Genomic DNA, 57,671 nt, shown 5'->3' on the forward strand with positions numbered 1-57,671 from the left:
ATCCTTAAAAAGGATAAAACGATCAAGGGAAGTATCAACTTAAAAAGAATGAAAGCTGGCTGGGACGAAAATTACCTGTCAAAACTTTTGGAGGCGAACGCATTTTGATGCGTCCGCCCTGTTTCACAATGACCTTGCTCACTGTGATACCACAGATTTCGCAGCCCACGCCGTAGATGGCGAAACCAAGAGCGGCTATCACTACCTGTGTACTATAAGTACCAAAGAATGGTACTGCTACAAATCCGGCAAACTCATGACCTACAGCATACCATTTCAACAAGGCTCCACCAAACATCAGGACGGTAGAGAGGACACCAGTAAAACGGATACCGAACTTATCGAGGATAAGACCACCGAAGAAGAGGAGCAGGAGGAACACATTGAAGTATCCGTAGGCACCTGAGAAGAAGCCATACTCATCCGAACTCCATCCGAGTCCGAGACCGTTCTCTGCCCCCTTGGCTGCTGTCAAGAGAGGCTCAAGTGGAGACATTACATCTGTAAAAAAGTAACCGAACATCATCGTGACGCTCACAATGAAGAGGGCTGTCCAGCGAGCGGACGCAGAGTCGCTCAATTTCATCTGAATTTTTTCTGTTGTACTCATTTTATATTATTACTAATTTTTCCATAACCATCACCAGAAGGATAGTTCTGCCCTTAAAGTAACACTTAAGAGCTGCTTTCCGACAAAAGAAAGTTACTTTCTCTTCACGTTCTTGGTACGAGTGATATCAAAGAGATAAGAAGCCTTTACAACTATCTGTCCGAAGTTACTTTTTCCGAAGTAATCCTTCTTGGAAGAACCATAGATATTGCCTAAACCATAATAGTAACGGCCTTCGAGCAGGAAATGTCCCACCTTGGGAATACTGTATTCCATACCTGCACCTGCAGCGATTCCATAATCGAGTTTCTTTTCTACAGGCATATCGTACTGAGCAGTGATATTGCTTACCCGGTCGTTTTCGGTTGGTGTTGTCTCATCGAAGTTGGTCGTGGTACTTTCATTCAGATAAATTCCAATCTGCGGACCTAAATTGACAAAGAAGTTGAAGCCACGCTCCTCCCTTCCCCATGCCAGATGAGCGAAGACTGGTATCTGTATATAAGTAATATCACGCTGATATTTCAGCGCCTCACCCGTTCCACTGATCAGCACGGCATTGTTTTCTATGTCAAGTATGTCTTCTGTCCATCCCACCTTGGCATAATTCACCTCGGCATAAACCGAGCAAATGGTCTTGAAGTATTTTTCGCATACGTAGCGCAAAGACACTCCGCCCGTTATACCGCCATGCTGTTTTTGCTGCACCGTAGGAGTAAAGCCCACCTTGCTGAGCACATAGCCACCATTTGCACCTATGGCAAAATCGCTACGATGCTCACCTATCTGTGCCTGAACCGTTGTAAGACTGCAGACACTCAGTGCCACAACCGCTATTATATGTTTTATGTTCATTGGTCTTTATTTCTTCTGTTCATGTCTATTTTCACTTGCCAACAAGCGACTTCATCAATATGTCACAGCCTCAATCTGTCTATTGAAGGTATAGTGTATCAACTGCAACAACTGATTGCGATAACCTCCCTTGGCAGTTTTTACGAAACGAAGTGGAGTCTGTACAGGCTGCTCACCCACTATACTGCCATTTCCTACAAAGTTTCTACCTTGTTTCTTGATGCCCTGTATGAAGTACATAGCATGGTCGTAACCCGTCAGAGCAAAGCTTGGCTGTGCTATCATCATTGGCACATGGAACCACTGGCTGTAGTTGCGCTCCAACTGCAAAGTACGTGCAGAATTGGCATTATAGTAGAAAGTAGAAGGAATGTATGTATCGTACTTATAGAAACGGTCGAGATTGTACTTGGCATACATCAGCCACTCTGTATAACCGAAGAGCGACACCACGGCTCCTGGATATTTAGCATCCAGTTCATCCAACTTGTTGAGTACGGCTGTAAGCTGTGGCGAACGTCCAGTATTGAGTACCACCACATTGCGGACTGAAGGGGCAAAAGCCTTGGCAAACTGATCGATCGAGCTGTTCACATTGGTAATGCTGTAGTTTATCTTTCTGCGTTCCAGTTCTTTACGAAGTCCGAAAGTGAAGTTTCCCTTACGTGAAGTACTGTCATTACAGTCTACGAAGATGGGATGGGCACTTGGGAAACGTTTCAGGAAAGCCTGGATAGTAGCCTCATTGAGCTGCTCCGGGCTCTGATATACTTGGAATATTTCCTTGTTGCGCTCCACATCATCGCCAGTTATTGAGAAAGGTATCACCATCTTGATGCCATAGGTCTTACAGAATCCTGCCAACGCACTCACCTGCTTGGAATAGAGAGGGCCGAATATCACATCGCACTTGTTGGCACCTTCCTGTAAAAGCGTGGTACGGATATCGGCATCAATAGGCACGTTCCAGGCATGTATATCTGTAGAAATGCCCTTCTGCTTCAATGTTTCACAAGCCATCAGGATGCCTCGATAATACTCCACCATTCGTCTGCCATCGCCATCTACATCATGAAGAGGCAACATAACCCCTACCTTCACAGTACTTGCGGTTTGGGCAACAGTTACCTGCTGGGCAGCTTTCAAGTTCTTACCAGCAGCAACTGTCTGAGTCACCTGGGTGTTTTTTTCGTAAGGAATAAAGAGGGTATCACCCTTCTTCAATACATATCCTTCCTGTTTCATCTCTGGATTGGCATCCATCAGTTCTGGCAGACTCAATCCATACTTCTTGGCAATACTGAAGATGGTATCCTTCTTCTTCACCGTATAGATGTCGCGCCATTTAATGCTCTGCGCCAACATGACAGAACTCAACATCAAGCCCAAAACGAGCAACAGATATCTTAATTTTAGTCTCATAACGTCGATATTTTGGTTATTCATGTGCAAAAATACAAAAAAACTCTCAACCAGCCATATTCATGTCTCATCTTTTTAGTATCTTTGCACAAAATAACGCCTCACAAGGCAAAAACGACATTTAAGATATGAGATTGAACACCCGATACACATTTCTGTTATGGGCACTCCTCGTGCCGGTCATAACACTCTGGGCAGACGACTATCCAACCGTCAATCCAGTTGTGACGTTCACCAACAGTGAAGGAGAGACAAGTACTGACCTTGCCTATACGGGCTCAGCCCCTGTCAAAGCATCATGTGTGGCCAACCCCGAGAACACGACTGGCTGGGATGGCTATTACGAATGGCGCATCTATCACGATACCGAGGAGACTCCCTATATAATAAGGTATGAGCAGGACACCGAACTCGAGTTTACTCAGAGCGGAACTCATCGTATCGTGCTCTACGCAAAGTTTACGAAAGATGGCGAGGTGCAGGAGTTTCTTACCGACGATTCTCCCGTTACGGTCACCATCTCAGAAAGTCAGCTACAGATGCCCAATGCCTTCAGTCCCAATGGAGACGGTATCAATGACATCTATAAAGCCAAATCGGGATATCAAAGTCTTATAGAGTTTCATGGCTACATCTTCAACCGCTGGGGACAAAAACTTTTCGAATGGCGCGACCCTGCCGACGGTTGGGATGGCACCTACAAGGGCAAGCCGGTTAAGGATGGAGTCTACTTCTGCCTTGTCAAGGCAAAAGGAGCCGATGGAAAAGAATACAATATCAAGCGTGATGTCAACCTGCTGAGAGGTTACATCGAAAACCAAACGAATTCAGGACAATAATGCAATCAGAAGAAGAAAAGATAAATGTGTGGGGAGCCCGCGTTCATAACCTCAAGAATATAGACGTAGAGATTCCCCGCAACTCACTCACCGTCATCACTGGTCTATCAGGATCGGGCAAGTCATCCTTGGCCTTCGACACAATATTCGCCGAAGGTCAGCGTCGCTATATAGAGACTTTCTCTGCCTATGCCCGTAACTTCTTAGGCAGCATGGAGCGACCCGATGTAGACAAGATTACTGGTCTTAGCCCTGTCATCAGTATCGAACAGAAGACCACCAACAAAAATCCACGTTCCACGGTAGGTACCACAACCGAAATATACGACTATCTGCGTCTGCTATATGCTCGTGCAGGAACAGCCTACAGCTACCAGAGCGGTGAGGAAATGGTGAAATACACTGAGGAGCAAGTCATCGATATGATACTCAACCACTATGCAGGGAGACGAATCTTCCTGCTTGCCCCTTTAGTGCGACAGCGCAAAGGACACTATCGTGAGCTTTTCGAAAGCATGAGGCGCAAGGGCTATCTCAATATCCGCGTAGACGGAGAGATACTCGAACTCACACGAGGCATGAAGGTCGACCGATATAAGAATCACAACATAGAAGTCGTCATAGACAAACTTGCCGTCAGAGCTGAAGACGAGGAACGATTGCGCAAAAGCGTAGCTACTGCTATGAAACAGGGAGAAGGCATGGTGATGGTCATAGACAAAGACACACTCGAGGCAAAGAATTTCTCCAAGCGACTTATGGACCCCATCACGGGTATAGCATATCAGGATTCTGCGCCCAATATGTTCTCATTCAACTCGCCCGAAGGTGCCTGCCCCCACTGCAAGGGATTAGGCAAGGTAGACCAAATAGACATGGAGAAGGTGATTCCCGACAACAGCCTGAGCATCTACGAAGGTGGCATTGCACCATTAGGCAAATACAAGAATCAGATGATATTCTGGCAGATTGAGGCTGTACTCGACAAGTATGATCTCAAACTAAAGACACCTATCAAGGATATTCCTGACGATGCCATGCAGGAAATACTGAACGGCTCACTCGAGAAGGTAAAAATTGCCAAGGAGAAGGTACATACCTCCTCCGACTATTTCTGCGATTACGAAGGTGTGACCGAATACCTGCGCATGGTGATGGAGAACGACGACAGCTCGGCTGGAAAAAAGTGGGCTGACCAGTTTATATCCACCGTTGTATGTCCTGAATGTAAGGGACAACGACTCAAACGCGAGTCGCTCTCTTTCAGGATATGGGACAAAAACATATCAGAAGTAGCTAACCTCGACATAGATGAACTGCGCGACTGGCTCGACCAAGTAGAGACGCACCTGCCACCTATGAAGGCCAAAGTGGCTCATGAGATTATCAAAGAACTGCGCTCACGTGTCACCTTTCTTCTTGACGTAGGACTCAACTATCTGTCACTCAACCGTCAGTCGGCTTCTCTCTCGGGAGGTGAAAGTCAGCGTATACGTCTTGCCACACAGATTGGAAGCCAATTGGTCAATGTGCTCTATATCCTCGATGAGCCAAGTATAGGTCTTCACCAACGCGATAACGAAAGACTCATCAACAGTCTGAAAGAATTGCGTGACTTGGGAAATACCGTCATTGTGGTAGAGCACGACCGCGACATGATGCTGGCTGCCGACTATATTGTAGATATCGGTCCTAAGGCTGGTCGCAAAGGAGGCGAGGTGGTCTTCCAGGGCACTCCTGCACAGATGCTCAAGACCCATACCATTACTGCACAATATCTCAACCACGAAATGGCTATCGAGTTGCCTGCCCATCGTCGTAAGGGTAACGGCAAGAGCATCATCATACATGGTGCCAAGGGCAACAACCTGAAAAATGTAGACGTAGAATTTCCTTTGGGCAATCTGATTGTCGTAACAGGCGTAAGCGGTTCTGGCAAGTCAACACTCATCAATGAGACACTGCAGCCCATCCTATCCCATTACTTCTATCGCTCGCTCAAACAGCCCATGCCTTACGACAGCATTGAGGGTATCGAGAATATTGACAAGGTGGTAAATGTAGACCAAAGCCCCATAGGACGAACCCCACGCAGCAATCCAGCTACCTATACAGGCGTGTTCAGCGACATACGCTCGCTTTTCGTAGGACTGCCCGAGGCCAAGATAAGAGGATATAAACCAGGGCGTTTCTCCTTCAATGTAAAAGGTGGACGATGCGAAGCCTGTGGCGGCAATGGTTACAAGACGATAGAAATGAACTTCTTGCCGGATGTGTACGTTCCCTGTGAGGTTTGCCACGGCAAACGATACAACCGTGAGACATTGGAGGTTCGCTATAAAGGAAAGAGTATCGCCGATGTACTCGACATGACCATCAACCAGGCTGTAGAGTTCTTCGAGGCCGTACCACAGATATTGCAGAAGATTAAGGCTTTACAAGACGTAGGATTAGGATATATCAAATTAGGACAAAGCTCCACCACCCTCTCAGGCGGTGAGAGTCAGCGAGTCAAGTTGGCTACAGAGTTGTCAAAACGTGACACAGGCAAGACACTCTATATTCTTGACGAGCCTACCACAGGCCTTCACTTCGAAGATATTCGTATCTTGATGAATGTACTGCAGAAATTGGTAGACCGCGGCAACACGGTCATCATCATTGAGCACAATCTCGATGTTATCAAATTGGCAGACTACATCATTGACATGGGCCCCGAAGGAGGCCGTGGCGGAGGAACATTACTTTGTGCCGGCACTCCCGAGAAAGTGGCTAAGAGCAAGAAAGGATATACTCCACGCTTCCTGTCAGAGGAACTGAAATAAACATTAGACACAACACATTAAACACTTAAGAAAATGGATAAATTACCTCTCAATGACATTCCCATGCTTGTGAGTGCCATTAATTTTTTGCTTCGAGATCACGAATTCGAAACACTTGACCAGATTTGTTATCACTTCAATGTTGACAGAAAAGAACTGGAAGCCAAAATGGCAACACAAGGCTTCGAATGGTCGGAAGAACAAAAGAAATTTTGGTAAAAACTACGATTATAACATTCAAGTTTCACATGTTCAGAAGTTATAATACAATTCAGGCTCACCCTATCAATCAGAGTGAGCCTGAATTATTTTATGGTCTATCCAATATTACAGGATGTTCTGCTCAAGAACATCCTGCATGGTTTGCTTCAAATTCATCATATCGTTCATCGTTTTATTTCTTAATAGGAAATTTATACGACAATACCATCAGCAAGAAGGCAATAACAGCAGGGAAGAGAGAGAAGAGCGACCAAACCATCATAAGCACAGAGTCGGTGATGGAAGTAGGATCGATGACAGTATTTCCCATCTTGTCTGTTATCATATTGGCTCCAGCCCAACCCAAGAAAAGAGCGATGAGTGAACCAGAGATAGCGGTACCAAACTTCTGCGACATCGTACCCGAGGAGAATATCAATCCTGTAGCTGAGGTTCCGAAATGCTCAGTATGATAATCAGCCACATCAGCATACATCGACCACATCAATGGTGAATAGATACCGATACCTATGGAGGTGAGTATCACCAAAGCTATCATCACCCAGATATAATCAGGACTCATAGGAATAAAGAAGAAAGCAATAGAAAGGACAAGACACAACAATGCTGACCAGAAAAAGGCCATACGCTTAGAACCTACAGTCTTAGTAAAGACTGGTGATAGTCCACCAAAGATCATACAGGTTACCTCACCGAATGCCATAAACACAGTATAGTTGATAATGAGTCCTTCTATGGTTACATTGCCATGCAGACAATACTCAAACATATAGCCAGCCACTGCATAACGGAAACCATTGAAGAAATTAGTACATACAGCTATAGCTGTCATATACAGCCAAGCCTTGTTGTGCACAAGATCAGCAAACTGACGGAATGAGAACTTCTCTGCACGTTTGGGCTTGAGTCGCTCCTTGGTAAGGAGTCCGCAGATAAGCGTCATCACTGCTGCCACCACACCAAGCATGGCTCCTATGACTGCATACTGATGAGCATCACTTCCACCCACCATCTTCTGCAGATAAGGGAATGAGAGCAGAGTGGCAAAACCCATAGCATAGGCTCCTACCATACGAAAAGATGAGAACTGGTTCTTTTCGTTGTCATCTTCGGTCATCACACCAAGCAGTGAGCCATAAGGCACATTGACCATCGTGTAAACTGCCATCATGAGCAAATATAAAGTATAGGCATATACTCGCTTGCCCATTGGACCTAAGTCGGGAGTATAAAGCAGCAGGGCAAAAATAAGACCGAAAGGTATGGCTCCGAAGATAAGCCAGGGACGATAAGTTCCCCAACGACTCTGAGTTCGATCGGCTAAACTTCCCATCAGAGGATCAGTCACGACATCAAACATACGAGCAACCAACATCAGTACTGCCGCATCAGCGAATGTGAGGCCGAATACATTGGTGAAAAACAAAGGAAAGGCGATAGACATGACCTTCCATACGATACCACCAGCAGCGGCATCACCCAGCGCATACGCTATTTTTTCTTTTACACTTGCCATTGATATTTTGTTTTTTGTTATTGTCTTATACATGAGAACCTTCTTCCCATCCTCCGTTTCCGTTGGCGAGAAGAAGGTATCCCGATTTTTTTTCCTTAAAAGCGGGATTCTCACCTTCAATGCTAATAATACGTACAATAAGCCGGAATCCCCTTTTTTTTATCATCTTTTACTTAGTTCCCTGCGTTTGCTTGTTCTTTTCCACCAACTTCTTGATGGTCTCAACGCTGAGAGCAGTACGATGGCAAAATTAGCGTGTTTTTACAAACCCCAGTGTACCATTTGGTTAATTTGATATGTACGAAATGTTATTTTTGCATGGTATATTAACAATAAAAGCCCATAATCTGGGCTTTATTTACATTTAATGTAGATGATAACTCACTAATCCTTTCATGGGCGCCTTCAGTATCTGAGAGACTGTAAGGTGATGATGTTGTTCGAAGACTTGTCGAAGCGGTTGCTCGAAGTAGTGGGCTATGCTTCCCACAAAAGCAACAGAGAGCGATGATGCGTTTTGAGAAGAATCGACAGACGAAAGATAAGGTGTGATGTTGCGCTGATAGAACTGTTCGAAGGCTTCGACCACCATTTGATGCAAAGCCTCGGCATGAAGACGCAATGTTTCTGTGTACTGGCTCAAAACTTCTGCATGCTGGCAACTGTTGTCTGAGGCGGCTGCCTCTTCTACCCTTTTCATCTGCATAGAAATGAAAGGAGCGATGGAAGCCAAGTATCGGTTGGCAAGAGGCTGACGATACACCTTATTTATAATAGAGGGATAATCGAGTCCCGACCAAGAGAGATATTCCTGCTTCAGACTCTCGGGCAGGGCACCCTTGAAGATGCCATTGAGAAACATCTTACCCAAGACAGCCCCACTACCCTCATCGCCAAGAATGTAACCCAGCGGAGGAGTGTTGAGAAGAATCTGTTCGCCATCATAGAGACAGCTGTTGGCGCCTGTGCCTAAGATACAGGCTATGCCTGAACGTCGTCCCAACAAGGCTCGGGCTGCACCCAACAAATCGCTCTCGGCATGAACCTCTGCTTGTGGAAATTGTTGGAACAACAGATGCTCCATGCGCGGCTTCATAGATTCGGTAACACCACTACCATAAAAGAACACACGTGCCGGTACTTCAGGTAAAGTGAGTTCCTCGGCAAGAATTTTCCAGATGTCATCATCGGAGAGATGGAAAGGATTGATGCCCTGTGTCTTGCCGGTGAACAGAATTTGCCCAGTATCATCCACAAGTGCCCAATCTGTCTTGGTGCTTCCGCTGTCAGCTATGAGTGTTGTCATATAATGTGTTTAAATGTTAAGTGTTAAATCGTATCTGCAAAAGTAATAAATTTAACGGGAAAAACAACATATCGTATCGAAAATCGTAAAAAAGGAATTATCTTTTTGCTTCTTTCTTCATTTTTGCTTAACTTTGCAGACGAATAAAGAAGACTATATGAAGAAATTATCGATAATCATCCTGATGTGGGTGGCATTCCTGCTGCCCAGCCATGCCGTGCTCAAAGAGGCCAACCTCGACACAACGCTCTTCATGCTCCGTACTGAGTTGACGAGCTATCATCTCGACTTTGAGAAGCAGAACGAATATGCCAAGCAGCAACAGCAGCAAATCATCAAGGAACTGATGACCATCATGGCACAAGCCGACCAGAACTCCATCATGCTCTACTCGCAGCGCAACGGTTACATCTTCGACCTGACATACGCCTGCCACGAAGCTACTGAGCAGTTTGATAAGTTCAAGTCGAAGGCGGCACCGTTCAGAGGACTCATCAATAAGAATAATATAGAGGTGGCGCGATTTGACTCGCTCATCAACTATCTGTACAACATGAATACGATGTTCATGAGCAAGGAGGCACAACTCAACCGCAACGTAAACCTCACCTTGGCAGTGAACATCCGCCGACAATTAATAGAGCGACAGCAACAGTTGCAGGACTATATAAGAGCCTACGACATAACCGAGAGAAAACTGAAGTCGCTCAACGACTATGCCAACCAACGATATGCCGAGATACAGAACAGCATCTTCAACAATGGTGGCGACAACTATCTCACTATCCTGCGGCATGTTAGCAACCATTACAGGGAAGCCAAGACATCGGTGGCAGAGAAATACAGACCAGCTCCAGGCATGATGTCACAATGGGACGTGAGAATCATCTTCATCCTCTTCAGCATCATCATTTTTTATGGCATTGTCTCTATTGCCCTCAACCTTTTTACCATCCGCATCGTGGTGACACAATTGGTGAAACGAGGTCGTTTTGAGAGCATCAAGGACAACTTCATGGCCAAACGTACCTGCATCATTATGGCGATGACGGTCGTGACCTTTGCCATTCTCTTGGGCATCATACGCATTACAGCTCATCAGAACTTCGTTATCATGGCATGCGGCCTGCTCGTAGAGTTTGCATGGCTCATAGGCGTGATTCTGATTTCACTCTTGCTCCGCGTGGGCAACGACCAGATAAAGAGCGCCTTCCGCATCTATTCTCCCCTGATGCTGGTGGGCTTCCTCGTCATCACGTTCCGAATCATCTTGATACCCAACAGCCTGGTCAACTTCATTTTTCCCCCTATCCTGCTCGTCTGTTCGCTGTGGCAAGCAAACGTCATCAAGCGCCACAGTAAGCTGGTACCGAGAGAGGACAAGATGTATGCCTACATCTCGCTCTGTGTCTTTGCCGCCAGTACCTTCTGTTCATGGATAGGCTTCACCCTGCTGTCGGTGCAGATCATCATCTGGTGGATGATGCAACTCACCTGTATTCTGAGCATCACCTGTCTGAAAGACTGGATGGAAGTCTATGCAGAGCGCAAGAACCTGAAGCAGAAGCCTATTACCGACAAATGGATTTTCCGGTTTATCAACAAGGTGCTGATTCCTGCAGGAAGTGTCTTGTCGTTTATCGTGGCCATCTATTGGGCAGCCGACGTATTCAACATGAGCGACACCACATGGATGATTTTCAACAAGGAATACATCAGAACCAGCAACTTCACAGCCTCGCTCTTTAGCATCAGCCTTGTGGCTTGCCTGTTCTTCCTGTTCAACTATATCAACATCACCACCAACGATCTGATGCGCCATCACTTCGAGAAGCAAGACCCTGCCTCGGCAGCCAGCAAGATTGTGATGTTTAAGAACGTGCTGCAGGTTATCATCTGGGGCATTTGGCTAATGGTTGCCCTCAACGTCTTCCAGGTTGGCAAGTCATGGCTCTTGGCTATCTTTGCCGGTTTGTCCACGGGTCTGGGTTTTGCATCCAAGGACATTTTGGAAAATATCTACTATGGAGTCTCACTGATGATGGGACGTGTGAAGGTGGGCGACTATATCATCTGCGACGGCACGCGCGGACGAGTGAGCAGCATCAGCTACACATCGACCATGCTCGAAGCTACCGACGGTTCGGTGATTGCCTTCCAGAACGCACAGCTCTTCTCGAAGAACTACAAGAACATGACCCGAAACCATGGTTATGAGCTCGACGTCTTAGAGGTTGGCGTGGCTTATGGCACCAATGTGAAACATGTGAAGCAGATTCTTATCGATGCCTTGAACCAGCTCGACTGTATCTATCATGAGAAGGGTGTCAAAGTCGTGCTGAAAAGCTTCGACGACAGTTGCATCACACTCAAGATTCTGATCTGGGTGAATGTACTCACACAGTATGTGGACGACGGCAAGATTATGGAATGCATCTACGATACACTCAACGAACACAACATCGAGATTCCATTCCCTCAGCGCGAGATAACTATCAAAACCGCATCAGCCGAAGAAACCAATGCAGCAGAATCGGCACTGAATGCGAAAGCATAAGTACTGAGCACTTAACATCGAGCATTAAACAATTCACACCCAACATTGAGTATTTAACACTTAAAAAGAAACAACTATATGGCAACATTCATTGCAGGTCCTTGCGTCATCGAATCAATGGAACTGTTAGACACAGTAGCCCAGCAACTCGTACGCATCAACCAGAAATTGGGTACAGACATCATATTCAAGGCTTCGTTCGACAAAGCCAACCGTACAAGCATCCATTCCTTCCGTGGTCCTGGACTGGAGAAAGGACTGCAGATGCTTGCAGACATCAAATCGAAATACGGTCTACGCATCACGACCGATATTCACGAGAGTTATCAGGCAGAAGCAGCAGGACAGGTGTGCGACATACTGCAGATACCAGCCTTTCTGTGCCGACAGACCGATCTCTTGGTGGCTGCTGCCCATACAGGTAAGACGGTAAACATAAAGAAAGCACAGTTCCTCAGTGGCAGAGATATGAAATATCCTGTAGAGAAAGCCCTGGAGAGCGGTGCCAAGGAAGTATGGCTCACAGAGCGAGGCAACAGTTTCGGCTACAACAACCTGGTAGTTGACTTCCGCAACATTCCCGACATGAAAGAGATTGTGCCCACAGTCATCATGGACTGCACACACAGCGTACAGCGCCCCAGTGCAGGCAACGGAAAAACAGTAGGCGACCGCAAGTTCGTTCCTGCAATGGCCATGGCTGCAAAGGCTTTCGGAGCCACAGGCTATTTCTTCGAGGTTCATCCCGACCCGGACAACGGGAAAAGCGATGCTGCCAACATGTTGGAACTCGACAAACTTGAAGTATTAATCGCTGACTTATTGGCTTAGCAGCTATATCTTTTCAGTTTAAGTATTTATAAATCATGACAGAAAAAAACAAACATATAGAGGACAAGACTATCCGTCACTATGGCGAAGAGGCTCTGCGCGAAGAGGCCGAAGCCATATTAGACCAAATAGCATTGTTGGACGACAACTTCGAGAAGGCTGTCGACCTGATGTACCACTGCGAAGGAAAAATCATTGTGACCGGTGTAGGAAAGAGTGGACACGTAGGAGCCAAGATCGCTGCCACCCTGGCATCGACAGGAACTCCTGCCTTCTACATTAATCCACTCGACGTTTATCACGGCGACCTGGGTGTGATGACTGATAAGGACGTGGTTCTGGCGCTAAGCAACAGCGGTCAGACCGACGAGTTGCTGCGATTCATTCCCATGGTGCTCCACATGAACGTACCTATCATCTCGATGACAGGCAATCCCCACTCGCTGTTGGCAAAATACTCCAACTACCACATCACGGTGAAGGTGAAAAAGGAAGCCTGCCCGCTCAACCTCGCTCCTACAAGCAGCACCACAGCCGCACTTGCCATGGGCGACGCCTTAGCCATTGCGCTGATGCAGGTACGCCATTTCAAACCACGCGACTTTGCACAGTTCCACCCTGGTGGAGAGTTGGGCAAGCGCCTGCTCACCACAGCCGAGGACGTGATGAAGAAGGAAGACCTGCCTATCATTCCTAAAGACATGCACTTGGGCGAGGCCATCATTCATGTGAGCAAGGGAAAATTGGGACTGGGCGTATCGATAGACAAGGAAAACCGTGTCATCGGACTTATCACTGATGGCGACATACGTCGTGCCATGGAGAAATGGCAGGCAGAGTTCTTCAACAAGACTGTGAGCGACATCATGACGACATCTCCCAAACACGTGGCGCCAACCACCAAGATTACAGAGATACAGCACATCATGCACCAATACAAGGTACACACCGTATTGGTGATGGACGACGAGAAACATCTTCTGGGCATCGTTGACCACTATGCCTGCATGGTGTAAAAAAGAGAGGAAACAACATCAATATTTCAGAATGAGACTCAGATACCTGTTATTAACTGCAAGCATCATGCTGTTCTCCTCGCTGTGTAGCGCACAAGACAGTTTACTGCTTGCCGACAATCATCACACGATAGAGAGTAGCGACTCGGTCATTGTCAAACAATTGAGGGAGAAGGGAATTCGTTTCTCCCACAACAACTCCGTCACGCTCCTGATGAACGGTCAGGAGAAGTTCGACGATCTGTTCCAGGCCATCCGCCAGGCAAAGAAAAGTGTGCACTTAGAGTATTTCAACTTCCGCAACGACAGCATCGCCGGCTTACTCTTCGACCTGCTTGCTGAGAAAGCAAAGCAGGGAGTCAAGGTTAGAGCCCTCTATGATGGTTTCGGTAACTCATCCAACAACAAACCTTTACGCAAACGACACATCAAGGAGATTCGTGCCAACGGCATAGAGATTTATGAATACAAACCAGTGAAGTTTCCCTGGGTTCACGCCATCTTCAACCGCGACCACCGCAAGATTGTTGTCATCGACGGACAAATAGCCTATACAGGCGGTATGAACGTGGCCGACTATTACATCAAGGGAACAGAGGTTGTGGGTTCCTGGAACGACATGCACTGCCGCATCGACGGTGACGAGGTGAACACGCTGCAGGCCATCTTCCTGAAAATGTGGAACAAGGTGAGCGGACAGCATATACATGGCGCAGAATACTTCCGTGCCAAACGTCAGGACTATCTGGTAGACGGACTCAAGCCCGACACCACAGCCACGGCTTATCACAAGATGGTGGGCATCATCAACCGCGAGCCACACATTTCGAAGGACATCATACGTTACTTCTATGTCAACGCCATCAACGATGCACAGGACAGCATCAAGCTCATCAGTCCCTACTTCACCCTGAGTCACAAACTGAAGAAGGCACTCAAGAATGCAGCCAAGCGAGGCGTGAAAGTGGAAATCATGCTCTCCACCAAGAGCGACATTCCCCTGACGCCCGACTGTGGATTCTACAATGCGCACAAGCTGATGAAAGCAGGATGCCACATCTGGATGTACACACCAGGATTCCATCACACCAAGATTATCATGGTGGACGGTAAATTCTGCACGGTGGGAAGCGCCAACCTCAATGCCCGAAGCCTGCGCTGGGACTACGAGGAGAATGCTGTCATCATTGACCCACAGACCACCAAGCAGCTCACCGACCTCTTCGACAAGGACAAGGCTGACAGTTTCCTGCTCACCGAGAAGAAGTGGCACGAGTGGCGAACTGGCTGGCAGAGATTCAGAGGGTGGTTTGCCGCCAAGGTACTGACACCGTTCTTATAAACAGGAGATTTACAGGAGTTTAAGGGAGTTAAGGAGTTAAGACATATGCTTTATTGCTAAGAAGCAGAAGACTATAAAGCATTTGTTTTGAACATTGAACATTAACTTCCGCAACATCTCCACAACTCCTCGAATAACTTTAGATTAAAACAAAAAATAGAAATCATGAACGAAGAAGCAATGAGAGCCCTGCATAAGGACGACAGGATGCAAGGCAGGATGCCCGAAATGGCTATCATCGAGAACAACACACTCGCCATGATGGGACTCAAGCAATTATTGGAAACCGTTATGCCGATGATGAATATTTGCACCTTCGGCAGCTTTGCTGAGTTTGAGTTCAACAATCCTGACCGCTTCATCCATTACTTTGTGTCCATGCACATTGTACTGGCGCACCGTAACTTCTTCGTACAGGGACAGCGAGCACACCACACCATCGTGCTCACGCCCAGCAACGACCCCAACTCACAGCTCAACGATTTCCATTGTCTCTGCGTGAGTGTGCCCGAAGAAACACTTGTAAAACATCTGCTTGCCCTTCAGAAGATAGGTCATCCTCATGGCGAACACCTCCCTGCCATGCCCGTAACCGTCAAGGAGAAAGTTCTTTCCGACCGCGAGACCGAGGTGTTGGCACTCGTGGCACAAGGCAAAATAAACAAAGAAATAGCCGATACTTTGTGTATCGGCCTCTCTACCGTAATCACGCACCGCAAGAACATTCAGGAGAAATTAGGACTGAAGTCGGTCTCCTCACTTACTATCTATGCCGTGATGCATGGCTATGTGGACATCAACAAGATATGATGCCAGCTTATAATTTTACACTCGAAATATCCACCAGATTGTTGACGATAGCATAGATAGTAAGACCGGCAGGTGAATGAATCTGCAGCTTACGGGCTATGTTGCGGCGATGAGTAATCACCGTGTTGATGGAGATAAACAGATGGTCGGCAATCTCCTTGTTGGTCATGCCCTGTACCAAAGCCACGATGACGTCTTTCTCGCGGTCGCTCAACTGCTCATCGCTCTGCGGTGTCTGGTTGATCATATTGGATATTTTAACACTCACATCACTTTGTTTCAGCTTTCGTTCCTCGTTGCGCACGGCAGGAATGAAGATTTCCTCCTCTACCTGCGAATGCTGGTTGAGCCATTCCTCGTTATTATATATGTCGTAAAGTGTGGCGCTAAGCTGATTGTTGTGCAATCCGTCAGAAGGCAAATACTTGATGATGATATTCTTCAACTCTTTCAGTTTCAGGTCTATCTGCACGTGATGCTTAGAGAACGTCTCGATGTCGAAGTTAGCTGGTGCTGTACCGTCGATAAGCGACTGCACGTAAGGGAAGACGGTTTTTTCCTCATACTTCATATGATTGGTGATGCTGTGCGCATACTCATCGTATAGTTTGAGAATAAGTCGGGCCAGATTGTCGTTCTCGTCAAGCGCCTCCACCAACTCTTTGCGGATGAAAGGCAACTGAAAATCAATGTAGTAAGCATGCGATGCCTTGAGATAATGCAGCAATGTAGGCAACGACAGGCGCGAGGCATTGTCGTACTCCTTATAGCCGTTGATGGTGAAGTTCACCACCGCCAAAAAAGTATAAGTATCCACCGCCTGTTCCTCGCAAACCTCTCTCACCGTTTTATCACCAAAGCCCAGATTGATACCGAAACTACCCAAGCTCTGAAGGATGTTGTAATTATCGCGAATAATGCTGATCATCTTGTCATCAGCTTCATACATCTTTTGATTTTTCATCGTTGTTGTATACTTTTTAGACCTAAATCATGTACGTTTAAGAGCGGACATTCATCATGTTTTTGTTTCCGCTGCAAAATTACAAAAAACATCTGAAACTTGCAATACCTAAAAATGGGGATGCGACAGTTTACCAACTTTTAAGTATTGCAAGATTTTTTAAAACCCCGTACCTTTGCACCCGAAATCGAGAAAGAGCGCGGTGATGATTGCCACTCCCGAGCGGCAGAGCTGCGTAATTCCTTATCAAGCTTCAGGGCTTTAAGGAGATACTAAGCCTCTAAAGTGTCGAGACCGCAAGCAGACATCCGCGCTCTTTTCTTTTATTTTAGGATAAAAAAAAGATAACATTTAAAAATGAACATTTTAAGAATTGGATTGATGTCCGCTGCGTTGGTTGCAGGGTTGGCAAGCGCCAACGCACAAGTAGTTGCAGCCGACAGTGTGATGCAACATGCCAACGGAAAGCGCCTCAGCATAGGCGGCTATGGCGAAGTGGCTTTCAGCCGTAACTTCTACAGCGACAGCGGCAACCGATACAGTTCAGCCTCGCTCCATAAGGACGACCCCAGCCATGGACGATTCGACATTCCTCATGCAGTCATCTATTTAGGCTACGACTTTGGCAAGGGCTGGACATTCGGCACTGAGATCGAGTTTGAGCACGGAGGCACAGGTTCTGCCATCGAATATGAGGCAGAGGAGGCTATCGAGTTTGAACAGGAGCAGGAGAAAGGCGGTGAGGTAGAGTTGGAACAGTTCTGGATTCAGAAATCATTTGGCAAGTTCCTCAACATCCGTGCCGGACACATCGTAGTGCCTGTAGGCCTGACCAATGCTTATCACGAACCCCTCAACTTCTTCACCGTATACCGTCCTGAGGGCGAGAACACCATTCTGCCTTGCACTTGGCATCAGACGGGAGTTTCAGTGTGGGGACGTCATGGCGACTTCCGCTACGAAGCCCAGTTCCTTGCTGGACTTGATGCCTATCAGTTTAGTTCGCTCAACTGGATCAAGCCTGGCACCACGAAGCCTTTCGAGTTTGAAACAGCCAACAAATATGGCTTTTCTGCCCGTGTCGACAACTACACCATCCCTGGGCTGCGCATCGGTTTGAGTGGCTATTTCGGACAATCTATGCACAACAGTGTGCCCCACGATATGGAGAAAGGCAACAACAAGAAGCTGAAGGGCAACATCTTCCTCGGAGCACTCGACTTCACCTACAAGGCCCACAACTGGATGGCACGTGGCAATGTAGACTATGGCTACGTGAGCGATGCCGCTGCCATCAGCAAGCTGGTAAAGCCTGGCGTGCAGTATGTGAAGCCTTACGAGACCAACCAGGCTTTCGGAAGCCATGCCATCGCCACCATGTTTGAGGTAGGCTACGATGTATTCTCACAGATAGAGAAGTTGCGTGCCGATAACCAGAAACTGTATGTCTTCGGTCACTACGAGTATTACGACTCTTATCTCAACAACACCACCAAGCAGTACACCAAGCGACAGATCTTCGCTGGCGGTATCAACTACTACCCCATCAAGCAAATCTGCGTGAAAGCAGAGTACAACCTGCGCAAGTTCAGAAGCCAGTACAACGACGAGCCTGCCCTCAACATCGGCGTCGCCTACCAGGGTTTCTTCCTGTAATCGCAGAATGAGGATTTCGATCTAAAAAAACATACACAACTTTCGCAAATGGGGAAGTTAAAGAAGTTAGAGAAGTATACATTCATTAATAATAATAACATAAACAAATGAAAAAAATTCAGAAATTGGCCTTGTCATTCATGATGGGTGGCTTGGCACTCTGCTTTGCATCATGCGGCAACGATGACGACACAACTTTCGATCTGCCTGACGTAGGTCAGGCTACAACAACCATCAACTCGTCTGATCTCGCGATGCAGAAAACCACCAAGGCTTACGTCGAGAATGTGGTTTACCCCACTTACCAGGCTTTAGCAAAGAACTCACGCGAACTTTACACCACCTGCACAACGCTCTACAAGGCAGCAGAGGCTGGCACCATGACACAGAGCCAGATTGACGCTGCCTGCGAGGCTTTCAAGAACGCACGCCGTGAGTGGGAGCGCAGCGAGGCATTCTTGTATGGTTCAGCTACCGACAACAATATCGACCCACACATCGACTCCTGGCCACTCGACCACAATCAGTTAGTTTCTGCTTTGACCAATGCCAGCCTCATTGAAGGCTTCAAGAGCGATACTCCAGAGAAGTTCGTTTCCGACAAGAACGAGCAGTTCCAGTCTGTATTGGGCTTCCATGGTATGGAGTTCGTCCTCTTCCGTGAGGGTCAGAACCGCACAGTTGATGCTTTCAAGGCCAATGAGACAGAAGAAGGCATGACCTCAGTAAAGGGCATCGACGAATTGGCATTCCTCGCTGCTGTGGCTGGCGATGTGAAGAACATGACAGCCATGCTGGAGTTCACATGGATGGGCGACGCTGCCAGCAACGACACCAAGCAGGTGCTCCAGGACAACAGCTACGTATTCTCAAGCATGCGCCATAATGGCTTCGTCGCATCCAAAGGCACCATGTGCTACGGTCAGTATCTGCTCACCCCTGCACAGACCACAGGCTATCAGTCTTGGCCAGGCACCATCAACCAGATCTTCGTAGGCGGTTGCTCCAACATCTGCAACGAGGTACAGGAGCAGAAACTCGGTCAGGCATGGCGTGTATGCAACAACCTGGGCGGAACAACCGAAGACGGTGAGGCTGAGTCAAAAGAATACATCGAGTCGCCATACAGCCATCGTTCTTTCGTAGACTACAAGGACAACCTCTACTCTATCAAGAACACACTCTATGGCACACGCGACGTCAACGCCACCTCTCCAGCAGCCAACTCTATCATGTCGCTTCTCTCAAGCCTCAACTATCCTGACTTGAGCAAACTGCAGAATGCACTGACCGCAGCCCTGAAGTCACTCGACGACGCAACAGCTGCACAGGGTTACTTTAAGGCAAATCCAGGTTCTGTAGCGGTAAAGAATGCCATCGACAAGATCAAGGATCTCGATGACGAGCTCAACAAAGCGGGTACTTGGATCAACCTCCAGAAAGCTCAGTAAAGTCATTAGGAAGTTAAGAAGATAAACGATAACATATACGTAGCCTTGAGTCATTGTGCACAAGGCTACGTTGTGCGCAAGATAAACTTTATCCAAAAAAGGTGCATTATGAAAAAGAAACATTATTTGGTATGGTCATTTGCTGCGGCATTGGCCATGATGTTAATGAACAGCTGCTCCGATGAGAACAGCAACCCACAAAAGCCCGACAACCCTATGGAATCGGATGCCAACTATGTAGGCAAGGCACAGGATGGTTTTACCGCCGAGGAATGGTATCCTGGTGGCGAGCTGGGAACCACCGAGAATGTCAACTCCGGCTGCTATGAGGACGAAGCTCCTGCCGTCAACGAGCAGGGACTGCACGACAATTTCAAGACGGGCGAGATGTTCTTCGAGCGCCAGTACACCATCGACAATGGTGCCTTCAAGGGCGTAGGTCCTGCCTATCTGCGCAAGTCGTGCCTCGACTGCCACCCAAGCTACGGACACGGCATGCGACAGGACAGCTATGCCATCGCCTATGGCAACGGTAACGGCTACCTGATGGCCATCTACACACCCGACGCACCAGGAAGCAACGACGGAAACTATATCGGCGAGGTGACAGGTATGCCCCAGACAGGCGCTGCCGACCCCTTCAAGGCTCCTATTGAGGCCGATAAGATCAAGATTCAGTGGGAGCACGTAAGCGCTATGGAGAGCGGACTGGCCATGAAGTTCCCTGCCGATGGCGAGACCTTCGACCTCATCTATCCTGAGGTGACCATTCCTTCAGAAGCCTTCCATACCAACCCTGTTCCATCCAACATCGCCGTGCGCTTAGAGTCTACCATCGGTGTGATTGGCACAGGTCTGCTTGACGCTATTCCACAGGAGGAAATCGAGAAGCAGTATGCCTCTGAGGCAGCTTACTTCAAGAGTGCCGGTATGGACATATCAGAGCATCTCAACCCTAAGTTCTGGGATGCTGCTGGCGAAAAGATGGCAGCCGGTGCCTACTACTCTACCTGGGGCACTGACGGCCAGTTTGCCGATGGCGGCGAAGGCAAAACGGGCGTATACAAGGCCATCAGGCGATTCACCTATGCCCTGACACGTGCCTCTCTGCAGGACGGTCCTGGCGCCAATGCCATCTGGAACATCACCAATGTGAGCCGTCCAGACCGCCCCAAGCTCTACTCTACAAAAGCATGGGCAAAGGCGATGTCGGAAGACCCAGAGGTGATTGCCAAAATCAAGGCAAACCCACAGTCACCCTATTATGCCGACGGTACTGATGCGGGCATCAAAGAGGCAGTCTACAACCTGCTGTTGCCTTCCACCAACCAGTTCGACAACCAATGGCACAAGTTCCAGCCCGAGATGACAGCCAACAACTTCTACGACTTCATGGTATGGCACAGAGGTCTGGCCATTCCGCGTGCACGCAACCTGAACGACAAGGACGTACAGCGCGGCAAGAAGCTCTTCATGGAGTGGGGCTGCGCCAGCTGCCACCGCCCATCATGGAAGACAGGCGATGACAACTACTGGACTCCTAACATGATAGCCGGCAAACCATTGCCACGCTATAAGAACCAGACCATCTATCCATACTCTGATATGCTGCAACACAAGTTGTACATGAAGAACGACATCCATGGTTCATGGTGCCGCACCACTCCTTTGTGGGGACGCGGACTGTCACGTATGTGTACCGGAGCTGAAGACCGTCTGCACGACTGCCGTGCTCGCAATGAAGTAGAGGCCATCATGTGGCACTGCTATAGTAAGAATAGTCACGCCTATCAGTCTGCCCTCAACTTCTACAAGGCATCGAAGACTGACCGTGATGCAGTGGTTAAGTTCCTGCAGTCTATCTAATATTCTGCAAGCTACATTTCATAAAACAATTTCTTGAAAAACTATTCCGCAAGAAATATATGAATCAACAAGATAAAGGACAAAGTGAATCGCAAAGATTCGCTCTGCCCCTTTATCATATTGAACAACCCTTCTAATAAGGATAAAAAATCAACAAATAAAAATAGAAACATTTATGAATCAATTTTTGAAGACAAGTGTGTTTTTGATGAGTTCCGCCTTACTATTAGGCTCATGCTCCGATGAGAACAGCAACCCACAAGAGCCCGACAACCCTATGGAGTCGGATGCCAACTATGTAGGCAAGGCACAGGATGGTTTTACCGCCGAGGAGTGGTATCCAGGTGGTAAACTGGGAACTACAGATAACGTATCCTCCAACTGTTATGAGGATGAAACCCCAGCAGTTACCGATCAAGGTTTTACAGCACGTTTCAACCAAGGCGATTTGATGGCAAGTACGCCATACACACTGAGCAATGACCCTTACAAAGGATGGGGGCCTTGCGCCTCTCGCCGTGCATGCGAGTACTGTCACGCAGGTGGTTATGCTCATGGTCACAGCCGCAGCGACTTCAAGCCAGTGATGGGCAATGGCTACATCGTATCTGTCTATTACCCAGACGCACCAGGCAGTAACAATGGTGAACCAATCGACCAGCTCACCACATTTACCATGACGATGGCAGAATCCCCATTCTTGCCACCATTGAATCCAGACAAGGTTACCATCACTTGGAAAGACGTAACCTCTATGCCAAGTGGACTTGCCATGAGATTCCCAGATGGAGAAACTTTCTCATTGCATTATCCAGAGGTATCCATTCCACAGGATGCCTTCAATGTAGATCCTCAACCTACCAATTATGCCGTTCGCCTCATCGCATCTTGCAACTTCCAAGGTTTGGGTTTGATCGATGCCCTCTCCAATGAGGACATTGAGGCTCAATACAAGGCTGAGAGTGAGCACGCAGAGTTGAACCCAGAGTTTTGGGACAACAATGCCAAGAAGTTGAAGGACAATGCCTATGCAGAGGATGCTTTTGGAAAGAAATTCGTGAAGCGTTTCAACTATGACCTCTTGGAGGGATGCCTCCAGAACGACGTAGCTCTTTGGGATGAGTTGAACATCTTACGCTCTGACATCAAGCATATTTGTTCTACACCTGCCTGGGCTAAAGCCATGTCAGAGAATAAAGACGTCATCGACAAGGTGATGGCTGAAGGTAAGAATCCTTCCTCACGCTTGCATCCATATTATTATGACGGTACAAGAGAAGGTATCAAGGAGGCATTGGCTTACTTGCTCTCACCAGATGACAACGTCAACCTCTACGACAACAAGTACTACAACTTCAAGCCTGAGATGACAGACGATCAATATCACTCTTTCATCGTTTGGCATAGAGGTATCGCCGTACCACGTGCTCGCAACTTGAACAATCCTAGTGTACAGCGTGGTAAGGAACTATTCATGAGCATGGGTTGCACCAATTGTCACAAGCAGTCTTGGACCACTGGTCCAGACAACTATGGTCGCTCAAAGATTATCGAAGGCAAGGACCTTCCACATTACCCTGGACAGAAGATTTATCCATATTCAGACTTTATCCAGCACAAGTTGGATATGATCAACGACATTCATGGTTCATGGTGCCGTACCACTCCACTTTGGGGACGCGGTCTCTCACAGATTAACAGTGGTGCCGAGGATCGCTTGCACGATGCTCGTGCTCGCAACGAGGTAGAGGCTATCATGTGGCATTGCTACAGCAAGAACAGCCAGGCATACAACACTGCAGTGAAATTCTACAACTTGCCAAAGGCAGACCGTGATGCCGTAGTGATGTTCTTACGCTCCATCTAATATTTGTAAGTTCATTGCTATATTAGATTACAAAACATTACCAATAAAGAAGTTGCCAAGTTTCATCGTGGACTTGGCAGCTTTTTTACATCATATCGTGTAAATACTTGTCTAAAAAGCATTGTCTTCTCAAAAGGAAATCGTAATTTTGCAGCAGAAATACAAAAATCAACAAAATAGGAGGTATTATTATGGCAAGACCAATCAGAGAATGGCTTTCTTCCTATAACAAACATACGCGATTAATGTTTTTCGACATGAACGAATTGTATTAACAAAATGGTCAAAAAGATTATTTTCACCCTTTACATTCTTGTTCTCCTTAGCATGGCTGTCGCCACCATCGTGGAGAAGAGCCAGGGTACAGACTATGTCCATGCCCACTACTATGGCGCATGGTGGTTTATATTGATGTGGGCAGTAATGGCAGCCCTCGGTGTATTCTATATCATCAAGCGAAAGGTGAAGCGTGCCTCTACGCTTGCACTCCACCTCTCCTTTGTCATTATCCTCGCAGGCGCACTGCTCACGCATATCTCCGCCAAAAGAGGAATGATTCATCTACGTATAGGGCAACCGACCGATACCTATATGGCAGCTTCCGATTCGCAAGATGGCATGGGGATGCAAGAGGAGAAACTACCTTTCTCGCTCTGTCTGCAAAACTTCGAGACGAAGATGCACGATGGTACCCAAGCGGTCGCTGACTACTCTTCCAAGTTTACTGTGACCGACGGCAACGATAAGAGCGAAGGACAGGTGTCGATGAATAATATCTACTCTCATCGCTCCTACCGCTTCTACCAGTCTTCCTATGATGAGGACGGCAAGGGAAGCGTACTCGCCATCAACGCCGACCCATACGGCATCCCTGTCACCTATACAGGCTATGCCATCCTCTTCATCTCACTGATTTGGATGCTCATCGACCCTAAGGCAAGCTATCGCAAACTATTGGCAAGTCAGCTGCTGAAGAAGGGGGCTTTGATGATTGCCCTGTTCTTCGGAATGGGAGGAATGGGATTCAACCATACTTCCTACAACCAAATGATGGCAGCAGGTTGTGGTAGTTCTGCCATGGAAGAAATCTCAGAAGGCTCTACGCTGGAGAATCTACAAAGCGTAGTCTTGCCAAAGGCTACCGCAGAGAAGTTTGGCGAGTTGAATATCCTCTATAACGACCGCATCTGTCCTGTTCAAACCTACGCACTCGACTTCTGCAAGAAGATATATGGTGCTAGAAGCTACAAGGGACTGACAGCCGAACAAGTTTTGACCGGTTGGATATTCTACGGAGACGAATGGGCAAGCGAACCCTTCATCAAGGTGAAGAGTGGAGAGTTGAAGACAGCGATGAACTTGCCGGATTATTGCTCCATCAACCAGTTCTTCAACAAGGAGATGGGCGGTTACATCATCGGCCAATATGTGCAGGAATATTACAATGGGGCACAAGACAAGTTCCATCAGCAAGCTGCCGACATCGATGGAAAGATACAACTCATAATGGACTTGCGCCGTGGCGTATCGCTCAAGGTATTGCCTTATACCTTCCCTAAGAATGTACGTGCCACCAAGGAGAATCCATTCATCAAGGCTGGTACCACCACTTGGTTCTCGCCTTCCGACCGATTACCTAAGGCAGTGGAACATCAGCATGCGCTCTATATCACCAACGTCTTCTCGTTGCTCTATGGCGACGTAAAGGCTGGAAACACGGAGCGAGTAAACATCTTCTTCGACAAGATGAAGAAATACCAGGAAGTGAGCGGTGGCAACTCCTTGCCTTCGAAGACCCAATATAAGGCAGAGCGCATCAACAATGCCTTTCCATTCGCTACCATCCTCTTCATGGTGAACCTGACGCTGGGCTTCATCGCCCTCTTCTATACCATCTATCGCATGACCAAGAAGCGAAGTTTCAAGGCTTTGGATATCGCCCTCCCTATCCTATTGGGCATCTCCTTCCTTGCCTTGACCTTTGGACTTGCGCTAAGATGGATCATCAGTGGCAACGTACCTTTGTCGAATGGATATGAGAGCATGTTGAGCGTAGCTTGGCTTGTGATGCTGATTGCCCTTTTGATGCAGTTCAGAATCCGCATCGTGATGGTATTTGGATTCTTATTGTCAGGCTTCTTCTTGCTCGTAAGCCACATCAACCAGATGGACCCTGCCATAGGGCAGATGATGCCAGTATTGAATAGTCCGCTGCTCAGCATCCACGTAAGTATTATCATGATGAGCTATGCCTTGTTGTCACTCACTTTCATCTGTGGCATCATGGGTATCTGTATGCGCAGCCACGGCGAGGAACTGCAAGCATTGAGCCGTGTCTTCCTCTATCCAGCCTTGACCTGTATGGGGTTCGGCATCTTCATCGGTGCAATCTGGGCAAACGTGAGCTGGGGCAACTACTGGAGTTGGGATTCCAAGGAAACCTGGGCGCTCATCACCTTTATGATTTACGCCGTAGTGGCTCATACACAGAGCCTGCCCCTGTTCCGCAAGCCCCTCGCCTACCACGTCTACATGACCCTTGCCTTCCTGAGCATCGTCATGACATATTTCGGAGTAAACTACTTCCTCACGGGCATGCACTCGTATGCCTAAGAGGAAGTTTTTCACCATATCACCACATAATCGTATGCCTAAAATGCGATAATGACTAATGACTAAACTTAATCAGTCAAATCTTCAGAGAGACAAATATGCTTCCATTAGTTCACTAATAGAGTTATGTGGAGAGATGAAACTATATTCACCTATGGTTGCTGTTTGCTGCATAAACCTTGATGTAAGTCTTATCTCTGTTCTTTTACAAATGCTCCAAGAGCCCTGCAGAAGGCATCTATTATGACCAAGAGAGGTCATAATAGATGAGCAGCTTTGGTCATCTATTAAGACCCACATGATGACACTATCGAGGGAAAGACATATGTCACATTAGTCATTTTAATTTTCCGAATTATAGTCATTAGTCATTAGTCATTTTCGAATTTTGACTTCGCCCATGTCGTAAGAAAAAAGGGAGCCGTCTCATCAGACAGCTCCCTCGATATTAATCAAGTGTTATTATACTTTCGATTACTTGGCGTATGCTACGCTGCGGGTCTCGCGGATGACGGTGATCTTCACCTGACCAGGATAGGTCATTTCGTTCTGAATCTTGGTGGCAATCTCGTCAGAGAGCTTGGTGCTCTCCTCGTCGTTCATCTTGTCGGCTCCCACGATGACGCGAAGTTCACGTCCTGCCTGGATGGCATAGGTCTTGGTAACACCAGGATAACTCATGGCTATTGCCTCAAGGTCGTTGAGACGCTTGATGTATGCCTCAACAATCTCGCGACGAGCACCAGGACGAGCACCAGAGATAGCATCGCAAACCTGAACGATTGGAGCAAGAAGAGTGTTCATTTCCATCTCGTCATGGTGTGCACCGATGGCATTGCAGATATCAGGCTTCTCCTTGAACTTCTCGGCAATCTTGGCACCATAGAGTGCGTGAGGCAACTCACTCTCCTCGTCTGGCACCTTACCGATATCGTGGAGCAGACCGGCACGCTTTGCCTTCTTGGGGTTCAAGCCCAACTCAGATGCCATGACAGCACAGAGGTTGGCTGTCTCGCGTGCGTGCTGCAAGAGGTTCTGACCATATGATGAACGGTACTTCATCTTACCAATGATACGAATCAGCTCAGGATGCAAGCCGTGGATACCGAGGTCGATAGCGGTGCGCTTACCGGTTTCGATAATTTCATTCTCGAGCTGCTTCTTCACCTTGGCTACAACTTCCTCAATACGGGCTGGATGAATACGTCCGTCGGCTACCAACTGGTGGAGGGCCAGACGACATACCTCGCGGCGCACGGGGTCGAAGGCAGAGATGACGATGGCCTCAGGAGTGTCGTCTACAACAATCTCGACACCAGTGGCTGCTTCCAAGGCACGAATGTTGCGACCCTCACGACCGATGATGCGGCCCTTCACCTCGTCGTTGTCTATATGGAAGACACTGACAGAATTCTCTATAGCCGTTTCTGTGGCCACGCGCTGGATGGTCTGGATAACGATCTTCTTGGCCTGCTGGTTGGCATTGAGCTTGGCATCGTCCATGATCTCGTTGACGTAGCTTGCAGCATCGAGTCTTGCCTGATCTTTCAGGCTCTCGATGAGGCGCTGCTTAGCTTCCTCAGCGCTCAGACCAGAGAGTTCCTCAAGCTTCTCCTGCTCCTGACGCTGCATCTTCTCCAACTCCTGCTGCTTCAGGGCGAGGAGCTTCTTCTCGTTCTCCACGCGCTGGTTGTTCTGCTCTACCTCCTGCTTGCGGCGGCCGAGCTCTTCCTGGCGCTGGTTGAGCGAAATCTCACGCTGCTTGAGCTTGTTCTCGCTCTGCTGAATGCGTGAGTTGCGCTGCTGCACCTCTTTCTCCAGCTCTGCTTTCTTGTTGAGGAACTTCTCCTTTACTTCGAGCAGTTTCTTTTCCTTCACTACTTCCGCCTCCTTGTTGGCGGCGGCGATCATTTCGTTATATTTCCCTGTAATGACATAACGGAAAATAAAAAACCCTAAGGCTCCTCCCAATACGAGGGCTACAAGGGTTGCTATGATTGTTACTACCATTATTTTATTATATATAAATGATTTATTAATATTCTCGCCTGTGCAACAGCTACTGCCCGGCATCCTTAAGACAACGGGGCAAACAAACGGACGGAGAAAAACACTCTTACTACTTCAGGGTGTCCTCAATCTCGGCAGTAAGGCGGGTGAGAATATCGTGATAAGGTGCAGTATCGTTACGACCCGACTCCTTCTCATATCTCAAGGCGATATCGAGGAGTGACATGTAAAGAATCTCCTTGTCGCTCTTGCGTCCCTTGAAAATCTTGGAATACGAGTTGACAATATCGTTAATCAGTTTGCCTGACTTACGATAGTACTCCTCGTCCTCTCGCGGTATCTTGACCGAGAGGTCGGTGTCATAGATATGTAATCTTATGAGTAATTTCTCTTGTTCCTGATCTGCCATCGCTCCGACTTATTGATTGCTCAGTAGCGTTATACACTTGTTGACATCACGGATGAGCTTGGCGACGCGCTTCTGCGTAGCTTCCATGTCGGCATCCGAAATTGTCATCATCTTAGCCATTTTCAGGCTGTTGTAATCGTGCTCTGCCTGGGACAACTTCTCATGCAGCGCCTTGATTTGGGCGTCGCGCTCATCCACCATCTCGTAGAGCTCGGCATTCTCCTGCTTGAGCTTTCCAAACTCAAGAATCAACTGCCTAACACGTGTGGCAAACGTATTGATTGTCTTTTCATCAGCACTCATTACTCTCTATTTTGGGTACAAATATAGCGGAAATATTTCAAAATTGCAAATATTCCGTCAACTATTTGTGAATTTGATACAAATTAAGTGAAATTACTTGCCCAACTTTCCCTTTGCCTTCTCGATTTCCTCATCGGATGGACGTGGCTCCTTCTTGGCAAGCATCAACACCTGGAAGGCGAAATCGGTGACCCACTGCTGGCTGAAGCACAGCTGCTTGTCGAGCTGACGAAGCTGCATGACGGTCTTCACCACACTGGCGTCGTTGAAGTCATTCTTGTTGAAGATATCGTCGACGGTTTTCTGAGTCATGGTGTAGAGCGCCTTCTTCATGAAACCTGGCAGACGGAGTTTGAACTTCATCAGGTTGCCCAGAAGCATCATGAGGTCCTGGGTGAAGGTCTGGAACTGGATGAGATACACATTGACATCCTGCAACTTGTGACACTTCTTGCTAATGCTCTGGTCAATCTCCTTGAAGAAATTGTCATCGGTATCATAGACACTCTTCATCATCTTCTTGACATGCGCCTTCTCGCCCAGGCCCAACTTGTTGTTCTGGGTAGGAACGCGGAATGTAGTCTTGAAGGCACGAAGGTCGGGCAACATTGCCAAATTGGTGATGCCCAACTGTGAAGCAAGGGCTGCCTGGAAATACACTCTGACAAGCGTCATGTAGTCTTCCATGCCGCCTACTTTTTTATCCTCGGTCTTGCGGCCGAATAGTTTTGAAAATACTCCCATTATTCGTTATTTATGATTCATACAAATTAAAATTACTTGCAAAAGTACAATAAAATTACAATATATCAAAATTGACGGGGTGTTTTTTGACGTAAATCATTTTTTTACTACATTTCTGGTCTTTTTTTATACCTTATTAAATAAAAATAATTATCTTTGCAGAAAATACGCTGCATCTCAGCAAAACATTCAAGCAAGCTTGATGTTATGCATTCGATTTGCTGTATTTTTGCAGAAAATACGCTGCATCTCAGCAAAACATTCAAGCAAGCTTGATGTTATGCATTCGATTTGCTGTATCTTTGCAAAGCAGAAACGGGAACAGACTATCCCTCAAGTAAGAGGTGAGAATAACTTAATCACGAAGAAATGGAAAGAAACAAAGGTAATATACTGGTCAAAAGAATTGTCATTGTAGTAGACTTTGCCATCCTCAACCTGGTGTTGCTGGCATATATTCTGCTCACACCAGACATTTCGCCAGCAGCATTCGACCTGTCAACGAAAATGACTTTTTTCGCAGCCAATGCATCGATGTTCATCGCCGAGAGCATGTACTCCACCATTATCCACATCAGAAGGGTGAGTTTCATGCAGGTGTGCAAGCGCACCTTCTGCTTGAGCGGACTGGCTTCCATCCTGTTCTTTCTTTCCATCAGACTCCTGATCAACTATGGCGGACTGTTCTATTTCAGTTTGCTGTTTTTGGGCTCGTTCTACGTCATCCTTGTCTTTTCAAGGGCACTGGAACTGGAGGTCTTGAAATATTTCCGCACCAAAGGCTACAACAGCCGCACTGCCATCTTCGTGGGCAACGACCCTGCTGTGCTCGACATGTACAACACTCTGGTGGAAGACCCTTCGGCAGGTTATCGGGTGAACGGATACTTTGCTGATGCCGACATTGTCGGAGCGCCCAAGGAGTTTGTACGGTTGGGAAACTTGACAGAACTGAACGAGATCGTGGACAGCTCGATCAACAACACGATTCACGGAGCACCTACCAATATGCACGAGATGTTCTGCTGTCTGTCGCACGACCAGTCGAAGGAGGTAATCAGGCTGATGCAGTACTGCGACAAGAACGTGATTCACTTCTACTATCTGCCACGCCAATTTGAGGGCTACAAGCTGCACCTCGATGCGCTGCAGTTTATGGGAAAGAGTCTGTACACCAACCATATCGAGCCGCTGTCGAACACCACCAACCGTGTCATCAAGCGCTCGTTCGACCTGGTGGTGAGCGGCATCGCCTGCCTGTGCATGCTGCCATTCATCCCCATCATCGCGCTCATCATCAAGCTACAGAGCCCCGGCCCCATCTTCTTCCGTCAGGACAGAACGGGCATCAACGGCAAGACCTTCAAGTGCATTAAATTCCGCTCGATGCACATTAACAAGGATGCCGACCTGGCACAGGCTACGGAGCACGACCCACGCAAGTTTGCCTTTGGCAACTTCATGAGAAAGACCAACATCGACGAGTTTCCGCAGTTCCTCAATGTGCTGCGAGGCGACATGAGTATCGTGGGGCCACGACCACACATGCTGCACCACACCGAGATATACGGCACCATCATCAACAAGTACATGGTGCGCCACTTCGCCAAACCAGGCATCACAGGATGGGCACAGGTGACAGGCTATCGTGGCGAGACCAAGGAACTTTGGCAGATGGAGGAACGCGTGCGACGCGACATCTGGTACTTGGAGAACTGGTCGTTCTGGCTCGACATACGCATCATCTTCCTCACAGCCAAGAGCATCATCATGCCCGACAAGAAGGCGTATTGACAGAAGTTTCAAAACTTGAAAAATTGACACAATAAGAAACAACATAAACTAAAGAATATGAAAGGTATCGTTTTAGCAGGTGGTTCGGGCACACGCCTCTACCCCATCACGAAAGGCATCAGCAAGCAGTTGATACCTATCTTCGACAAGCCCATGATCTATTATCCCATTTCGGTACTCATGCTGGCTGGCATCAGGGAAATACTCATCATATCCACTCCCTACGACTTGCCGGGATTCAAGCGCCTCTTGGGTGACGGAAGCGAGTTGGGGGTGAAGTTCGAATATGCCGAGCAACCATCACCCGACGGACTGGCACAGGCTTTCATCATCGGCGAGAAGTTTATCGGCGATGACAATGTGTGCCTGGTATTGGGCGACAACATCTTCTATGGCGCAGGTTTCTCAGCCCTGCTGAAAGAGAGTGTGAAGGCTACCGAAGAAGGAAAGGCGAGCGTCTTCGGATACTATGTGAACGATCCAGAGAGATACGGCGTGGCTGAATTTGACAAGGACGGCAACTGCCTCAGCATCGAGGAAAAGCCTGAGCATCCGAAGAGCAACTATGCAGTGGTGGGACTCTACTTCTACCCCAACGACGTGGTAGAGGTGGCTAAGAACATCAAGCCAAGCGCACGTGGTGAGTTGGAGATAACCTCCGTCAATCAGCATTATCTGGGCAAGAACGTGCTGAAGGTACGCACCCTGCAGAGAGGTTTTGCATGGCTCGACACTGGAACACACGACAGTCTGTCGGAAGCCAGCACCTTCATCGAGGTGATTGAGAAACGACAGGGACTTAAAGTGGCTTGTCTGGAGGAAATAGCCTTCAAACAGGGATGGATCAACGCCAAGCAGCTGGAAGAACTCGCCAAGCCAATGATGAAGAACAACTACGGCAAGTATTTGCTCGAACTGGCCAAGAGATAAAATGCCTATATATAAATATGTATACCTATTATATATTATAAAGAAAAGATCAACATAATGGAAGAAACAAAGTATCTGAAACAGGAATACCTACAAGATGAGGAGGAGAAGTCTTCTTTCGACATCAAGCAGATTTACACCATTCTGGTGCTCAACTGGAAATGGTTTGTATTGTCCATCATCATCTGTTTAGGAGTTGCCTACATTTATCTGCGATACACCACGCCTATCTATCAGGCACAGGCAAAGTTGCTCATCAAGGACGAGACACAATCGAGAAACAGAGGCAACAGTATCATGAACACCTCCAACCTGGGCATTATTTCCAACTCGACTGGTATCGACAACGAGATGGAAATCCTAAGCTCATGCAACCTGGCGCAGCAGGCTGTCACCGATCTGAAGCTCTACGTCACCTATCGCCATCCGGGCCACATCAAGGACGCCACCTTGTACCGAAACCAGGAAATCAACGTCGACATGGACTTGGTTCACCTGAAGAAGTTGTGTGCGCCTATACAGTTGAACATTACCCGCGAAGGCAACAACTATCATGTGACAGGAACCTACTATATGCCTGCCGGTGAGAACACGCAGGAGGTGACAAGCAAGAACATCAACAGGACTTTCAGCCGCCTGCCAGCCATGATTGGCACACGTGTGGGCATCATCACGCTGACTCAGAACGAATATCGCACACTTGCCGATGGGCAAGTACTCGAGGTGACACTGAGCTCGCCAGTATGGGCAGCAGGCAAGTATGCCGGCAGTCTGACCGTAAGCCAGACTTCGAAGACTACGACTATCGCACAGCTTGTGTTGAGCGATGAGTTCCCACAGCGTGCCATCGACTATCTGAAGCAATTAGCTATCGTCTACAACCGACAGGCCAACGAAGACAAGAACCTCATTGCCGTGCGCACAGAGCAGTTCATCAACAACCGTCTGGAGAAAATCAACGCCGAACTGGGCAACACAGAAGGTGAGTTGGAGAACTTCAAGAAGCGCAACCAGATGGTGGAACTGAAAATAAACGCCACACAAGCAGTATCGAATGCCGACGAGTTCAGCAAGCGCCTGACAGAAGCCAACACACAGCTGGCATTGCTCGACGAACTGAACAAATACATGAATGAACCCAACAACAATCATCAGCCTATCCCATCCAACGTGGGTCTGAGCGACGAGAGTGCCACTGCACTCATCAACGAATACAACAGAATAGCTCTACAACGCAACCAACTGCTGCACAGCGCCAACGAAACTTCGCCTACTGTGACACCGCTCACAGCACAGCTCGACGACCTCAGCTCGTCAATCCGCCGTGCCATGAAACAGGCACGCACCAACATGGAGATTCAGCGCAACAGCATCGCATCGCAGGCCAACAAATATCAGGGACAGATAGGTGAGACACCTGAACAGGAGCGAATGCTGACACAGATAGGCAGACAACAAGAAGTGAAGTCTGGACTTTACCTGATGTTGCTGCAGAAGCGTGAGGAGAACTCCATCTCGCTTGCCGCCACAGCCGACAAAGGTAAGCTCATCGATGAGCCTGTATTCAGCGGAAAAATAAGCCCCAAGAGCTCTATCATCATGCTCATCGCCTTCGTATTGGGCATCGCCATTCCTGCCGCCATCCTCTTCCTGATACAGCTCTTCCGCTACAAGATTGAGGGTCACGACGATGTGGAGAAACTCACCACACTGCCTATTCTCGCTGATGTGGCAGTGGCAAGCGACAGTGCAAAGAGCAAGGCAGACATCGTGGTGCACGAAAACAAGAACAACCTGATGGAGGAAATATTCCGTGGACTGAGAACCAACCTTCAGTTTATGCTGAAAGAGGACGAAAAAGTCATCATGTTCACCTCTACCCAATCAGGCGAAGGAAAGACATTCACAGCATCGAATGTGGCCATCAGCTTCGCCCTGTTGGGCAAGAAAGCCATCATTCTGGGTCTCGACATCCGTAAGCCAAGACTGGCAGAACTCTTCGAAATCGACGACCATCATCATGGTATCACTCCGTTGCTCACCAAAGACCACAACACATGGCAGGACATCGAGGCACAGATTATCAATTCGGGTGTCAACAAGAACCTCGACATACTGATGGCAGGACCTATTCCTCCAAACCCTGCTGAGTTGATTGCACGTCACAGTCTCGATGACATCATGGCGCAGCTAAGAGAACACTACGACTATATTTTGATTGACACAGCTCCAGTAGGTCTTGTATCCGACACACTGCAGATTAGCCGCATCGCCGATGCTACGGTTTACCTGTGCCGTGCAGACTATACTCCAAAATCAAGTTTCGATCTCATCAATGCGCTGAACCACGACAAAAAGATGCCTAAGATGTCGATTGTGCTAAACGGTGTCGATCTGTCGAAGAAAAAGTATGGCTACTATTACGGCTACGGAAAGTACGGAAAGTACGGCAAATATGGCAAATACGGCTCTTACAAGGGTTACGGCAGTTCTGTATACGGAAGCTATGGCAACTATAACAACAGCCACTACGGCGACCAGAACGACAATAGCGTAAAACGTTAAAACGAAAACGACTTATGGCAACAATAGCAGTAGACTTCGACGGCACAATAGTAACTCACGAATATCCCAAGATAGGACGCGAGATTCCATTCGCCATCGAGACGTTGAAAATGCTGATAAGAGACCAGCACCGCCTCATCCTGTGGTCAGTTCGTGAAGGCGAACTGCTGCAGGAGGCTGTGGACTGGTGCAAGGAAAGAGGAGTTGAATTCTGGGCTGTCAACAAGGATTATCCCGAGGAAAGCTACGAAAACAACAATCATTTCTCACGTAAGCTCAAAGCTGATTACTTCATTGATGACCGTAACATTGGCGGTCTACCCGACTGGGGACAGATTTATCAGATAATCAGCCAGGGAAAAAGCTACAGAGCGCTCATCAGAGAAAGCATGGGCGCACAACAAGAGCATCACAAGAAAAAGCACTGGTGGAGTCTGTAATACTTTCCTAAAGAAAAAAGCATTTAATTGAAAGGATTTTCGATGAAGGATTTTCGCTGAAAGATTTTCGCTGAAAGGATATCAAAGGCTGCGACACAAGGATAAAAATCCTCGTTGTCGCAGTTTTTTTTGTAGTGCAAAAAATGAGAAAAAGCTTACAAAGCTATTTCCAACTTTCCAAACAACCGTAAGATATAATCGTTTCTCTACTTATAGTTTCTATCAGTATAATGCAATAGGCTTCAACTGCTTACGAAGCCGCTTTCATTGCTCTACGCAATAGGCTTCATTGACTATCGAAGCCGCTTTCATATTTCGAGGCATTTCTATTCTTTCCAGATATCCCATCATGCATTGTGTATATTCTGCAATCTACTACTTTAGCAGAACTTATAAGAATAAGAATAAGAAAAAGAAAAAAATGAGGGTGTGTCATAACACCAGTTAATGACACACCCTCAAAAAAATATTGATACGTTTTGTTCTGAATAATCAGAAAACAAGTATTTCTAAAGAATTAGAAGAACAAGTAGCGGTTGTCAACTACATGAGCCTTCATATAAAGCTCGTTCATGAAGTTTCCTGCATACTGCATTGCCTTCTGACGGCACTTCTGCTCCATAGCCTTCTCGTCGAACTTAACAGAACGATTAGCCTTGTTGGTTACCTGGAAGAGATAAACACCGGCATTGCCCTTAACAGCGTGAGCAGAGAAAGCACCCTTCTTAGTGGCAGAAACTGCACCAGAGAGAGCTGGCTCGCTGGCTCCAGTAGCTGCGATAAACACAGGAGCTGCGAAAGTGATCTGGTTGACAGAAGAAACCTTGCCACCCTTAGCCTTGGCAGCTGCGATGCTCTTCACACCATTCAACTTCTCCTCGATCATCTGAGCCTTCTTATCCTTGATGACCTCAGCCTTTACCATTTCCTTCACCTGAGCGTCGTCCAATCCGCGGTAACCGATACGATGAATCTTGTCAAGAACAATAACCAACAAGTGGTTGTTGTCGCCACACTCATAGAGAGGAGAAACAGCACCTTCCTTGCTGTCAAAGATCCACTTCAAAGCCTCACGTGTAGCGTGGATGTTGGCTACGTAGTGAGCATTTGTAGTAACGTCCTTCAAGTCCTGAACCTTGTAACCGTTCTTCGCAGCGTTTTTGAGCAAGTCCTCAGACTTCTCGTTGGCGCTTACGAAGCTTGAGAACTTGTTGTAAGCAGCACGATAAGTATCCTGTGAGAAATCGATAGGCTTCTTGATCACAGCAGCCATGTACTTCTCTACCATACCCTTCTTGTCGAGAACCTGGAGAACAACATAACCCTGCCCCAACTGAATCGTGTTCAAAGCATTGACAGATGCAGTATTCAGAGTATTGATGAAAGTCTTGTTGTCCTTGTCCATGCTCTGAGCAAACTCATACTGCTTGGTAGTCATCCAAGCCTTCTCGCCTGTCTGACCGTACTTCTTGGCAACAGCCTCGAAGTCAGCACCACCAGCAATAGCTCCCTGGATAGAGTCAGCCTTCACCTTAGCCTCGGCTACAGTATTGGCAGCCACCTGGATGGCACGATACTGGATTGAATCGGGCAACTGCTGCTTGCTGACGAGCTTGACGATATTCAAAGTATTGTCACCAGCATTAACCTTCACTGCAGAAGTAGCACCCACTGCGAGAGAATCGAGTTCAGAAGCGATATCTGATGGGAAAGCAGTCTTGCTGACAGGCAAACCAAGGTAAGCCACAGTAGAAGCAGACTTGCGTACAACCTCAGCAGGATCGGCAGCCTCTGCCAACTGCTTGTGGAAAGAAGCGAACTCCTTGTTGAGAGCTACGCGGTCAGTCTGAGAAGCACTTACCTCTACATCAACGAACTTGATGTCGCGGCTCTCTACAGGCTGCTTGAAACGAGCCTTCAGTTCATCATACTTAGCCTTCAGATCGCTTTCCTCAACCTTCACCTTGTCGTCCTGAATATCAGAGTAAGGGAAAGCAGCCAACTGAATCTGGCTCTCCTCGTTCTCCTCCTTGAAAGCCATCTTAGCCTCTACAGGGTTAGAGAGGAAGCAGTGAGCCAAGAGGGACTGATACTTCTGAGCCAAAGTCTGCTGACGAAGCGTCTTCTCGATGAACGACCAATACTTGAAGATTTTGTCATACTGCTCCATCATCTGTGCATTGGCAGAAGGATTAGCCTTCTGAGCCTTGTAATCAGCCAAGAACTTCTGGAGAGAAGCTGCATCGAAGCGGCCAGTCTGCTGATTGACGAATGGAGTCTGCTGAAGCATAGGGTTAGTACCTGTCTTCAAAATATCCTGGAGCTCAGCGTCTGTTACGGTAAGACCCAACTTGCTGGCTTCCTTAGCCACGATCTGGTTCTGAACGTATGTGTTCCAAACCATATCCTTGATTTGATTCATCTGATCCTCAGGGAGATTTTCCTGTCCCTGCTGCATCTTGATGACTTCGGTGTACTCATCGAGCAACTTCTGAAATTCCTGTACGCTGATTTTCTCACCTAACACTTCACCGATTTGCTGGCGCTCGTTGTTCTTTGCAGAATCGCACGAACGGAAGCCTTCCTCGGCAATGAATGCAAAGAGGCCAAAACTAATGATACATACCAGTATCACGCCTCTTTTTCTAATTGTTCCTAATGCTGCCATTACGTTTTAATTATTATTTTTGTTTTTATTTTTTGTTTCTCGTTGAAGGCTCATTATCAGAAATGTAGCCAATTGCTTGCAAAAATACAAAGAAAATCGCAAATAAGGGAATTTTTTACTATGTTTTTTAGCCTTATCAAGCAAAAACTGCAATTTTTATAAATAAAAAAAGCACTTGTTGGCTTAAACAAGTGCTTTTTACTGCAACAAATGCAGACGTACCAACTCTATCTTGCGGGATGTGGACTTGATGATTTTGAACTCATACTTACCGAACTTGATGATTTCGTTCAGCTTTGGGAAACTCTGATATTCGTGCAGAATCAAGCCACCCACAGTCATATATTCATCACTCTCGGGAAGATCAAGATCAAAGAGTTCGTTCACCTTGTCTATCTCCAAGCGTGCCGACAGCAGATAATCACCGTCCTCGGTCTTTTTGGCAACATACTTGGACGAGTCGTGCTCGTCTTCTATATCGCCGAAGATTTCCTCCACAATGTCTTCCAGGCTCACAAGTCCGCTGGTTCCACCAAACTCGTCAACCACTACGCCCAACGACTTCTTCTGTTGCAGGAAAATCTGCATCAGCTTCTGTGCCTGCATGGTTTCGGGCACAAAAGGCATTTTGCGCACATGGTCTTGCCATCGGGCAGGATTGCGGAAGAGTTCAGAGCTGTGGATATAGCCAACGATATGGTCAATATCCTCTTCGTAGACAATGATTTTAGAGTTTCCGCTCTCAATGAATTTCTGGCGGAGCTCATCGAGCGAGGCATCGGTCTCTACGGCCTGAATTTCGGTTCGCGGCACCATGCAGTCGCGCACCTTTGTGTCGGAGAAGTCGAGTGCATTCTGGAAGATCTTCACCTCGTCATCAATATCGGAGTCTTTCTCTGCATTATCGATACTCGACTGCACCAGATAGTCGAGGTCAACCTTCGAGAAGCCTTCGTCCTCAGCCTCCTTGTCCATCTTCACTCCCACCAATCTCAAAAGGATTCTGCTCAGGAAAGTGCTGAACACACTGATGGGCCACAGCAGGACATAACAAACATAGGCCATGGGGCTAAAGAAGTTCAACAGTCGGTTGGGGTTCGCCTTAAAAAGGGTCTTGGGCAAGAACTCGCCCGTAAAAAGCACGATGATGGTCGAGAGAATGGTATCAGCAGGCACAGTGAAAGCCGCATCCATACCATGAAAAATTGTATTGTCGAACAATCGCGCTATCAGTATGCCATACACCACAAGAGCGATATTGTTGCCCACGAGCATGGTGCTGACAAAGCCGTTGGGATGGTTATAGAAGAGCGAGACCAATCGCTGGGTCACCCCGTTCTTGTTCTTGTCCTTATCCATCTCGGCAAGCATTCGGTTGGAAGACACAAAGGCTATCTCCATGCCACTGAAAAAGGCAGAGAACAAGAGCGTAACCAATATGCCTATCACAAGATTTATTCCTACTTCCATATATTTTTGTCTGTTTCTGTCATGACATTAGTGCATCAGAGGGATGGTAGTAGCACGCTGCGGAGTGGCTCTCTGTCGAAGGTTTCCCTTCACCGAGTCAGGCTGCGAGCGCAAGGTATCGCTTGCTCCCGATCCTGTCATGTCGCTCTTCTCGAAACTACCCTTCGAGTTGCTCACATAATAACGCGTCATCTTCTCGTCGCTCCAGAAGTGCGTGCCCTGCAAGGTACGCTCAGGCGTGATGAGTTTACTGAACACATGGCTCGACAGTTCGTGCTTATTCTCATCCCATGTAAGTTGCTCGCTCATAAAGCGCAAGCCGTCCTTGGTGAGAATTCTCACACGACCATAGAGTTTCCATATTCTGAGCTGGTCAAAATAATAAGCCGTGTCGCACTGTATATAACTGTTGATATGAAACTTGTCGTCGAACTGCTCCAGGAGTATGCCTTTGTCAAAAATCCATTGCGACGGATGCTTGTTGACATTCACCTCCCATCGCTCAGTAACAATGCGATACTTGATGACGCCAGAGTCGCTGATGAGTGTGTTGACACCATAAGAAGTCATCATTGCCACGGAGTCGCGTGCCCTGATGGCAGGAGCCGTATGCTCCACCTGCTCCTGACATGCAGCCATCAGCAGGAGAGCGATAAGTCCATATATAAAATGCCTTGTTCTATACATTAATAATATATAAATAATTCAAGTTTCGCCGGAGGGGAGTCTTATTCGGGAGTTTTTCTAAGGAATTTTTCTAAGGAGCTTTTTTAAGGAGTTAAGGAGTTAAAGGAGTTAAGACAACAGCTTGTTTGCTTGACAATCAAACAATAAAACATTTATACTCAAAACTTCTCGCAATTTCCAAAACTTCACTCGTTTTTCAAAACTTCTCGAAAGTTTTCCAAACCTTTCTCACTTCAGCAAATTCCTCTCACTTCAGAAAACGGTCTGATACATCTCTCATCTAACTTCGAGGCTTCCTGAAGTTTCCCGAACATTCCGAATTTTCCGAAAACAGCATTCAGCACAGAAATTCCGTACTGTTTACTGCATCTTCCACTTCTTGAACCAATCCTCGTTGAAGGTGAAGCCTATGTTGATGCGGAAAATATTCTCCTTGATAAGGTCCTTGGCAGAGCGTTTCACCCACTGACCGCTGATATTGAGGAATGAACGGCTGTTGTAGGAGTTGACGATAGGAATACCGAAACCGGCACTTACCGCAAATTCCTTGGGTCCGTCCTGTCCATTGATTTTCACGTAAGGAGTGGTGTAGCTCACACCGGCACGATACTGTACTCTCTGCAAGAAACGGCGGCTGTACTCACCATAGCAGTACTGTGCACCGAGGTTGATCTTATGACGGTTGCTGTAGCAGCCGTCCTTCAGCACATAGTTTCTTCCGTCGAAGACAGGCGCCTTGAGGTCTTCCCACATCTGTAGAGTGTAGTCGAGACCCACTTTCCACTGTGCCGCATGATTCCACATCAATCCTGCTCCCACCATGTGAGGCAGTTCAAAAGCCTTGTCAATAGAAAAGGATGTGGTGTCGAGCGAGCCATCCATAGCATTTGTCTTCACCTGATACATATCGGCGCTGGCACCTAAATTATGCTTGGGCGAATAGGTAAGACCCAGTGTCACCCAGTCCTTCTTCGACACACGCTGCGTATACTGCACACCGAAGTCGAGCTTATAGCTTCCCACTCTTGCCGAATAGTTGCGCGAGAGCGAGTTGATATACGAATTGCTGTAGCTGTTGGTGACGGTACGGTTGTACTTGCCCCACAGGTAAGAGATGTTGGCACCCACCGACAGTCCCTTCACTGGCATGTAGCCCAAACCCACGTAAGCCTGATGGAATCCCTCATCACCCTCATAGGTATTGGTGTAATAATCTTCCTTGGTTTCTTCGTTCACCCATCCCGACACAGAATAGTTATAGCCCACGTTGGAGAAAGGCAGGATACCGAAACTCACACCCATGTGGCGGAAAGCACGGAAAGCAGCAACCACATAGTCCAAGTTGGCATTCTTGGCGTTCTTCTTCACGCCGTTCTCATTGAAATTGCTGATCTGACCCGAGATGCCGGCATCGAAAAGGAATGTCAGCGAGTCGACCGAAGAATAAGAAGCCGGGTTGATATAATTTACCTGATTGTGCTCATGAAAGCCAAGTCCCACTCCATTCATACCTGCATTGAAACCAGAAGTCTGGTCGGACAATAAGCCCAACCCCCACTGACTGTATGGAGAATTCATGCCGCTCTGGGCATTCACTGCCAGAGCCAAGCTCATCATGAGAGCCGCCAAAAATAGTTTTTTCATCCTATGATAATTGTTCAAAATTATATTCAGAGTGCAAAAGTATTGAAAAAAATCGAGATAAAAGAAGGAAAATCCAAAATAATAAGGTATTTTTGCATCGTGAAACGTTTTAAATATAATTTTAGGTGCATTTTTGCCGTTTTGTTAATCATTTTAACGACTAAGGCTTCTGCACAACAGACGGAAGCACCCCAATGGGTCGACTCCGTGAATATTTCACTCCTGACCTGCGGACCGGGACAGGAGGTTTGGTCGTATTATGGACACACCGCTCTTCGCATAGAAGACCGTGCCCATGGCAATGACGTGGCTGTCAACTGGGGCATGTTCTCCTTCAACCAGGACTTTTTTGTGCCGCGCTTCGTCTTCGGGCTCACCGACTATCAGTTAGGCATCATCCCCATGGATCGTTTCATGGCGGAGTATTCCTACGAAGGCAGATGGGTAAGACAACAGCGCCTTGCCCTGACACGAAACGAGAAATGGAACATCCTTACTGCCGTGGAGAAGAACAACCAGGAGGAGAACCGCACCTACCGCTACAACTTCTTCTATGACAACTGCACCACACGTGCACGCAACATGATCATCAACCACTTGGCGACCAACAGCACCAACTTCGAGATCAAAACGACCCTCTCCACCTATCGTGAGGAGATTCACCGCCTGAACGCCCATCACCGTTGGGCACGCTTCGGAAACGACCTGCTCCTGGGCTTCCGAGCCGACCGTGCAATAAACAAACAGGAATGGGAGTTCCTGCCCGACAACCTCTCCATGGACTTCGCAGTGGAAGCCCGTAAGGACACAGCCCAGCAGCCTATTCCGTCGACAACAGTTTATCCACAAGAACCAAGATACATCAAACTGGTAGACAGCACCTTCTATCTCATTTCACCCAAGGAAGTAGTGATGGCTGCAGATGCAGACAAGGAGAACTCTCAGACAGGAACTACTATAGCCGACGTCATCTCTCCTTTCATGGTAGCGACAGGCATCTTGGTGATTGTTATCCTGCTCAGCCTCACGGAATGGCGCAGAAAGAAGAATTTCTGGTGGATTGACACAGCCCTGCTCGTACTTACCGGACTGCCAGGACTGATTCTCCTTGCCATGGTGTTCTCGCAACACCCCACCGTGCAGATCAATTTCCAGACACTCATCCTCAACCCGCTGAACCTCATCTTCGTATGGAGCGTCACCAAGAAGATGCGTCAGCATCGTGTGCACTGGTATTACAACGTATGGGCAGCACTCATCGTCGTGGCACTTTTCCTGCAGATATGGCAGGACTACGCTGAGGGCATGGTCATTTTGGCATTATCTTTGCTCGTAAGAGTTGCAGTGAAGTCAACTCAACTCGACTTGCGAAGAAAATAGACTTCACGAAGAAATCAACCTCTCAAAGGAAAATCATCAACACGAAGCCAACAAAGCTTCATAACAAAAAAAATAGAATGGTAAACAGATATATCACCGCCCTCTTGGTTGTCCTTGCGGCAACAGGCATGGAAGCGCAGACCTATCAGCAGGCACTGAGGTTTGCGCTCACCGATATATCCTACGATGAGTTCATCCAGCAGCCCGAGGCCAAAGCGCTCGAAGAAGACATTCTGAGCGTCATCAAGGCCATCAAGGAAGCATCCGAAGACCATCAAAAAGTACAACATCATTTCCCGTCGGCAATACAGAAAGCCGACACTTCTGCCAATCTGACAGAATCCAATCCTTATATTTGTTTTACTCCCCCCACAGAGCCCAAATATCAGGCTCCATACGGAAGTATTGTTATTCGCGGACCCGATTTTTAACATTTATCACCCAAAACGTTGCTGATTTACAGATATTATTTGTACCTTTGCAACCCTGAAAACAATAAAAATCAACGAATAATAATAAAAAACAATATATAAAATGAACTTTAACAAATTTCTGCAGTCATTGTTCGGCAACAAGTCTTCCCGCGACATGAAGCTCATCCAGCCTATCGTGGAGAAAGTAAAGGCCGAGTATCCTAACATCAAGGCCCTGAGCAATGACCAGCTTCGTGCAAAAACCAAGGAAATACAGCAGCATGTACAGAACGCCGGCAAGGCTCAGAGAGAGAAGATTGCTGAGCTGAAAGCCACTATCGAAGACACACCTATCGACCAGCGTGAAGATATCTTCAACCAGATAGACAAGTTGGAGAAAGAGGCACTCGACAACTACGAGGTTGCCCTCAACGAGGTGCTGCCTACAGCTTTCAGCATCGTGAAAGATACAGCCCGCCGATTCGCCGAGAACGAGGAGACTGTAGTCACAGCTACTGAGTTCGACCGCGAGCTGGCAGCCAATCCTGCCAACGACTTCATCACCATCGATGGCGACAATGCCATCTACCACAACCACTGGACAGCAGGCGGAAACGACCTGAAGTGGGAAATGGTTCACTACGACGTACAGCTCTTCGGTGGTACGGTGCTGCACCAGGGTAAGATTGCCGAGATGGCTACGGGTGAAGGTAAGACCCTCGTCGCTACACTGCCTGTGTTCCTCAACGCCCTCACTGGCAACGGTGTGCACGTGGTTACCGTGAACGACTATCTGGCCAAGCGTGACTCCGAGTGGATGGGCCCACTCTATATGTTCAACGGACTCTCTGTCGACTGTATCGACAAGCACCGTCCCAACTCCGACGCTCGTCGCAAGGCTTACATGGCCGACATCACCTTCGGTACCAACAACGAGTTTGGTTTCGACTACCTGCGCGACAACATGGCGACAAGTCCAGCCGACCTCGTACAGCGTCAGCACAACTACGCCATCGTCGATGAGGTCGACTCCGTGTTGATCGACGATGCCCGTACACCTCTTATTATATCAGGTCCTATTCCTAAGGGCGATGACCAGATGTTCGAGCAGTATCAGCCATTGGTAGAGCGCCTGTACGAGGTACAGCGCAAGCAGGCTACTGAGCTGCTCGCCGAGGCAAAGCAGAAGATTGGCGAAGGCACCAAGAACAAGGACGCCAAGATGCTCGAGGACGGATTCCTCGCCCTCTACCGTTCCTACAAGGCACTGCCTAAGAACAAGCCTCTCATCAAGTACCTCTCTGAAGAAGGTATCAAGGCAGGCATGCTCAAGACTGAGGAATACTACATGGCCAACAACAACCGTGAGATGCCAAAGGCCGTGGCTCCACTATACTTCGTCGTAGACGAGAAACTCAACTCTGCCGACCTCACCGACAAGGGAACCGAATGGCTCGCCAAGCAGGTGAACGACCGTGAGCTCTTCGTGCTGCCCGACATCGCCACAGAGATGAGCCAGCTCGAGGCACGCACCGACATCAGCGACCAGGAGCGCCTCGACATCAAGGACGAGATGATGGCTCACTACGGCGTACAGAGCGAGCGCGTTCACACCTTGCAGCAGCTCCTGAAGGCCTACACCATGTTCAACAAGGACGACGAATACGTCGTGATGGACGGCGAGGTGAAGATTGTCGACGAGCAGACAGGCCGTATCATGGAAGGCCGACGCTGGAGCGACGGCTTGCACCAGGCTATCGAGGCCAAGGAGCATGTCAAGGTAGAGGCTGCCACACAGACCTTTGCCACCATCACCCTGCAGAACTACTTCCGTATGTACCACAAGCTTTCGGGTATGACAGGTACTGCCAGCACCGAGGCCGGTGAGTTCTGGGACATCTATAAGCTCGACGTGGTAGAGATTCCTACCAACCGCCCAATCGCACGCCACGACCTCGACGACCGTGTCTACAAGACAGCCCGCGAGAAGTATCGTGCCGTTATCGACGAGATCGAGGAGATGCGCAATGCCGGTCGCCCAGTCTTGGTAGGTACAACATCTGTTGAGATTTCAGAATTGCTGAGCAAGATGCTCAAGATGCGCAATATTCCTCACAATGTGCTCAATGCCAAGCTCCACCAGCAGGAGGCTCAGATCGTAGCCGAGGCAGGACGCTCTACCAACGGCAAGGGTGCTGTCACAATCGCCACCAACATGGCAGGTCGTGGTACTGATATCAAGCTCACCCCAGAGGTGAAGGCAGCAGGCGGTCTTGCCATCATTGGTACCGAGCGCCATGAGAGCCGCCGTGTAGACCGCCAGTTGCGTGGTCGTGCCGGTCGTCAGGGCGACCCAGGCTCTTCTGTCTTCTATGTATCTTTGGAGGACAAACTGATGCGTCTCTTCGCCTCTGAGCGTATTGCCAAGGTGATGGACCGCTTGGGCTTCGAGGACGGCGAGCGTATCGAGAGTCCAATGATCAGCAAGAGCATCGAGCGTGCACAGCGCAAGGTGGAGGAGAACAACTTCGGTATCCGTAAGCACCTCCTGGAGTACGACGACGTGATGAACAAGCAGCGTACCGTGATCTACGAGAAGCGCCGCCACGCCTTGATGGGCGAGCGTATCGGTATGGACATCACCAACGTCATCTGGGACCGCGTGCTCTATATCATCAACAACAACGACTACGAGGGCGCCAAGGAGGACTTCCTCAAGATCCTGGCCATGGAGATTCCATTCACTGCCGAGGAGTTTGAGGGGATACAGCGTGAGGAACTTTGCGAGCGTGCCTTCCAGGAGGCCATGGCAAGCTTCAAGCGCAAGACCGAGCGCATCCAGGCCACAGCATGGCCTATCATCCAGCAGGTGTACGAGAACCAGGGCGCTATGTACGAGCGCATCATGGTGCCTATCACCGACGGCAAGCGCATGTACAACATTCCTTGCAACCTCAAGGAGGCTTACGACACCGAGGCCAAGAGCGTGGTAAAGCAGTGGGAGAAAGTCATCATGCTCCATATCATCGACGACGACTGGAAGGAGAACCTGCGCCAGCTCGACGAGTTGCGCCACTCTGTACAGAACGCCAGCTACGAGCAGAAAGACCCATTGCTCATCTTCAAGCTTGAGAGTGTGAAGCTCTGGGACTCTATGATTAACGAGATGAACGACCGCATCGCCAGCATTCTGATGCGCGGACAGATTCCTGTCATGGAGCAGGAACAGCCCGTACAGGAGGCTGCACCCGAGCAACGCCCACAGCAGAACTACGTAGAGCAGAAGGTGGACATCGACGCTGAGCGCGAGCGTGCCGAGCGTGCCGCACAGCAGGCTGCTGCCCATCACGACACACGCGAGGGCGCACAGCAGGTCAACCACACTCCTTACCGTGCAGAGCGCATGCCTCGCCCCAACGATCCATGTCCTTGCGGCAGCGGCAAGAAGTTCAAGAACTGCCACGGCAGAAACCTGTAACTCAACTTTCGCAAATAAGGAAGTCAGAGAACTTACTAAAGTTCTATAATCATAAATAATGAGAAAATACCTATATTTGATGACAGGCTCATCATTTATAGGTATTTTTTTCGCGTTAATAAGGCATCAATATACAGTTGCCGAGATATTTTTGTATTTTTGCAGTTCAAACGACACAACACGACGTGGCACACTGTTTGCATGCCACGCACGATAACAGAAAAAAGAAGAAAAGGAGATAAAAAATATGAAATTATCCGAACTCAACACAGGCGAAAGCGGCGTCATCGTCAAGGTTTCAGGACACGGTGGCTTCCGCAAAAGAATCATCGAGATGGGATTCATCAAGGGCAAGAAGGTGGACGTACTGCTCAATGCCCCACTGCAAGACCCTGTAAAGTACAAAATCATGGGCTACGAGGTGTCGTTGAGACACAGCGAGGCTGACCACATTGAGGTGGTTTCGGTCAACGAGGCCAAGAAAGACAAACAGCTCAAACACGCTGACGAGGAAGAACGCGAACAGGTCATCAACTCGCAGGCTGTCGACTCTGAGGACTCCGACGAGCAGGCACTGGGCGACAAGATGCTCGTGGCTGAACAGGAGGCCGACCGTCTGCACCATGTCATCAACGTGGCGCTCATCGGCAACCCCAACTGCGGAAAGACTTCCCTCTTCAACTTCGCCTCGGGCGCACACGAGCGTGTGGGCAACTACAGCGGTGTCACCGTCGACGCCAAGGTGGGCGAAGCCGAATACAACGGCTATCACTTCAACCTTGTCGACCTGCCTGGTACCTATTCGCTCTCAGCCTACTCGCCCGAGGAACTCTATGTGCGCAAGCAGCTCATCGAGCACACACCCGATATCGTCATCAACGTCATCGACACCAGCAACCTGGAGCGCAACCTCTATCTCACCACTCAGCTCATCGATATGCACATCCGCATGGTGTGCGCTCTCAATATGTTCGACGAGACCGAGAAACGAGGCGACAACATCGACTACGACAAGTTGGGCGAACTCTTCGGAATACCTATGGTTCCTACCGTCTTCAAGAACGGCAGAGGCGTAGACCAACTCTTCGACACCATCATCGAAATGTACGAGGGACGCGAAGGCTCCAATGCCCACTATCGCCACATCCACATCAACCACGGACACGAGATAGAACACGGCATCGAGCACATACAGGAATATCTGAAGGCCGATGACAGCATCCGCCAGCGCTACTCCACCCGATATCTCTCCATCAAACTACTCGAGAACGACAAGCATGCCGAGGAATATGTGAGCCACCTCAAGTCGGCAAAGGAAATCTTCGCCGCACGCGACGAGGCTGCACGACGCGTCAAGGAGGAAACCATGGAAGACAGCGAGACTGCCATCATGGACGCCAAGTACGGCTTCATACACGGAGCCTTGCAGGAGGCTGGCTACGAAACGGGAAAGGCCAAAGACACCTATCAGGTGACGCATCTCATCGACCGCATCCTTACCAACAAATACGTGGGATTTCCCATCTTCGTACTGCTCCTGTTCATTATGTTCTCAGCCACCTTCGTCCTGGGCGAGGTGCCTAAGGGATGGATTGAGGACGGAGTGGCTTGGTTGGGAACAGTCATCAGCACCAGCATGCCCGACGGACCGGTGAAAGACATGCTCGTCGATGGAGTCATCGGAGGCGTGGGAGCCGTCATCGTCTTCCTGCCGCAGATTCTCATCCTCTACTTCTTCATCTCCTACATGGAGGACTCTGGCTATATGGCACGTGCTGCCTTCATCATGGACAAGTTGATGCACAAGATGGGACTTCACGGCAAGTCGTTCATCCCACTCATCATGGGCTTTGGCTGCAATGTGCCAGCCGTCATGGCGACGCGCACCATCGAGAGCCATCGCTCGCGACTCATCACCATGCTCATCCTGCCGCTGATGAGCTGTTCGGCGCGTCTGCCTATCTACATCATGGTGATAGGAACCTTCTTCGCCCTGCAGTATCGCTCGCTCATCATGGTGTCGCTCTATCTCATCGGCATCCTGCTTGCCGTCATACTGAGCCGCGTGCTCTCCAGCTTCGTCATCAAGGGCGAGGATACGCCTTTCGTCATGGAGTTGCCACCCTACCGATTCCCAACCTGGAAAGCCATAGGCCGACACACCTGGGAGAAAGGCAAGCAGTACCTGAAGAAGATGGGTGGAATCATCCTCGTGGCAAGCATCATCGTGTGGGCGCTGGGATACTTCCCCCACAACGAAGAGTTGGAACAGCAACAACAGCAGGAACAGAGCTACATCGGAAGAATAGGCAAGACCATTGAGCCTGTCTTCACACCTCAGGGCTTCGACTGGAAACTCGACGTAGGACTCATCTCTGGCGTGGGAGCCAAGGAAATCGTGGCGTCCACCATGGGCGTGCTCTACAGCAACAACGACAGCTTTGGCGACGACAGCGACTACAACGACGAGGACGGCAAATACGAGGTACTGAAGAAGCAGATGACTGCCGACCTGCAGAAGACCTACGGCTACAGTGATGCCGAGGCTGCCCACAAAGCGAGTCTCACCGCCTATTGCTTCCTCCTCTTCGTACTGATCTACTTCCCCTGCATAGCCACCATCGCGGCTATCAAGGGCGAGACGGGCAGTTGGAAATGGGCTGGTTTTGCCGCTGGCTACACCACGCTATTAGCATGGGTAATATCAGCTCTGGTCTTCCAGATAGGAAATTTATTTATATAAAATAAAAACATACCCCCTGCCCCAAAACTCTGCTTGCCGACGTATGAATTTATGCGTGGGCACGCAGGATTTTTTGCGTGGGCACGCAAAAACAAAAGCCCTTAGACCTCATCATGGAAGTCTAACGGCTTTTTTCATTGCGCTCGTTTGCATTATCTTTGTCTGCAAATTGTAAGAATATCATATGGAATATCTGACGCTAACAAATAGCACCGAAATCATTAGGATTGCTTCCGAGGACATTGTTTTCATCAAAAGTGATGGAAACTATTCCGACATACACCTATCCAATGGCAAAGCGGAGAACGTAACTTACCAACTGTATGAAATATCGGAATAAAGAACAATTCAAAAAGGTAAACTACTTTTTCCAATATTTTTCAGCCATAGGCTGCAACCTTTCATTTATTACTTCCATAACAGTCCCGAAATCAAGCATTTCTTTCCATTGTATCTTTTTCAGAAATACTTTCCAACGTGCCATACGTGCTGCGTCTGTCGCAAAACTTTCTGTAAACAACTGCAATTCGGGATTGTATGTAAGACCGCGATTGTCAAAAGTCGCCTTGATAGCATCGTATAAGGTGTCATCAGACAATTTCCCAAAGGCTTTAACTCTATGACATAACCCCATGGAGGATCAGCAGGGAGGCTGTCTCCCATTCCCTCATTGCCATGACTCTGATTTCCATTGGAACAACCTGCTAAAAACAGGATTAAGATTCCAACTATAAACAACAATAACTTCTTCATAGAATATTCTTTTTATTTGTATTTTGCATAAATCAATACCGGTCTTCTCCTAGAAGATTCTTTGTATATCTGCATCACTTTCTCTACGCAGCTCCTTGATACAGTAAAGCAACCACGGCTCTCTGTTCCCAGCGGAATATACTTCTTTTCACCGGAGAATCTTGTCACCTTGCCAGCAGAATGGATCAGGATGCCACGGGCTTCTGCCAGATAATTGCTCTTGTCGAGCCCTCGAAGGCGAACGCAGTTCTTGAACTTCATTCCACCTTTTCCTATCATGACATATCTTCCAAGACTCGTGCATCCACTTCCTGGGTTATTGCTGAACTTTGGTTGGGCAGCCGTATTTCCTTTACCGCTTCCATGCATGCAATAGCTGCTCATCAGTCTTTTGCCACGCTGCAAGTCGTAGATAAAGAATCTCTTCTTGCCAGATGGCTTGGAGAAATCCACCAGAATGTAGTAATCCGTACTGTATCCCCGTCTGTCGCAATAATCCCTTACTTGCGTCAGATTCTCACAATCCACCTGATGATACCACTCTTTAGCATCCATCGTATTCTTAAAAAACGGTTTTGTGAACCTATTATAAATAGGTGGAACGAAAAGAACACCGATGACAAGCAGAACAAGTATTCCCAATATAATCAATAACTTCTTCATAATAATGCAAAAGTAGAAAAAATAAGCAAGTAATGATGCTATCCATACGTGGATTGTATCAAATACTCGCTTATGTGTATGAAATCATCAATGCCTATAGCATCAAATCCTTGATGGTTGTACCATTCATGAATCTGCTTAAATCTACCCTTTCTCCAATACCATGCAAATGTCCGGTTTCTGAATACTGCCAGATATTGCACTTTCCTCTGCCGTCAATAGAGGGTTGTCGGGAGTTATAATTAGCGATGAAGAGATAATAGCGATTGAACTTCGCCCCCATCTCCTTATTATAGAAGCTCTCGTTGCTATAGATGATAGGATACTTGCCATAGTGTTTCTTCACTAAATCAGCAAACACCTGTATGCTATCCTGCAGCTGTCGTCCCTTCCATCTTCCCTGGATGCCTTTCTCCTCCACATCCAATACTGGAATCAAGTCCTGCTCACTCTTCTTCACCATCTTTTGGAAATCCCGGAACTGAGCAGTTACTGAAGAGCCGGCAGACATCAGATGATAAGATCCTACCTTCAACCCATATTTACGAGCCAGTCTGATATTTCGACGATAATGTCGATCCACATATCCCTTACCATGTGTAGCTCTGATATAAACGAACTTGATTCGCTTGTTCTTCGCTATTTCCTTCCACTTGATAACTCCATTGTGTTTCGACACATCAATGCCGTCATACCCGCCACGAGTATAAGGTTGCCCTTTCAATCTATCAACGAAGACATCAGAATAAGATGAAACGATGCCTAACCATCGCTTCACCTTATATGGCGACACCACATACATGATTCCCAGACCAATACCAGCCAAAACGACCAGGCTACCCAAGAAAATCAAAGTACATTTTAATCCTTTCTTCATTGTTTTATTGTTTCAATTTGTCTTCTATAATAAAGGTTATACAAACGAGCGCAATATAAGTGAACTTAAAATAACCTGCGTAGTTTGACTTATGCAAAGGTAATTGAAATATCTGATACTATAAGAAATCTATTGCTAAAATGTACGAAATGGCTTGCAGGTGTATGAAATTACAAAACGGATGCTTGATAAAACTCATCAAGCATCCGTTTTGCTGAAATTATCCACACATAACTGATTGTAAATCTAATCCTTTTCAAAAGAGACCTTCTACACGTTTACGTTAATACCATAATCTATATTTCAATTATTGACTCAAAGGTCTATCACCATTTTATTACAAGCATAGTCTCATTAAACTTGCCCCACATTACTGGATGTTGACGATTCCCAGATGCTTCTACTACTCCTTGATGCACGAAATTATAGATTTCCTTAGCCGTGATAACTCTATCCTTGTCTGTATCAGCACCACCTCGCAAGCCACGTTCCAAAAACACCGTAAACAGACTGTTCTTGAAACCTGTCTGTCTTGGAGTTTCTAAGGATTTCTCCGTTGAACGAGAAGAGAGAAAGAACATCACATTCTCTTTAGAATAGTTAGTATTCCTCTTATTCGTATTTCTCATTTTCCCTGCAAAGCAAGCATCCACGAAAATCATTTTCTGCTGAGCTTTACTCTGTCTCATGATGCTCAATACGGAAGAGTAATACAAAACTCCATCGTAACACACCAATCCACCAGGCACACCATGACCACTAAAGTATAGGATAATAGCATCTGATGGCGAAGCCTTGGCAAATGTATTACGCATTGCCGTACATACCTTTTTGATCGTAACGTCTGAATTGACAAAACAATCAACCGTAGCATTACCATTCTTGGTAAAGATACCCGATATGGTCTTGGCATCATTCGCACTTACCCGAAGGTCGTTTTGACGACCTGGATAATCGGCGATGCCCACGCTAACGATATAAGTTCTTGCTGGCAAAAACGAAATGCCAAACAAAGACATGACTATTATGGATAAAAATCGTTTCATAACAAACTCATTATTATTAGCGAGCAGAATGATAATAAACATTTCTGCCCGCTATTCTTGCTAATTACAAACAGGTCTTATTGAACGCAGAGTCAGAATTGGCTCATACGTTAAATCTGAATCTTCTTCATTAAAATAAAGATAATAGGCATTCACGTGATGAGCTTTGCTAGAACTCCAATAATATCCAAATGTATCTTTTCGATAGATGCCATAGTCACTCTTTCTTCCCGCACTAGGCAGAAAAATACTCTTACCAGAAGGCCCCGTAATCTTGCAACCAGTCGCACCATTATAAGTAGTCCAACTCCATCGACAGCGATCAATCAACTCCTTAAATTCTTTTCGAGTAGGTGTTCTCAATTTACCACCCGAAAGATTATAAGCTGCATCATATTGGGTACCTGATATTTCTATAATACTTGAGCCTCCATCAAGAGTATATCCATTCATACCATCACCCCATCTATAATACAAGCCGTATTCCTCTGGCTTCGTAGCTCCTAGATTACAACCACACCATTTTACACTAAGTCCAAGATCGACAACATCAGAAGTATCAATATTACTTTCTTGAACCATGTAATCGGTAATATACATCGTAGCCTCTTTATCTTCTTCTTTCAAGAATTTAGGCTTTGGAACATCTAGCGGTTGGGATGATACCTTTTCTTGCACACGTTCAACCACTTGCGGTTCAGAATCTTTTTTAATCACAGTTGGCATATATTGAGTCTCTTCAGATTGAACCTTCTCATTTTTTACATGAACAACCTGAACATTCTCCATACCCAGTGCATTCAAGAAATCCTCTATCTTATGATAGCGTTCCTTTCTTCTTGGTTGCATTGCCTTTTCAATAACTCGCTTCGTCTGCTCACTTATGCCCATCGGCAATTCCGGCAAGCCTTCATCAAAGACAGCAGTTGCCTCAGGAGGAGTTTGACCTGTCAACATCTTGAACATAGTAGCTCCCAAAGAATATATGTCTGTTTCTGGAGAGAACATTCCCAATCCTCCCACACGAGATTGCTCAATAGGTGCATAGCCTACGCTCACTCCAACAGGACTACTCGTAGTCTGTTCACCAGCTACATCATAGTTTTTTGACATACCAAAGTCTATCAAGACCACATCCCCATTCTGTCGCAACAAGACATTGCCAGGCTTCACATCCAAGTGGTTCATATTATGGGCATGGATATACTGCAAGGCAGATGCTATCTGTCTCGTATATTTCAAGGTTTCCTCTTCCGATAAAGAATCTTTCTTCTCTATCAAATCCGACAAAGAGCCACCATCGATGTACTCCATTACATAGTAGGCGGTACCATTCTCCTCAAACACATCCAACACCTTTATAATATAAGGGTGAGTCAACTTAGAGATATTCTTCGCTTCCTTGATAAACTTTAGGCGGAACTTCTCCACCAAATCCGCACTTCCTGTAGAAGGAACAGTAACCATTGATGATGCTTCATCACGATTACAGAGTTCCTTCATAAAGAATTCTTTGATTGTCACTTCGATTTCTGCATCAATCGTGCCCAAGGCACCTGCTACAGAAACCTTCTGCTTAGCCAAATAGGTGATTCCGAAACCACCTTGACCGAGCACTCGCTCAATTTTGTATTTGCCATTGCAGAGAATGGCGTTATTGCATAGTTGTTTCACAACTCCTTATTTTTTTACTGTCCATATTGGTATCTTATAACCAGGAAACAAATACTCCGCATTTATATAGGGAGCACTTAGGTATGGAACAAAAACAGTTTTTGGTGTATCGCTATTATATACTTGCCAAAAATATGCCGTCTTAGTATCTTTCAACTCAGCAAAAGTTTTATAACCATGCCCTTTAAATACAATTGAATTTCCATTAGGACCAAGTACTATATGAACATAATTATCGTCTTCATCGTATTTTATACTGATTTCACAATACTCTCGAAGTTCATCAACTTGCTCTTTTGTCGGAATATCATATTTCAGAGCTTCAGAATATGGTAAGAACAGCACCTCATCCCCATCTTTTACATAATCCGAAGCCCATAATGTTCCACTCGGAAGTCCTAAGTCAACAAACTCAGTCTCCTCCGATACGATCTCTTTAGCTACTTTATCGACACCATCTTGATAGCCTGCATTGTAACCTGCCATATAAGCATCTGCTACAACTTGGTTTAACGCTTCGGTAACCTTACCCTCAGCGTTTTCTTTTGCTTTACCTACAACATTCATTGTATATCAATTTTATAAGTCTGAACATTCATTATTCTAAATTCACAATTTACGCCTTGTAACAATACGAGAATCATAACCTATTGATTTGACATAATTCTGCACACGACATAGTTCCTCTTGCACAGTATTCGGACCAAGTTCTATACCTACCAATATTTCTTTTGGAAAAAGTATCTCAATCCCCATATCTTTTTTTTCAATTGGTCCTTCATTATTTTGAAAATAGAAATTTCCATTATTATAAGTTGCCGTAGATTCAACCAAATCAAGATGCACATGACGATATTCTTGCTCCTCTGCATATGGCTTCGTTTGCTTAATAGCTGAAACAAGAAAACGTAATCTGTCAAAATAATCCCAAGACTGCAAATCATCAATATTAATGTTGTCCATCAATTGTTTCTTTAGAAAACTTTTATTCTCTATATAAATACATGGCAAAGTTGCTTCTATAGCAGGAATATAGTCGCCATTTCCTTTAGGATTCAAATGATTGCATTTTTTCAAAAGTTCTTTATTAAAAATCAACTTTATCCCCTTACCTGCATCTGCATAGTTTTGCCACATGTATGAACTATTTTCGTCTAAACAGAAACTTATAAAGTATGGTTTCAACGTTAACACCTCTTCATCATAAGGCCAATTCTGTTCCTTACAAATTTCTTTAACAACATCCTTCGAACTATTCTTTATCCACAAGTAATCTTCTTTAGCATACTTGCGAAAGAATGCAGAATATAAATGAATTGCATCATTTCTTATAATACCTTCAATATTCTTTATTTTTGTATAATGATAAACTTTTTCCATATAAATTCTATTTTAACATTACAACTCGAAAGCCAAGACCAATTGTCTTTTTTCCAGGAACGTCATTGATACGTCCAGAAATACGAGAACAATCAATACCAACACCAACATCACTGCTACGTACTACTTTTTCTTTACCCTCTGAAGGACCGACTGGATCGACTTGAGGTACAGCAGAAAATTTAGCATACCAATCATAACACCATTCACAAACATTTCCAGTCATATCATACAAGCCTAATTCATTTGGCAACAACTTCCCTACAGGATGAGGATCATCCCATTCTCCTTTAAAATACCATGCTACATTATTAATATTATTCGAACCAGCATATATATACCCCTCACTTTTATTACCACCACGTGCTGCATATTCCCATTCTGCTTCTGTTGGCAATCTAAACACCCGATTTGATGCTTCCGACAATTTCTGTACGTATTTTTGACAATCATACCAACTTACACAATCAACAGGTGCATCATCGTTTTTATGATTTGATGGATTATTCCCCATCAAAGCCTTCCACTCTCGCTGAGTTACCTCATACTTTGAAATATAAAAATCAGAGACAGTAACACTATGGGCTGGTAAACTATTTAGATATTTTTCAACACCCTTATCTGTATCTCCCATACAAAAACTTCCACCTTCTACATAAACCATGTTTGCTACAATTTTATCAATGATTGTTTTTGTATAATTTACAGAATCTGTAGATTTTGCACTTTGAATACCTGTGAGTTGATTATGCCCATTAGATAAACTTATCATAAAGATAAAGACCAACACTATCAGTCCACTCCCTATAATTTTAAGCACTAAATATTTATTTTTATTATCTTTTAGTTTTTCCGTTGAAGTAACAAATATAGTCTTTTCATCAGCAGTAGCAGGATTAGCATAAGCAGTATCTTCTGAATTACTACAAGCCGTAGAAGAAAACTGTTGCTGAAAGTTACGAATATCCCCAACACACTGCGGTCTCTTCAATCTATTCACTTGCATCATCCAAACCACCAACTTCTTCATTT

The 57,671-nt window shown here is 47.0% G+C and carries 42 protein-coding genes and 1 pseudogene (1 of these 43 running past the window's edge); 21 read left to right on the top strand and 22 right to left on the bottom strand.

The window, feature by feature from the left end; all coding sequences use genetic code 11:
* Nucleotides 1-121 precede the first annotated feature (121 nt).
* The 3 genes and pseudogenes from P3T48_RS11135 to P3T48_RS11145 form a co-directional block, all read right to left on the bottom strand.
* Nucleotides 122-610 (bottom strand): annotated as a pseudogene (locus P3T48_RS11135) (MFS transporter); the annotation flags it as partial.
* Nucleotides 611-703: 93 nt separating this feature from the next.
* Nucleotides 704-1,465 (bottom strand): porin family protein, encoded by a 762-nt coding sequence (locus tag P3T48_RS11140; protein ID WP_276506732.1) that lies wholly within the window; start codon nt 1,463-1,465, stop codon nt 704-706.
* Nucleotides 1,466-1,519: 54 nt separating this feature from the next.
* A complete protein-coding gene (locus tag P3T48_RS11145; protein WP_276506733.1) occupies nt 1,520-2,887 on the bottom strand; it encodes an amino acid ABC transporter substrate-binding protein in 1,368 nt (455 codons plus the stop codon).
* A gap of 128 nt (nt 2,888-3,015) precedes the next feature.
* Between P3T48_RS11145 and P3T48_RS11150 the strand changes: the two genes are divergently transcribed.
* Genes P3T48_RS11150 through P3T48_RS11160 form a run of 3 tightly spaced genes read left to right on the top strand, consistent with a single transcriptional unit; the run spans nt 3,016 to nt 6,770 of the window.
* On the top strand, nt 3,016-3,726 hold the full coding sequence (locus tag P3T48_RS11150; protein WP_276506734.1) for a T9SS type B sorting domain-containing protein: 711 nt from the start codon (nt 3,016-3,018) through the stop codon (nt 3,724-3,726).
* Complete coding sequence (gene uvrA, locus P3T48_RS11155; RefSeq protein ID WP_276506736.1) at nt 3,726-6,551, top strand: excinuclease ABC subunit UvrA; 2,826 nt, start codon at nt 3,726-3,728, stop codon at nt 6,549-6,551. Before P3T48_RS11150 ends, uvrA begins: the two co-directional genes overlap by 1 nt.
* Before the next feature lie 33 nt (nt 6,552-6,584).
* The gene (locus P3T48_RS11160; RefSeq protein WP_022251908.1) at nt 6,585-6,770 is read left to right on the top strand and encodes a DUF4250 domain-containing protein; all 186 of its coding nucleotides are present in this window, start codon (nt 6,585-6,587) and stop codon (nt 6,768-6,770) included.
* Between the two features lie 175 nt (nt 6,771-6,945).
* Here the strand turns inward: P3T48_RS11160 and P3T48_RS11165 are convergent, their stop codons facing one another.
* A complete protein-coding gene (locus P3T48_RS11165) occupies nt 6,946-8,289 on the bottom strand; it encodes an MFS transporter (protein WP_276506737.1) in 1,344 nt (447 codons plus the stop codon).
* A 364-nt stretch (nt 8,290-8,653) separates the two neighbouring features.
* Nucleotides 8,654-9,595: an ATPase gene (locus tag P3T48_RS11170; protein ID WP_276506738.1), complete on the bottom strand. Its 942-nt coding sequence runs from the start codon at nt 9,593-9,595 to the stop codon at nt 8,654-8,656.
* A gap of 157 nt (nt 9,596-9,752) precedes the next feature.
* Here P3T48_RS11170 and P3T48_RS11175 point away from each other — a divergent pair, with 157 nt between their 5' ends.
* The 5 genes from P3T48_RS11175 (at nt 9,753) to P3T48_RS11195 (ending at nt 16,151) form a co-directional block, all read left to right on the top strand.
* On the top strand, nt 9,753-12,152 hold the full coding sequence (locus tag P3T48_RS11175) for a mechanosensitive ion channel family protein (RefSeq protein WP_276506739.1): 2,400 nt from the start codon (nt 9,753-9,755) through the stop codon (nt 12,150-12,152).
* Nucleotides 12,153-12,230: 78 nt separating this feature from the next.
* The gene (gene kdsA, locus P3T48_RS11180) at nt 12,231-12,983 is read left to right on the top strand and encodes a 3-deoxy-8-phosphooctulonate synthase (protein WP_022251912.1); all 753 of its coding nucleotides are present in this window, start codon (nt 12,231-12,233) and stop codon (nt 12,981-12,983) included.
* Nucleotides 12,984-13,018: 35 nt separating this feature from the next.
* A complete protein-coding gene (locus P3T48_RS11185) occupies nt 13,019-13,999 on the top strand; it encodes a KpsF/GutQ family sugar-phosphate isomerase (protein WP_276506740.1) in 981 nt (326 codons plus the stop codon).
* Between the two features lie 31 nt (nt 14,000-14,030).
* On the top strand, nt 14,031-15,341 hold the full coding sequence (cls, locus tag P3T48_RS11190; RefSeq protein ID WP_276506741.1) for a cardiolipin synthase: 1,311 nt from the start codon (nt 14,031-14,033) through the stop codon (nt 15,339-15,341).
* Between the two features lie 165 nt (nt 15,342-15,506).
* Nucleotides 15,507-16,151, top strand: coding sequence for a response regulator transcription factor (locus tag P3T48_RS11195; protein ID WP_276506742.1), 645 nt, complete (start codon nt 15,507-15,509; stop codon nt 16,149-16,151).
* A gap of 7 nt (nt 16,152-16,158) precedes the next feature.
* On the opposite strand, the gene P3T48_RS11200 is transcribed toward P3T48_RS11195, so the two are convergent.
* Complete coding sequence (locus P3T48_RS11200; RefSeq protein ID WP_276506743.1) at nt 16,159-17,115, bottom strand: LuxR C-terminal-related transcriptional regulator; 957 nt, start codon at nt 17,113-17,115, stop codon at nt 16,159-16,161.
* 357 nt (nt 17,116-17,472) lie between these two features.
* Between P3T48_RS11200 and P3T48_RS11205 the strand changes: the two genes are divergently transcribed.
* The 5 genes from P3T48_RS11205 (at nt 17,473) to P3T48_RS11225 (ending at nt 26,568) form a co-directional block, all read left to right on the top strand.
* On the top strand, nt 17,473-18,771 hold the full coding sequence (locus P3T48_RS11205) for a putative porin (protein WP_276506744.1): 1,299 nt from the start codon (nt 17,473-17,475) through the stop codon (nt 18,769-18,771).
* A 107-nt stretch (nt 18,772-18,878) separates the two neighbouring features.
* The gene (locus P3T48_RS11210; RefSeq protein ID WP_276506745.1) at nt 18,879-20,222 is read left to right on the top strand and encodes an imelysin family protein; all 1,344 of its coding nucleotides are present in this window, start codon (nt 18,879-18,881) and stop codon (nt 20,220-20,222) included.
* A 108-nt stretch (nt 20,223-20,330) separates the two neighbouring features.
* On the top strand, nt 20,331-22,088 hold the full coding sequence (locus P3T48_RS11215) for a di-heme oxidoredictase family protein (protein ID WP_276506746.1): 1,758 nt from the start codon (nt 20,331-20,333) through the stop codon (nt 22,086-22,088).
* A gap of 175 nt (nt 22,089-22,263) precedes the next feature.
* Complete coding sequence (locus tag P3T48_RS11220; protein WP_276506747.1) at nt 22,264-23,955, top strand: di-heme oxidoredictase family protein; 1,692 nt, start codon at nt 22,264-22,266, stop codon at nt 23,953-23,955.
* A gap of 279 nt (nt 23,956-24,234) precedes the next feature.
* The gene (locus tag P3T48_RS11225) at nt 24,235-26,568 is read left to right on the top strand and encodes a cytochrome c biogenesis protein CcsA (RefSeq protein ID WP_276506748.1); all 2,334 of its coding nucleotides are present in this window, start codon (nt 24,235-24,237) and stop codon (nt 26,566-26,568) included.
* A gap of 474 nt (nt 26,569-27,042) precedes the next feature.
* Here the strand turns inward: P3T48_RS11225 and rny are convergent, their stop codons facing one another.
* From rny to P3T48_RS11245, 4 genes are all read right to left on the bottom strand, one after another.
* Nucleotides 27,043-28,578, bottom strand: a complete 1,536-nt coding sequence (gene rny / locus P3T48_RS11230; protein ID WP_022251923.1) for a ribonuclease Y — start codon at nt 28,576-28,578, stop codon at nt 27,043-27,045.
* Between the two features lie 109 nt (nt 28,579-28,687).
* Nucleotides 28,688-28,987, bottom strand: a complete 300-nt coding sequence (locus tag P3T48_RS11235; protein ID WP_022251924.1) for a cell division protein ZapA — start codon at nt 28,985-28,987, stop codon at nt 28,688-28,690.
* 9 nt (nt 28,988-28,996) lie between these two features.
* Entirely contained in the window at nt 28,997-29,290 is a 294-nt protein-coding gene (locus P3T48_RS11240) for a coiled-coil domain-containing protein (RefSeq protein WP_276506749.1), read from the bottom strand.
* A gap of 93 nt (nt 29,291-29,383) precedes the next feature.
* The gene (locus tag P3T48_RS11245) at nt 29,384-30,034 is read right to left on the bottom strand and encodes a DUF8491 family protein (RefSeq protein ID WP_276506750.1); all 651 of its coding nucleotides are present in this window, start codon (nt 30,032-30,034) and stop codon (nt 29,384-29,386) included.
* 369 nt (nt 30,035-30,403) lie between these two features.
* On the opposite strand from P3T48_RS11245, the gene P3T48_RS11250 reads away from it, so the two are divergent.
* Genes P3T48_RS11250 through P3T48_RS11265 form a run of 4 tightly spaced genes read left to right on the top strand, consistent with a single transcriptional unit; the run spans nt 30,404 to nt 35,763 of the window.
* Nucleotides 30,404-31,828 (top strand): exopolysaccharide biosynthesis polyprenyl glycosylphosphotransferase, encoded by a 1,425-nt coding sequence (locus P3T48_RS11250; RefSeq protein WP_276506751.1) that lies wholly within the window; start codon nt 30,404-30,406, stop codon nt 31,826-31,828.
* Between the two features lie 57 nt (nt 31,829-31,885).
* Nucleotides 31,886-32,758, top strand: a complete 873-nt coding sequence (rfbA, locus tag P3T48_RS11255) for a glucose-1-phosphate thymidylyltransferase RfbA (RefSeq protein ID WP_022251928.1) — start codon at nt 31,886-31,888, stop codon at nt 32,756-32,758.
* Between the two features lie 57 nt (nt 32,759-32,815).
* A complete protein-coding gene (locus P3T48_RS11260; protein ID WP_276506752.1) occupies nt 32,816-35,323 on the top strand; it encodes a GumC family protein in 2,508 nt (835 codons plus the stop codon).
* Between the two features lie 14 nt (nt 35,324-35,337).
* On the top strand, nt 35,338-35,763 hold the full coding sequence (locus P3T48_RS11265) for a BT0820 family HAD-type phosphatase (protein ID WP_276506753.1): 426 nt from the start codon (nt 35,338-35,340) through the stop codon (nt 35,761-35,763).
* A gap of 517 nt (nt 35,764-36,280) precedes the next feature.
* On the opposite strand, the gene P3T48_RS11270 is transcribed toward P3T48_RS11265, so the two are convergent.
* The 4 genes from P3T48_RS11270 to bamG form a co-directional block, all read right to left on the bottom strand.
* The gene (locus P3T48_RS11270) at nt 36,281-38,431 is read right to left on the bottom strand and encodes a peptidylprolyl isomerase (RefSeq protein ID WP_022252797.1); all 2,151 of its coding nucleotides are present in this window, start codon (nt 38,429-38,431) and stop codon (nt 36,281-36,283) included.
* Nucleotides 38,432-38,629: 198 nt separating this feature from the next.
* Nucleotides 38,630-39,901, bottom strand: coding sequence for a hemolysin family protein (locus tag P3T48_RS11275; protein ID WP_276506754.1), 1,272 nt, complete (start codon nt 39,899-39,901; stop codon nt 38,630-38,632).
* Nucleotides 39,902-39,928: 27 nt separating this feature from the next.
* Nucleotides 39,929-40,588, bottom strand: coding sequence for an LptA/OstA family protein (locus P3T48_RS11280; protein ID WP_022252795.1), 660 nt, complete (start codon nt 40,586-40,588; stop codon nt 39,929-39,931).
* Between the two features lie 360 nt (nt 40,589-40,948).
* A complete protein-coding gene (gene bamG / locus P3T48_RS11285) occupies nt 40,949-42,232 on the bottom strand; it encodes a BamG family beta-barrel-assembly machinery protein (protein WP_276506755.1) in 1,284 nt (427 codons plus the stop codon).
* A 141-nt stretch (nt 42,233-42,373) separates the two neighbouring features.
* On the opposite strand from bamG, the gene P3T48_RS11290 reads away from it, so the two are divergent.
* The 4 genes from P3T48_RS11290 to feoB all read left to right on the top strand — a co-directional run bounded on the left by P3T48_RS11290 (nt 42,374) and on the right by feoB (nt 50,246).
* Nucleotides 42,374-43,612 (top strand): Lnb N-terminal periplasmic domain-containing protein, encoded by a 1,239-nt coding sequence (locus P3T48_RS11290; RefSeq protein WP_276506756.1) that lies wholly within the window; start codon nt 42,374-42,376, stop codon nt 43,610-43,612.
* A 77-nt stretch (nt 43,613-43,689) separates the two neighbouring features.
* Entirely contained in the window at nt 43,690-44,043 is a 354-nt protein-coding gene (locus tag P3T48_RS11295) for a hypothetical protein (protein ID WP_276506757.1), read from the top strand.
* Nucleotides 44,044-44,146: 103 nt separating this feature from the next.
* Nucleotides 44,147-47,503 (top strand): preprotein translocase subunit SecA, encoded by a 3,357-nt coding sequence (gene secA / locus P3T48_RS11300; RefSeq protein ID WP_276506758.1) that lies wholly within the window; start codon nt 44,147-44,149, stop codon nt 47,501-47,503.
* A 247-nt stretch (nt 47,504-47,750) separates the two neighbouring features.
* The gene (gene feoB / locus P3T48_RS11305) at nt 47,751-50,246 is read left to right on the top strand and encodes a ferrous iron transport protein B (protein WP_276506759.1); all 2,496 of its coding nucleotides are present in this window, start codon (nt 47,751-47,753) and stop codon (nt 50,244-50,246) included.
* 361 nt (nt 50,247-50,607) lie between these two features.
* On the opposite strand, the gene P3T48_RS11310 is transcribed toward feoB, so the two are convergent.
* The 8 genes from P3T48_RS11310 to P3T48_RS11345 all read right to left on the bottom strand — a co-directional run.
* Complete coding sequence (locus P3T48_RS11310; RefSeq protein WP_276506760.1) at nt 50,608-50,880, bottom strand: hypothetical protein; 273 nt, start codon at nt 50,878-50,880, stop codon at nt 50,608-50,610.
* 131 nt (nt 50,881-51,011) lie between these two features.
* Nucleotides 51,012-51,554 (bottom strand): murein L,D-transpeptidase catalytic domain-containing protein, encoded by a 543-nt coding sequence (locus P3T48_RS11315; RefSeq protein WP_276506761.1) that lies wholly within the window; start codon nt 51,552-51,554, stop codon nt 51,012-51,014.
* Between the two features lie 202 nt (nt 51,555-51,756).
* A complete protein-coding gene (locus P3T48_RS11320; RefSeq protein ID WP_276506762.1) occupies nt 51,757-52,539 on the bottom strand; it encodes a glycoside hydrolase family 25 protein in 783 nt (260 codons plus the stop codon).
* A gap of 326 nt (nt 52,540-52,865) precedes the next feature.
* The gene (locus P3T48_RS11325; RefSeq protein WP_276506763.1) at nt 52,866-53,534 is read right to left on the bottom strand and encodes a caspase family protein; all 669 of its coding nucleotides are present in this window, start codon (nt 53,532-53,534) and stop codon (nt 52,866-52,868) included.
* A 111-nt stretch (nt 53,535-53,645) separates the two neighbouring features.
* Nucleotides 53,646-55,259 carry a serine/threonine-protein kinase gene (locus tag P3T48_RS11330; RefSeq protein ID WP_276506764.1) on the bottom strand — a complete coding sequence of 538 codons (1,614 nt, stop codon included), beginning with the start codon at nt 55,257-55,259 and terminating at the stop codon, nt 53,646-53,648.
* A gap of 6 nt (nt 55,260-55,265) precedes the next feature.
* Nucleotides 55,266-55,826 carry a hypothetical protein gene (locus P3T48_RS11335; RefSeq protein WP_276506765.1) on the bottom strand — a complete coding sequence of 187 codons (561 nt, stop codon included), beginning with the start codon at nt 55,824-55,826 and terminating at the stop codon, nt 55,266-55,268.
* A 42-nt stretch (nt 55,827-55,868) separates the two neighbouring features.
* Nucleotides 55,869-56,639 carry a DUF2971 domain-containing protein gene (locus P3T48_RS11340; RefSeq protein ID WP_276506766.1) on the bottom strand — a complete coding sequence of 257 codons (771 nt, stop codon included), beginning with the start codon at nt 56,637-56,639 and terminating at the stop codon, nt 55,869-55,871.
* 7 nt (nt 56,640-56,646) lie between these two features.
* A protein-coding gene (locus tag P3T48_RS11345) for a bifunctional serine/threonine-protein kinase/formylglycine-generating enzyme family protein (protein WP_276506767.1) crosses the window boundary here: on the bottom strand, nt 56,647-57,671 show its 3' portion. The gene runs 799 nt beyond the window's last position; the window shows 1,025 of its 1,824 coding nt (coding positions 800-1,824); its start codon lies beyond the right edge, outside the window; the stop codon is at nt 56,647-56,649.

It is taken from the genome of Segatella intestinalis, assembly GCF_029348455.1.
Classification (GTDB): Bacteria; Bacteroidota; Bacteroidia; order Bacteroidales; family Bacteroidaceae; genus Prevotella.

Coding starts and splice junctions, on each gene's coding strand:
- P3T48_RS11140 (WP_276506732.1), bottom strand. CDS start 1,465: ATGAACATAAAACATATAATAGCGGTTGTGGCACTGAGTGTCTGCAGT.
- P3T48_RS11145 (WP_276506733.1), bottom strand. CDS start 2,887: ATGAGACTAAAATTAAGATATCTGTTGCTCGTTTTGGGCTTGATGTTG.
- P3T48_RS11150 (WP_276506734.1), top strand. CDS start 3,016: ATGAGATTGAACACCCGATACACATTTCTGTTATGGGCACTCCTCGTG.
- uvrA (WP_276506736.1), top strand. CDS start 3,726: ATGCAATCAGAAGAAGAAAAGATAAATGTGTGGGGAGCCCGCGTTCAT.
- P3T48_RS11160 (WP_022251908.1), top strand. CDS start 6,585: ATGGATAAATTACCTCTCAATGACATTCCCATGCTTGTGAGTGCCATT.
- P3T48_RS11165 (WP_276506737.1), bottom strand. CDS start 8,289: ATGGCAAGTGTAAAAGAAAAAATAGCGTATGCGCTGGGTGATGCCGCT.
- P3T48_RS11170 (WP_276506738.1), bottom strand. CDS start 9,595: ATGACAACACTCATAGCTGACAGCGGAAGCACCAAGACAGATTGGGCA.
- P3T48_RS11175 (WP_276506739.1), top strand. CDS start 9,753: ATGAAGAAATTATCGATAATCATCCTGATGTGGGTGGCATTCCTGCTG.
- kdsA (WP_022251912.1), top strand. CDS start 12,231: ATGGCAACATTCATTGCAGGTCCTTGCGTCATCGAATCAATGGAACTG.
- P3T48_RS11185 (WP_276506740.1), top strand. CDS start 13,019: ATGACAGAAAAAAACAAACATATAGAGGACAAGACTATCCGTCACTAT.
- cls (WP_276506741.1), top strand. CDS start 14,031: ATGAGACTCAGATACCTGTTATTAACTGCAAGCATCATGCTGTTCTCC.
- P3T48_RS11195 (WP_276506742.1), top strand. CDS start 15,507: ATGAACGAAGAAGCAATGAGAGCCCTGCATAAGGACGACAGGATGCAA.
- P3T48_RS11200 (WP_276506743.1), bottom strand. CDS start 17,115: ATGAAAAATCAAAAGATGTATGAAGCTGATGACAAGATGATCAGCATT.
- P3T48_RS11205 (WP_276506744.1), top strand. CDS start 17,473: ATGAACATTTTAAGAATTGGATTGATGTCCGCTGCGTTGGTTGCAGGG.
- P3T48_RS11210 (WP_276506745.1), top strand. CDS start 18,879: ATGAAAAAAATTCAGAAATTGGCCTTGTCATTCATGATGGGTGGCTTG.
- P3T48_RS11215 (WP_276506746.1), top strand. CDS start 20,331: ATGAAAAAGAAACATTATTTGGTATGGTCATTTGCTGCGGCATTGGCC.
- P3T48_RS11220 (WP_276506747.1), top strand. CDS start 22,264: ATGAATCAATTTTTGAAGACAAGTGTGTTTTTGATGAGTTCCGCCTTA.
- P3T48_RS11225 (WP_276506748.1), top strand. CDS start 24,235: ATGGTCAAAAAGATTATTTTCACCCTTTACATTCTTGTTCTCCTTAGC.
- rny (WP_022251923.1), bottom strand. CDS start 28,578: ATGGTAGTAACAATCATAGCAACCCTTGTAGCCCTCGTATTGGGAGGA.
- P3T48_RS11235 (WP_022251924.1), bottom strand. CDS start 28,987: ATGGCAGATCAGGAACAAGAGAAATTACTCATAAGATTACATATCTAT.
- P3T48_RS11240 (WP_276506749.1), bottom strand. CDS start 29,290: ATGAGTGCTGATGAAAAGACAATCAATACGTTTGCCACACGTGTTAGG.
- P3T48_RS11245 (WP_276506750.1), bottom strand. CDS start 30,034: ATGGGAGTATTTTCAAAACTATTCGGCCGCAAGACCGAGGATAAAAAA.
- P3T48_RS11250 (WP_276506751.1), top strand. CDS start 30,404: ATGGAAAGAAACAAAGGTAATATACTGGTCAAAAGAATTGTCATTGTA.
- rfbA (WP_022251928.1), top strand. CDS start 31,886: ATGAAAGGTATCGTTTTAGCAGGTGGTTCGGGCACACGCCTCTACCCC.
- P3T48_RS11260 (WP_276506752.1), top strand. CDS start 32,816: ATGGAAGAAACAAAGTATCTGAAACAGGAATACCTACAAGATGAGGAG.
- P3T48_RS11265 (WP_276506753.1), top strand. CDS start 35,338: ATGGCAACAATAGCAGTAGACTTCGACGGCACAATAGTAACTCACGAA.
- P3T48_RS11270 (WP_022252797.1), bottom strand. CDS start 38,431: ATGGCAGCATTAGGAACAATTAGAAAAAGAGGCGTGATACTGGTATGT.
- P3T48_RS11275 (WP_276506754.1), bottom strand. CDS start 39,901: ATGGAAGTAGGAATAAATCTTGTGATAGGCATATTGGTTACGCTCTTG.
- P3T48_RS11280 (WP_022252795.1), bottom strand. CDS start 40,588: ATGTATAGAACAAGGCATTTTATATATGGACTTATCGCTCTCCTGCTG.
- bamG (WP_276506755.1), bottom strand. CDS start 42,232: ATGAAAAAACTATTTTTGGCGGCTCTCATGATGAGCTTGGCTCTGGCA.
- P3T48_RS11295 (WP_276506757.1), top strand. CDS start 43,690: ATGGTAAACAGATATATCACCGCCCTCTTGGTTGTCCTTGCGGCAACA.
- secA (WP_276506758.1), top strand. CDS start 44,147: ATGAACTTTAACAAATTTCTGCAGTCATTGTTCGGCAACAAGTCTTCC.
- feoB (WP_276506759.1), top strand. CDS start 47,751: ATGAAATTATCCGAACTCAACACAGGCGAAAGCGGCGTCATCGTCAAG.
- P3T48_RS11310 (WP_276506760.1), bottom strand. CDS start 50,880: ATGGGGTTATGTCATAGAGTTAAAGCCTTTGGGAAATTGTCTGATGAC.
- P3T48_RS11315 (WP_276506761.1), bottom strand. CDS start 51,554: ATGGATGCTAAAGAGTGGTATCATCAGGTGGATTGTGAGAATCTGACG.
- P3T48_RS11320 (WP_276506762.1), bottom strand. CDS start 52,539: ATGAAGAAAGGATTAAAATGTACTTTGATTTTCTTGGGTAGCCTGGTC.
- P3T48_RS11335 (WP_276506765.1), bottom strand. CDS start 55,826: ATGAATGTTGTAGGTAAAGCAAAAGAAAACGCTGAGGGTAAGGTTACC.
- P3T48_RS11340 (WP_276506766.1), bottom strand. CDS start 56,639: ATGGAAAAAGTTTATCATTATACAAAAATAAAGAATATTGAAGGTATT.